This window comes from Caldicellulosiruptoraceae bacterium PP1 (assembly GCA_041320695.1).
Lineage (GTDB): Bacteria > Bacillota > Thermoanaerobacteria > Caldicellulosiruptorales > Caldicellulosiruptoraceae > JBGGOQ01.
The window spans coordinates 403701-461260 of the sequence record JBGGOQ010000002.1 but is presented as its reverse complement, the minus strand read 5'-3'; the positions used below and the strand labels follow the sequence as shown (position 1 = coordinate 461260).

Sequence of the window (57560 nt, the reverse complement as noted above, 5' to 3'; positions counted from 1 at the left end):
CGCTCTTAAATTACTTCTCATTTAGACCGCTTGGTCTTATAGAGCATTCATTTCAACTACTGTTTAATTTTCTAGCTTCTTTCACCGCTTTATCAGCGGCAAGTATAGATTATATACTCTTCTTTCTCTTTTGTCAACTACTTTTTTTGTCTTACTTGTCTTCTGCTTTTCAGGCAGCGACAGTTATTTATTATAGCTGTTCTTTTTCTCTTTGTCAACTGCTATTTTAAAAATATTATTTAAAGCTCAGTATATACTTTTGATATAAGTTGTATTGGTATTTATGAGCCATTTTAATGTTTAATATCTATCTACCAAAATAAAGCTCTAAATATAAAAGAATAATATGTTTTTACTTAACTTCATTATATTTTTAAATAAAAACAATTAAAAAAGGCTACCTGATTTTCAAAATATCAAATAGCCTTTTTAATAATAACTTCATTATTTATAACCATTTATAAATAGAATTATGCTCTTTTCCTTGATGAAATATCAAACCATACAGCAATTATTAATATTAAACCTTTTACAATAATTTGGTATGAATATTCTAAGTTTAATAAACTCATTCCGTTATCAATGCTTGCCATAATAAGAGCACCTATAATTGCTCCTGCAACAGTTCCCTCACCGCCTAATGTGCTTGTTCCTCCTAATATAGCAGCAGCAATAGCGTCAAGCTCCATATTAGTACCTGCACCTGCTGTTGCAGCATCAAGTCTTGATGTCATAACAATACCTGCTAATGCAGCTAAAAATCCCATCATAACAAATATACCTAAATTGACCTTTTTTATGTTTATACCAGATAATCTTGCAGCTTCTTTGTTCCCTCCTATTGCATAAACATATCTACCAAATGTAGTATTTGAAGCAGCAAATGTAAGTATTAAAGTAAAGACAACTAATATTAATAGAGGAATTGAAATCCCTTCATATCCAACCATTATTGCAGTAAATATTCCTATTAAAGCTAAGAAAATTGTACCTTTAACTAATTCCATACCAATTGATGGAACCTCAAGATTATATTTTTTCTTTTTATTTCTTTCATTGATTGTCATATATATATAACCTATAGCTAGAAGAATACCAAATAATATACTTAATTCTTTGTTTAAATATCCTTGACCAATAAATCTAAAACTATCCTTATATGGTGAAATTGTTATGCCTTTACTTACTAACAATACACCACCTCTAAAAATTAACATACCACCTAACGTAACAATGAATGCTGGAACACCTCTATATGCTACCCAATAACCTTGCCATAATCCAATTAAAACACCTATAACAAGTACCCCTATTATTGTCATAGGTGTAGACCAGCCATTCCAAACTTGTAGCACACCAGCCATTGCTCCTGTAAATCCAACAACAGAACCTACTGATAAATCTATATGCCCAGCAACAATTACAAATACCATTCCTATTGCAACAAGTGCAGTAATTGACATCTGTCTTGCAAGCATTGAAATATTTCTTGGTGTAATAAAATTCCCTTCAGTCAATATAGCAAATATTGTCCAAATGACAACAATTGCTATAATCATTGTATATGCCCTAACATTAATCTTCTTTTTCATACTTTATCTTCCTCCTGTTGCATAAGTCATAATTCTTTCTTGAGATAATTCATTTTCATTCAAATCAGCAACTATGCTTCCATTTCTCATTACCAAAACCCTATCACTCATACCAATTATTTCTGGTAATTCGGACGATATCATAATAACACAAACCCCTTGTTCAACAAGTTCGTTCATTATTTGATAAATCTCATATTTTGCACCAACATCTATACCACGAGTAGGCTCATCTAATATTAAAACCTTAGGATTTGCCATTAACCATTTTGCCAATACAACCTTTTGTTGATTACCACCGCTTAGATTTTCTACTCTTTGGAATATAGATGGTGTTTTTACCTTTAAACTATCAACATAGGATAGTGTTTCTTTTATTGCTTTAACATTTTCAATAAACCCATATTTAGAAATTTTATTGTAATTTGCAAGAACTACATTGTCTTTAATATCCATCTTTAAAACTAATCCATATTGTTTTCTATCTTCTGATAAATAGCATACACCATAATTTATAGCTTCGTTTGGCTCTTTTATTTTTATTTCTTTGCCATCTAAATATATCTTGCCTTCTTTTTTTCCACCATAAGCACCAAAAATACTCATAAATAGCTCTGTTCTTCCTGAACCCATCAATCCTGCAACGCCAACTATTTCACCTTGTCTTATCTGGAAACTAGCATCTTTAATAATTGTTTTTTCAGGATTATCTGGATCATAAACATTCCAATTTTTGATCTCAAAAACAACCTTCCCTGGAGTATGTTTTTTCTTTGGATACCTCTCAGTAAGCTCTCTTCCTACCATCATATTTATTATCTTTTCTTCATTTAGTTCTGTTATTGAATTAGTTGATATAGTCTTACCATCTCTTAGCACAGTAACATTATCAACTATTTCAAAAATTTCTTCTAATTTGTGTGAAATATATATACATGTAACACCATGATTTTTTAGGTCTCTTAATATTCTAAAAAGTTGCCTTGTTTCGCCTTCCGTTAATGCGGCTGTTGGTTCATCAAGAATAAGTATCTTGCTGTTTTTTGAAATTGCTTTGGCAATTTCAACCATTTGCTGTTGTCCAATTCCGAGATTCATCACCTTCTCATAAACATCTATATCTATACCAAGTTTATTAAACAATGCTTGTGAATCAGAATATACCTTGTTCCAATCAATAAATCCATTTTTTGTAGGTTCTTCACCTAAAAAGATATTTTCACCAACTGTCATATATTTAACTAAAGTTAATTCTTGGTAAATTATTGATATACCAGCATGTTCACTGTCTTTAATTGTTTTAAACTGTTGCTTCTTGCCTTCTATATATATATCACCTTCATAAGTTCCGAATGGATAAGCACCGCTTAAAATTTTCATCAAAGTAGATTTACCAGCTCCGTTTTCACCAACTAAAGCGTGTATCTCTCCTTTCTTAACTTTAAAAGTAACATCATTTAAAGCTCTTACACCCGGGAAATCTTTTATAATATGTTCCATCTCTAAGATATATTCGCTCATTTAATTATCACCTCTAGCTATAATTTACTTAAGGAGGAAACATCATTATGTTTCCTCCTTAAATTAAAACCTTACTTACCATATACCTGCTGTTTTGTAAACCAACCACTTTTGATTAATACTTTATCAAGGTTTGACTTATCTACTGCAACTGGAGTTAATAAAACTGATGGAACCTTTAACTTGCCATTATCTACTTTACCATTTACGTCTTTTAATGCACTTACCTTTGTTCCTTTTGCAAGTTTTACAGCAACTTCAGCTGCCTTTTTAGCTAATTCTCTTACATCTTTGAATACTGTCATTGATTGGCTACCTTCAACAATTCTCTTTATAGCTGCTAAGTCAGCATCTTGACCTGTAACAACTACTTTACCTGCAAGTCCTTGAGCCTTGAGAGCTTGTATTATTCCACCTGCTGTACCATCGTTTGGTGCAAGTATACCTTGAACATTGTTCTTGTTAGCAGTAAGTGCATTTTCTGCAAGTCTTAGTGCTTCTTCTGGTTTCCAATCTTTAACTGACTGTTCAAATAATACTTTTACAGCACCTTTCTTTACTAATGGTGTTATATATTTCATTGCACCTTCTTTGAATAATTTAGCATTGTTGTCTGTTGGGGAACCACTAAATACAAAATAATTTCCCTTTGGAACCTTTGTTGTTAAATATTTGCCTTGTAATTCTCCAACCTTAACATTATCAAATGAGATGTAAAGATCAACATCTGCATTCTTAATAAGTCTGTCATATGAAATTACAGGAATTTTTGATTTATGAGCTTCTTCGATAACTGATGTTAATGTTTCAGCATTATGTGGAACAATAACAAGAACATCAACACCTTGGCTTATTAGGTTTTCACATTGTGATTTTTGAACTGCATCGTCCATATTTGCTGATTGAACTAAAACTTGTGCTCCTAATTTTTTTGCTGCTTTAACAAATTCATCTCTATCTTTGTGCCATCTTTCCTCTTGTAGTGTATCAAGAGAAAAACCAATCTTAATTGTTTTTGCTTGTGCTTTTGGAGCAAAAACATTTGCTAAAACACCAAAAGCAAAAATCAAAGCAACAACAATAGAAAGAACCTTTAGTTTAAACTTTTTACTCATTCAAATACCCTCCTAATAATAATTTTATCTACCATAAGAATTTTTAAGTTTATCTTATGGTTTATGTATTATATAATACTCACAAAAATATTTTTATTCACTATCATTTTTTGCACATATTGTGGAAGTTTATGATCTAATAATTAAAATTGATAGTAATTTTTAATCAACAAAAATTTTCTATACCTAAAAAGTTCACTAAATGTTACAATAAAACTGGAGGCGTATTATATGAAAATTTCTGATAAATTGTATAGAAGTTTATTTATATTTGTAATAGTAATTTTTTTATCATCTTTTTTATTGATATCTGTATATAATTTATGGAATATATATAAAGCAAATAGAATGATGGGAGTGTATAAAAAAGAACAGAACATAAGAACAATTTTGATACTACCTAAAAATGAATCATATTGGAATACCTTTATTCAACAGTTTAAAGCTGTTTCAGTTAATAGACATATTTTATCTGATGTAATCTTTTATTCTAATATTCAAGAGCTAATTAATGCAATAAGTCTTTCATATTATGCTAATATCGATGCTGTTATATTATGTAATATTTTTAGTAATACTTCAGTGGATAATGAAATTAGCAATCTTAAAAAAAAGAATATTTTTGTTGTTTCTTTATTAAATGATTCTTTATATAAAAATGAAGATATTTTTATTGGAATTGATTATTACCTGAAAGGCAAAATTGTCGGAGAAATTATTTACGATAATCTAAAAAAGAAAACCTCCAACTATGTTAATATGGCTATTGTAAATAATCCTTTTTATAGTAGCATTGGAGGCACTCTTGAAATAAAAGGTATTACTGATTTTTTAAAAGAACATAAAATAAATGAAGTTTATATAAAAACTTTTAGTTCTGATTATGGGTCATTTTCTGCAGAACTTATTGCAAAAGAGCTTGTTTCTGATAATAATAGTTTTAATGTTATTTATGCAAGTAACGAAATTGAAACATTTACTTTAACACAGACTGTTATTTTGTCAAATAAAATTGATAGATTTATTTTAATCGGTTCAGGCTCTGACCAAAAACTACTTAAATATCAAAAAGAAGGAATTATTACAGCATTGATTAATGATAAGGTAAAGAATATATCAGAAAAATTGATAGATGGAATTTTAAGTTTTAAAAAATATGGACATGCAGCATCATATATCTCAACAGATTTTAGTATTATAAAATAGGTTGGTGTAAATTTTCATTATGAAAGAATACATACATTCCATACAGTTTAAGCTAATTATTTTTTTAGTATTTGTAATATTTTCAGTTGTTTTGATGAACATACTCATACAATTTAATATTGAATTTATTATTAGTTCAATTAATCAAACAGTTGAAAGTATAAAAAAGGTTAATGATATTAAGTTAAGTATAAATGATTTAAATTATAACGTTCAACATTTTCTTACAACTGGTGATTCTGATTCATTTTTAAAAATATATGATAGCTTAAACACCATTTCAGCACAGCTAAACGAGGTTAATTCATCAGTTATATCTGCAGAAGAATACATGTATGTTGAAAATATCTACAATATATTTAATAATACAAATGCATTAACCGAAAAGCTTATTATCTATAAAAAAGGCAACATAAATTTTTTAAATGTTTATTTAGACTATTCAAAAACAATTGATTTTATAAATTATTACTTAGCAAAACTTAGTGATTATAAAATAAATCATAATCTAGCAATTTATAAAAAAATACAAAAAATTATTACTACAATTAAAGGCATCAATAATATTATTATTTTTATTTGGACTTTATTAGCAACAATATTAGCCTTTATCTTTGCAAAGCAACTCACATCCCCTATAACAAGGCTTGCAAGATATTCCAATAAAGTTGCTGAAGGAAACTTAGATATTGAAATGCCAGAATATAAATCAAATGATGAAATTGCAATTTTATATACTTCATTTAATAACATGCTTTTAAAGGTAAAGGATATGTTAAAAACACTCGAAGAAAAAGCCGAATTAGAAAGAATAATAAATGAACAAAAAATAGAGTTTATAAAATACAAACAAGCATTGCAAGAAGCAGAGTTAAAAAGCTTACAGTCACAAATAAATCCTCATTTTTTATTTAATACATTAAATACAATAATCCAAATTGCAATGTTCGAAAATGCTGAAAAAACATATGATATTCTTCTAAAAACATCAAGTTATTTAAGGTATACAGTTCATAATATTAATAAAGCCGTTACACTAATGGATGAAATTGAAAATATTAAAAATTACATGTATATTCATTCACTAAGATTTGGTGATAATATAGAATTACAAATAAATATTAATGATGAATGTAAAAAGGCTCTTGTTCCAAGCATGATATTGCAACCAATAATAGAAAATTCTATAATACATGGTTTTTCAAAAAAAAGCAAAGGTATAATTAAAATAAATGTTTTTAAAGATGATAAATTAATGCATATTGAGGTTTCAGATAATGGAGTGGGTATGGATACTAACACATTAGAAAAACTTCGTATTCAAGAGATTGTTTCTACAACATCACATGGTATAGGTATAGAAAATATTTCAAAAAGAATTGAATACTTCTACAATATTAAAAATCCGCTTACTATTATTTCTGAAGTTGATGTTGGAACAACAGTTTTGATCAGCATACCAATTATATATGATTATTTAAAACTACCTAACAGAGGTGAATTTAAAGCAGATGTTGAAAGTTTTAATAGCTGATGATGAAAAAATTGTTCAAGAATCTATAAAGTTTATATTAACAAAGGAGTTTGGAGAAACATTAGATATTGTTACATGTTCTTCGGGCAATGAGGCATTAGAATATCTAACATTTAACACAGTGCATATTACTTTTATTGATATTAAAATGCCAGATATTGATGGACTTGAGATTATTGAAGAGATTAGAAAAAATAAAGTAAATGTTTTCCCAATTTTTATTGTTGTATCGGCTCATGATAAATTTGAATTTGCAAAAAAGGCTGTTGATATAGGTGCATTTTCGTACATTCTTAAACCTTATTCAACAAATGACATAATAAATATTACTAAGCATGCAATAGAGTATGTAAATAATCAGTTATCAAAGCTTAAAGAGGACTTAGAGAAAAATACTCAACTAAAAGTTATGAGGCAATTAATTGAAAATAGTTTTTTATTTACACTAACTTATAACCACTCTTTTGATATTTTAGATATTGACCAATATGAAAAAATTTTTAATATTTCATTAAAAAGTGGATTTTTTTCAGTTATTAAACTGAAAGAAAAGAATGAAATTGTTAATGACTTCGAGCTTGTTGAAAATATCAAAAAAGATATAAAGTTAGTATTTAACAAAAGAGTTCTTGCCTCATCTGGAATGGGAGATATCATTGTCCTATTTTTCCCATCTGATAATAAGCTTGAGGCTGAAGACCTGAAAAATCAATTTCTAGATACATTAAAACAAAAATCATATTTCTATTTAATCAAAATAGGATTCAGCCAATTTTATCACATAGTAGATGGATTTGAGAAAGCTTTTTGGGAAGCATATAATCAAGCAGTCAATTTAAATGAGGAAAGAAATGAAAATGATATATATTTAGAAATAGATTATTTAGAAAATAAAATTTTGTATGCACTCAATAACTCTGTTTCTATAGCTTCTATAGAAACAGTTATTAATGAATTATATGTAAATTACCGAGAAGCATATGGAATGCAAAATATTAAATACAAGATTATAAAACTTATCATAATGCTTTTAACTGAATCAAATATCAACAAAAAAGATATATTATCAGAAATTGAAGAATCAATTATTACACTAATTAATACCCAAGATAATAACCTATTAATTGAGATGAAATCTACAATACTAAAAATAATATCTGAAAATAAAACTAATCAAGAAAAAATATTATCAAATGATATTATTTCGGCTGTTATTAACTATCTAAAAGATAATTACACAAATGAAATATCACTAAGCCAAATAAGTTCTCAGTATAACTTAAGTAGCTATTATTTTAGCAAATTATTTAAAAAGAGCTTAGGTATTAATTTTAAGGAATACATAACAAGACTTAGAGTAAATAAAGCAACAGAATTGCTAAGAACAACTAACTTATCAATAAAGGAAATTTCATATGCTGTTGGATTTGATGATCCAAATTACTTTGTTAAAATCTTTAAAAAGGTAACTGGTTCAACCCCGACTTCTTATAGAGTATCAAATTAAAGGGGGATTAATAACTTGTTTAGCAAATTTAAAAAAATATTTAATAATAATATTATTATAAGATTTAGAACAAATAAAATTATAATTTTTATTGAAATATCAATAATTATTCTTCTTCCATTGTTATTATTCTATTTTATTAGTAGTACTATAAAAGAAAAAACTGAAATTCGCAAAGAAGATAATAAAGTAATTATCGGATTTGCTATGGGTACATTAAAAGAAGAACGTTGGTTCAAAGATAGAGATTTTTTAGCAGCAAAAGCAAAAGAAAAAGGATATGAGATTGAATGGGTAAATGCTAATGAAAATGATTTTGAACAAGTAAACCAGGTTAAATATTTATTAACTAAGAATATTGATATACTTGTTATTGTCCCGAATAGTTATGACAAATGCAAAGCTGCAGTAGAATTAGCAAAGAAAAAAGGAATAAGTGTAATAAGTTATGATCGACTAATAAGAGATGCTGACATAGACGCTTATATTTCATTTAATAATTACAGTGTTGGAGAACAAATGGCAAAGGCACTTTTATCCCAAAAACCTAATGGTAACTATGTTTTTCTACTTGGAAATGCAAAAGATTACAATGTTTATATGATAAAACAAGGTTATGAAAAGATTTTGAAAAATTATTTTAATAATAATAGTATAAGAAAATTATATGAAAATTACTCTCCAAACTGGAAAAAAGAATATGCCTATGAATATGTAAATAACTTGTTGGATCAAGGCAAACATATTGATGCTATTTTAGCAGCAAATGATTCTTTAGCAGAAGGAGCAATTATGGCATTGTCTGAGAAACGTTTAGCAGGTATTGTGCCTGTTGTAGGACAAGATGCTGATATTTCGGCTTGTCAAAGAATAGTTAAAGGTACACAATTAATGACTGTATATAAGCCGATTGATAAATTGGCTGAATTAACAATTGATATTATTGATAAATTATTAAAAAACAAACCTTTAAAAACAAGTATATATTTAAATAATGGATATAAAAAGGTACCAACATTTTTTATTGAACCTATATCGGTATATAGCTACAATATTGATGATACAGTTATAAAAGATAATTTCCATACATTTGAAGAGGTTTATATGATTGATAAAGAAAATAAATCCAATTAAAACCCTACTTGCATTTTAGAATTAAAAGAGGGTTCTTATCTTAGAAATCACAATATTTCAATTGTTATCTATATAAGTCATAACTTTAGTTTGCAACAAAGACTTAAAATAATATAGCATTTGGTTCAGAATTTATAGCATAAAAAACATTTATATTATATATATTTATTCAATTTATTGATGTATCTTTATAATTCTTATTTAATAAAAAAGGAGTAAGCCTTAATTAGCCTACTCCTACAAATTGATACTATTGATTTCTATTTTGCATTATTGCATTTGTGCAATACCTTGCTTAATTTGTTTTACCATTTGTTCAGCAGCTGTTTTTGGTTGTGCTTTACCTGTTGTAACAAGTGATAAAGCATTTCCACCAGGTCCCCATACTGCTGACATTTCAGGAATATTTGGCATTGGAATTCCATTTTTAGCTTGTTCAGCAAAACCAGCCATTATAGCATTTCCTTTTACCTTTGGATCGCTTAATAATTTGTTTAATACAGGTATTCTATTACCTACTTCAAATAGTTTTAAGCCTGAGTTATCAACTAAATATTTTAATAACTTAAATGCTGCATCTTTATTCTTTGATTTAGCTGATACAAACGCAGCTTGAACACCAACAAATGAAGGAGTTGGTTTTCCTAAATCACTCTTTGGTAGTGGAGCTACAGCAAATGGAACATTTGCTTTTTGGAATCCTTCAACATCCCATGGTCCACTAATATAGAAAGCAACTTTGCCATTTTGGAAGTTACCCTTTGCAATATCACCTTTTATATCTTTTGGCATGAATTTATATTTTTGCACAAAATCTCTAAGTAAAGATAACCCTTTTATAGTTCCACTATTTCCAAGACCTATATCATTAGGATCTAATGAACCACCTTTGTTTTTGAAAACATACCCACCATTTTGAGCTAAGAAGGCAAAGCTGAAATAGAAGTTGTTAATATCATACATAAAACCATATTTCTTTGCTAATGTTAAAAATTCACCCATTGTTGTTGGGGCTTTTTTGATTTTTGTTGTGTTATAGAAAAGTGCATATGTTTCCATAGCTATTGGTAATCCATACATTTTACCATCAAATGAAACAGCATCAACTGCCATTGATACAAAATCTTTTTTATCAACCAAATTTGAAGGAACTGCTTCTAATAATCTTGCTTTCCAGAAAGCACCAAGATTATCATGTGGTAAGCCATACATGATATCTGGACCTTTACCTGACATAGCAGCTGTTGAAAAGCTTTGGAACGAACCTTTATCTGCTAATACCTTAACTGTATACCCATTTTGTTTTCCCCATTCATCAGCAATAGGTTGAAGAGCTTTTACTTCATCTTCAGTAAGATGTGACCATACTACTAACTCTTTTGTAGCAGCAAATACACCTGACGTAGGTATTAATACAGAAATTGCAAATACAACAATTAATGTAATAGATAAAAGTTTTTTAAATTTTTTCATTATATAACCTCCTCAATAATTAATAAATGCAAACGTTTGTTAATATAATTATATAATTTTTATATAATTATTGTCAAGTATTTTTTATTATATTGTTTATTTTTTATAAAACGACTTTAGTTATTTATAAAATTTTTTTACCTATCTTGTTTTATATATGCAATGCTTTGCAATCACAATGTCGCACATGAACTTCGCTCAATTAATGTATGCTGAACAATCAACCTTTTGTAAGTTTTTTTTGGATCTTTAAGTTCCATAAGCAATAACTCAGCTACAGACGTTCCAATATAGTCAATATTAATATCAATTGTAGTTATTGAAGGGTTAGAAAGCTCAGTTATTATGCTATTATTAAATGTTATAATTGAAATATCCTCACCAATAGCAAGGTTCAGATCTTTTGAAGCTTTCGTAACTTCAAATCCGATAATATCGTCCATACATACAATAGCTGTTGGGCGTTTATTTGACTTTAGAATTTCAAAAGCAATTTGATAACTACTCTTTCTGTAGAAATTAGAATATTTAATAATAATATTATTTGATGCTATAAAGCTTTCTTCGCATGCCTTTTTGAATCCATATAATCTGTCCTGTGTTACCACTAAATCCTCTGGTCCAGCTATAAATGCAATTTCTTTGTGTCCTTTATCAATTAAGTATTTTGCTGCATCATATCCGGCCTTTTTGTTATCATTATCTACCCAATTAATAAGGTCTTCATACTTTTCTGGTCGTCCAACAACAACCATTGGGAATTCAATATCACGTAAATATTCAATTGCTTTGTCATTTATACGAGATGAAAGTAGAATAAATCCATCAACCTTCTTGCTCAAAACAAGCCTTTGCAATAGTTGCACTTCTTTTTCAGGGGTTGAGATAGCAAACAGAATATCATAATCATTTTTGTTTGCTATCTCACATATTGTTCCAATTATTTGGTCAAAAAATGTATTTGAAAGAACATATTTAGGTTCTCTTGGAATGAATATACCTATAGTATTAGACTTTTTTGTTACCATACTTTTTGCATTCGCATTTGGAATATAACCCAATTTTCTAATGGCTTCTTTTACTCTTTCAGCAGTTTCTTTACTAATTCTTTTATTGCCTGTAATTACTCTAGAAACAGTTGATGGTGAAACATTTGCTTCCTTTGCAATTTCTTTTATTGTAACCAATTGGCATCATTCCTTGCTGCCTTTTGGAATATACATCAAATCATAATATTCTTTTAACATTCTTTCAGCTGAGAATGCTTCAAGAGTTGAATCTATACTTGCTTGCATCATTTTTATCCACTTTTCTCTATTTTCATAATATGTTGGTATTACCTCATGCTGTAAAACCTTTACTAAACTCTTTAAATCATGTTCATCGTGTTTTTCAATATCTGATGATTCAAATCCATCTCCAATTTGCCAACCATTAACTCCATGTTCACATGCTTCTGGCCACCAACCATCTAAAGTTGAAACATTTAAAACACCATTCATAGCAGCTTTCATACCTGATGTTCCACATGCTTCAAGTGGTCTTCGTGGATTATTAAGCCAAATATCACTGCCTCTTGTAAGCATTTTCCCTATTTCCATATCGTAATCTTCTAAAAATATAACTTTCCCAGGGTATTTTTTTGTCATTTCGATAATATTGTTTACAATTTGTTTACCAACATCATCAAGTGGATGCCCTTTCCCTGCAAATATTATTTGAATTTTATTTTCAAACATTTTCTTAGCTGCTTTTTTATCTCTGAATATCAAATCGCTTCTTTTGTATGGTGCTGCTCTTCTTGAAAATCCAATTGTTAAAATATCAGGATTCAATGAAACTCCTGTTTTTTGATGAACAAACTCTATTAGTTCCTTTTTTAATTTCAAATGATTTTCCCATAATTTTTCTGGATTATCTTTAGCATCAAGTATTCGAGTATCTACCCAAGTACCAACATGAACTCCATTTGTTATACCAATAATCTCACTTCTTCTATCAACTGCTTCCCACATTTTGTTTGCAGTTTTCATATGAAGTTGAGCAACAGCATTTGAAATTCTTGAAAGTCTTAAACCTGCCACAGTCATGTTGAACGGACTTCCACCAATATATGTCATTTCTTCTTCTGTAAGACCTAAATTTGCTCCCATATACATAAGAAGTCTTAATGGATGTGATTCGTTACCTTCTTTTACAGGTGTATGAGTTGTAAATACTATCTTTTTCTTAACCTCTTCAAGTGCTTTTTCAAATGGCAGGTTATTGTCTTCCATTTGTTGTCTTATTAATTCGATACCTGCAAAAACAGCATGACCTTCATTAAAATGATAAACGTCAATATCAATTCCTAGTTGTTGTAAAGCTCTAACTCCACCAACTCCAAGAACTAACTCTTGTGCAACCCTTTCTTCTCCAAACCATCCATATAATTGTCCTGTTATCCACCTATCAGCATTTTCTGGTATATCTGTATCTAAAAGATACAAATCAGCATTGTCAAAGCAGTCAACCTTCCATACCTTGCAATATACATCTCTATTTCTTATTTTAACCTTTACTTTTACACCTGTATCCTTAACAAAATCATATTTATAGATAGGGTAAGCATCAATTATTCCATATTCCTCTGTTATGATCTGTTTTGTATATCCTTGTTTCCATAGTATACCAACACCTACAACAGGATATTTAAGATCTTTTGCTGCCTTTAAAAAATCACCTGCGAGTATTCCAAGTCCACCTGCATAGATTTTAAACTTACTTTCAAGTCCAAATTCCATACTAAAATAAGCAACTGATGGCTTTTTCATACTAAAAACCTCCTAAAATCTTATATTAATAACTTTTTCCATTGAATAATTGTTTAACCCTTTACTGCTCCTGCTGCAAGACCACTTTGTATTTGTTTTTGTAGTAATATATAAACTATTACAATTGGAAGTGAAGCTAATATCGCAGCTGCAGAGAAAATTGTCCAGTTAGCTGAAAATTGATTATTAATAAATCTTTGAAGACCAATTGGTACTGTCGCATTTTCAGGTGATTGCAATACTAAGCTTGACAATATAAATTCATTAAATACGCCGTTGAAGCTCCAAATGAACATAACAGCTAACATTGGTGCTGATAGCGGAAGAATTATTCGCCAAAAAATAGTAAAATGATTAGCACCATCTATAATTGCAGCTTCATCTATCTCATAAGGCAATTGGTCCATATTACCTTTTAGGAGCCATATATTAAATGCTGAACCACCTGCTAATACAAGAATTAATGCGAAAATATTATCAAGAAGCTCAAGTCGTGCTAATAGCCCATATATAGCTGGCATTGCCATAAATGCAGGAAACATTTGAAGGATTAACAAAGTTTTTAAGCCATTTTTTCTTCCTACAAAGTTTATCCTTGAAAATGCATAAGAAGCAGGTGCAGTCATAAAAATTTGCAAAAATGCAACACCTATACAAAGTATCATACTATTTTTTATCCACATGATAAAATCTGGCAAAGATTGTCCATCACTTGATTTCATTGTAAACAGTTTAATGTAATTTTCTAATGTTGGATTTTTGGGAATAATTGATGATTGAAAAAAGGCATCACCTTTTGATAATGAAGCAACAATAATAAACCAAGTTGGTAATAATGAAAGTATTATAGCAACCCAAATAATTATTCTACTTATCCAAAGGATAGTTACATCTTTTGTTGTCATAAACTCTTTACCGTTCATTATCTTGCACCCCCCTCAAATGCTTTTGATAACTTCATATTGATTAATGAAATAAAACCAACAATAAAGAATATGATAATTGATAATGCTGATGCTAAATCATATCTGAAAAATTGCATTGTCATCTTATATGTTGCAGATACCAAAAGATCTGTAGAACCAGCAAACTGTGTATCAAGTCTTGCAGGTCCACCACCAGTAATTAGATAAACAACATTAAAGTTATTAAATGCATAAGCAAATGAAGAAATAATTAGTGGTAAAGCAGCTGGTATAATCATAGGGATTGTTATCTTAAACATTCTAGTAAACCATCCTGCACCATCAATATCAGCAACTTCATACAATTCATTAGGAATTGATTGAAGTGCACCAAGGCAGGCATTCATCATAAAAGGATAACTTAACCACAAATTAACAATAAATATACTTACCTTTGCCCAAAATGGATCAGTACTCCAAGGAATTGCACCTATATGAAGTGCTTTTAAAAGCATATTTATTGCACCATATTCTTCATTTAATAGTCCCTGCCAAGCAAGAGCAGATATTGTTGGTGGGAGTGCCCAAGGAATAATAAGAAGACTTCTGTATATCTTGGTTTCTTTCATAAACTTATTATTGAGTAATATTGCTAATAATAATCCAACTGAAAAGTTGAGTAAAACTGTTACAGTGGCAAAAAAGAAAGTCCATGCAAATGTTGGTGCAAAAACTTCTCTAAAAGGTCCATTTAAAATGTCAATAAAGTTTTTAAACCCTACTATTTTATAATTGTCAAAATGGTTCAGGTTAAAGTTAGTAAATGCATAATAAATAGTAAGACCAATTGGGAAAAAGCTTAGAACAGCCATTGAAATTAAGGCTGGCGATAAAAATAAATATCCAATAGGCTCTCTTTTTTTCATAATCAATCGTCCTCCTTAAAATATGTGCAAACGTTTGTCTTTATTTGTATTCTATAATAATATTATCTATTTGTCAAATACTTTTTTGTTTATTTTGCATATTTTTTATAACAAAAACATAATAATTCTATAATAAAAGTTCATTTAAATTTTTCGAGGCAATTATTATTTCGAAGTCATTACCTCCAACACAAATACTAACGTTTGCAAAGGGATTATATTCAGTTTTTTGTTTACTAAAATAATATATCTCTTTCCCGATTAATCTTAAATCAAAAAGATTTATAAGCTTTGAATCTTTATTTGCATTTATAAAGACATATACAAATTCATCATTAGCCTCTCTTTTAAAGTAGAAAACATCGTTAATGTAACCTTCTTTTACATTGTCAGATTTTAATGCATTTATATTTTTTTTAAGTTTAATTAATCTTTTATATAACCAAAGTATATCATTATCCCATCTTTCTTTATCCCATATCATTCCACGTCTGCAATCAGGATCTTGATGGCCTTCCATCAAAATTTCATCACCATAATATATCATAGGGATTCCTTGATATGTTAAGTTAAAAACAGTAGCTAATCTTGTTAATGCTTTATTTCCTAAAAGGGTATATACTCTTGGTGTATCATGGCTACCTATCAAATTTAGCTGGCATGAAAATATAAGTGGATTAATTCTCAATCTATATTCACTTAAGTTATTTGCTGTTTCTTTTGCACCTTTCCTACCTAACAAATATTTGATAAATATTTCCCATGAATAGTAATTCATTACTCCGTCAAACATATCACCAAGTAAAAAGTTTTCACTTCTATGCATTACTTCTCCAATGAGTAAGATTTCTTTATTTATACTCTTAATTTCTTTTCTTATCCTTCTCAAAAGATTTTTATCAAGTTCATTTGCAACATCAAACCTAATACCATCAACTTCAAATTCATTGATCCAGTATTTTAAAACATTAATAATAAAGTCCTGAACCTCATTATTTGATGTATTAAGTTTTGGCATTTCTCTTACATTTGTAGCAAAAGTCTCATAATTAATTTGCTTAGTGTTAATTGGATATGAATAAACATTATACCATTCAGAATATTTTGATTTTTCCCCATTCTTGATTAAATCCTGAAAGGCGTAAAAATTCGTCCCTGAATGATTAAATACCATATCAATAATAACCTTTATATCATTTTTATGCATAACATTGACTAACTCTTTAAAATCTTCATTTGTTCCTAAAATGGGATCAACGTTATAATAATCATCTACATTGTATCTATGGCTTGTAGTTGATTTATATATAGGTGTCAAATAAATTGCATTTATCCCAAGTTCTTTGAAGTAATCAATTTTTTCTATAATACCTCTTAAATTCCCACCTAAAAAAACCTCTGACCCTTTTTTGTCCCATTTTTTATAGTCCCAAGGCTCAAATTCTTTATTTACTGAGTAATTTGGCGATTTGTAAAATCTATCAGGAAAAATTTCATAAACAATGAGGTCTTCAACATATTCAGGCTTCAAAAAAATATCTGATTCATTCACATACGGAAAGTGAAAATGACCAAAATATAGCTCATCTTCTGTTGCTATTCCTTCTTGTTTATAATAGAAAATTTTGTCATTGTAATCTTTTATGATAAATTTATATCCAAGTCTTTTGGTTTTAGGCTTTATTATTACTGAATAGACATTATAATCATAAACAGTTACTTCATGTTCCATTCCCTCTATTTTTAAGTTTTGCATGTCATATCTATCATCGTATAGAAGGTGGACTTCTTTTGCGTAATCTTTTTTAATCCAAATTTGTATTTTGAATTTTTCTTTTGAAAGTGGAAAAATATCTGTTAGTTGGTTATGTATTATTATCATATAAGATAACCTCCGTTAGTTTTTATTAAATTTTATCATTAATAAAAACTTAACGCAAATGTTTGCACATCAAAAAATGATATATAATAAAAAACATTTTAATATATATGCAAATTAATATCCTGTCTTCTATCTATTGGTATGTAAATAAAACAGGGACTACCTTATTAGTTTAAGATAATCCCTATAAAACTTAATATATTTATAGTAATTAATATAATTAAAATACAAAATAGGCAGAAATAACTTATTCAAAGCTTTTCATTATGCACTATTTTTCACAAATTTAACTGCAACTTGAGCGGCTGACGCTGCATCTGGAGTATATGCATCAGCACCTATACTATTTGCGTAGCTTTCTGTGACTGGTGCACCACCAACCATTATTTTTACTTTGTCTCTTAAACCTTCCTGTTTTATTTTTTCAATAATTGTTTTCATTTGAGGCATGGTAGTTGTAAGTAATGCCGACATTGCAACAATTTGTGGATTATGTTCTTTTATAGCATTACAAAACTTTTCGGCAGATACATCTACACCTAAGTCAATAACTTCAAGCCCTGCTCCAATCATCATCATTGCAACAAGGTTCTTACCAATATCGTGTAAATCGCCTTTAACAGTTCCTATAACAACTTTTCCTATTGGTTTTACTCCTGTTTCGGTAAGAATAGGTTTTAATATTTCTAACCCTGCCTTCATAGCTCTTGCAGCAATTAGAACCTCTGGAACATAAATCTCATTGTTTTTAAACTTCTCACCAACTATTGACATAGCAGCAACAAGGCCATCATTTAAAATTTGTTCAGCTGATAGTCCTTGTGATAAAGCTTCTTTAACTTTCTCAGGAACAAGTTTTGCATTACCCTTTTGAACTAATTCAGAAATGTTTTGCAATATACTCATATATAACAACACTCCCTAAGTAAATACTATTGATATACATATATAAGATTATACATCATAAAAGTAAAATAAAATAGACAAAAGAAGGATTATGAAAGGATTTTTTAAAATATATTGTCAAAAAGATATCAATATGATAACATTAATATATGAATAATTGTTCATATATTAATGTGAGGTGAGTGCTTTGTCTGAAGAAAGATGTTCATGCAATATAATTCATTATGATATAGTTGAAAAAGTGCAAAAAAATATCCCTGATGATGAAATGTTATTTGAGCTTTCTGAATTTTTTAAGGTGTTTGCTGATTCTACAAGAATTAAGATATTAGAGGCATTGTTGGTATCTGAAATGTGTGTATGTGATATAGCTTCAATACTAAATGTAAGCCAATCAGCAGTATCACATCAATTAAGAATATTAAAAAGTGCAAGGCTTGTTAAATCACGCAAAGAAGGTAAAGTTGTTTATTATTCACTAAATGATGAACATGTAAAAGGAATATTAGATCTTGGTTTTGTTCATATAAATGAAAAATAATAAACTTAATTTTAACCTTTAGGAGGAAAAATGTTCATGTCAAATCATAACCATATTCATAGCAACTATAGTAATAGTAGTATCAAAGCAATAAATTTACTTATTACAATGATATTAAATTTTATTATAACAATAGCTGAAGTGATAGGTGGTTTGTATTCAGGTAGTTTATCCCTAATTTCAGATGCACTTCATAATTTAAGTGATGGACTATCAATTGTTGTTAGTTTCTTTGCTATTAAAATATCACAAAAAAATAATGATGAAAAAAGAACGTTTGGATATAAACGTTCTACAATAATTGCAGCACTTTTTAATTCAACAGTTTTAATTATAATATCTTTCTTTTTGTTTAAAGAAGCATATTTTAAATTTATAACTCCAGGTAAAATAAAAGGAGTTATTGTCATATGGGTTGCATTAATTGGACTTTTTGCAAATACACTTGGTGCATATTTACTTCATAAAGGCTCAAAAGAAGATATAAATATGAAATCAGCTTATCTACATCTTTTTAGTGATGCCTTATCTTCAGTAGGAGTAGTTTTAGGTGGTATACTTATTTATTATTATAATAGCTATTGGATTGACCCTTTATTGACCATTATTATTGGATTGTATGTTCTAAAAGAAAGTTTTGAAATATTAAAACAAGCAATAAATATTTTAATGCAAGGTACTCCAGAAAATATAAATATTAAAGATATAGTAGAAAAACTACAAGAGATTGAAAATATCAAAAATATTCATCATGTTCATGTATGGGGATTAAATGAAAATACTATATTATTTGAAGCACATGTAAATTTAAAATCTGATATTTTAATTAGTGAAACATCTAAAATTTATGAAGAGATAGAACATGAGTTAAAAGAACATTTTGGTATAAGCCATATTACAATACAATTTGAATTCAATTGTTGTGAAAATATAGGTATTATTAATAACATTGTATAATGTAATAATTTATAATTAATTTTTATATTTTGTAATATTTATAAAAGCTTGTTTTCAAAAAGGTTAAAAAGAAGTGTATATAAAAATTTAAACCTCCTTCATATGTATTTCAGAAATTTATGAAGGAGGTTTTTTATTATTTGTATAATAATATACATCTAGATAATACATTTACCCATGTGGAAATTAGAAACAAAATATCTTTTAGTATAAGTTATAAAACTATAAATTATTCAATCCAACCTTTTATATTTTTTAAACTAATCTCAATACTTTCGAACTGATCAATATCAAACTCCTCTTGCTCAACAATAAACCACTCAGTTTTATTATTACCATATTTAACTATTTCTTTAAGTTTTATTACACCACAGCCTATTTCGGTATCTCTTTTGTTTTCTTTGCTTTTCATATCTTTTAGATGTAATAATGGTGTTTTATCAATAAGTTTTTTATATAATTCAAATGCATCTACTCCGGCATTTTCAACCCAAAATGTATCAATCTCAAGTTTTAGCATATTGCCTAACTTTTCAAATAACAAGTCTAAAAATGTTTTATTCTCAATAAGTCCAAATTCATTGCCATGTAAATGTAATAAAAAGTTTATATTATTTTGTTTACATTTTTCACCTATATTATTAAATATATCAACCAAGCTATTTAATCCTTCAATACTTTTTGTATATTTTTCTGGTATTGCAGGACAAACAATATTATAACAACCTAACTCTAAACAATAATCAATCTCCTCATGAAGATGAGTTTGAAGTCTTTCAATACCTATATGTGTTGCAGCAGGTGTAATACCCGAATTGTCCAAAAATTCTTTCAAATCTTTTGCTTTGGTATTAAAATATCCAGCAAATTCTACACCTTCATAGCCAATTTGAGCTACTTTTTGTATTGTCCCTAAAAAATCATTTTTTGTGAGATTATTAAGAGAATATAATTGTAATCCTATTTTTGACATAATACTTCCCCCTTAATTTTTATATATTAATTCTATCATAAATTTATTTTTTGTGAATTATTATTACATATTAGGTTAATAAAAAATATTTTTATTGACAAACATAAGTGCATAAACCATAATAATAGTAAATGCTTTTTGGGAGGTAATATTTATGAAAAATAAACTTCCATTTTGGAAAGGCTTTAATTTATTAGAATTGTTTACCGAACATAGTAAAGGGGATTTTAGAGAAGACGACTTTAAATGGATTTCTGAGTGGGGTTTTAACTTTGTTAGAATACCTATGAACTATAAAACTTGGGCAAGTGAAAATGATTTATATAATGTCAAGGAAGAAATAATTGAGAAAATTGATAATGTTGTTTATTGGGGACAGAAGTATAATATCCATGTAAATCTAAATATTCATCATGCACCAGGATATTGTGTAAATGCAAAACTAAATCCAAGTTTTAACCTTTGGAAAACAGGAGAAGCATTGAACGCATTTATTTTTTATTGGCAAATGTTTGCAAAAAGATATAAAGATATTGATAACAAATACATAAGCTTTAATCTCATTAATGAACCAAGAGACCCATCAGATGAAGAGATGACAAGAAAAGACTATGAAAATGTTATAAGAAAAACTGTTGAAAAGATAAGACAAATAAGTCCAGATAGATTGATTATGATTGACGGTTTATCATATGGCAATGTTCCAATGCCTGAACTTATAGACACTGGAGTTGCTCAAAGCTGTAGAGGTTATTTACCTTTTGGTGTTAGCCACTTTAAAGCTGAATGGGTTCATCTTAAATTAGACTGGAAAACGCCAACATGGCCTTTCTTTGATGGAAACATAGAGTGGAATAAAGATACTTTATATAACCACTATAAAAAGTGGGCTGAACTTATTGAGAATGGAATAGGAGTAATATGTGGCGAGGGTGGTGCTTATTGTCACACACCACATGATGTTGTTTTGGCATGGTTAAATGATTTATTTGATGTATTAAAGGAATTTAACATTGGTTTTGCTTTATGGAATTTTAGAGGAACATTTGGTATCTTGGATTCTCAAAGGCAAGATGTAGATTATGTTGATTTTTATGGACATAAGCTTGATAAAAAAATGCTTGATCTATTTAGGTCATTTTAATAAAAAAACTTGTGGGGTTTACAGGATAACTGTACTGTAAGCCCCTATTTTTCTAAATTTCATATATCTTTCATTTATTAATGCTTTAATATCTTTATCCTTTAGTATATTTAGTTCTTCTTTTAATACTTCTTTTATACTATTTGCCATTTTATTTTTATCCTTATGTGCTCCTCCAATTGGTTCATTTATAACCCTATCAATAACACCTAAAGATTTTAAATCTGATGCAGTTATTTTCATAACCTCGGCAGCCTCTTTGGCTTTACTACTATCCTTCCATAAAATGCTTGCAAAGCCTTCTGGAGAAAGAATAGAATATATTGCATATTCAAGCATCAATACTCTATCTGCAACAGCTAATGCTAATGCCCCACCACTTCCTCCTTCACCAATTATGACAGAGATAATTGGTGTTTTAAGATGCGACATTTCAAATAAATTTCTTGCTATAGCTTCACCTTGGCCTCTTTCTTCAGAATCAATACCACAAAAAGCACCTGGTGTATCCACAAAGGCTATTATAGGTCTATTAAATTTCTCAGCTTGTTTCATAAGCCTTAAAGCCTTTCTATAACCATCAGGGTTTGGCATGCCAAAATTTCTTTTTACATTCTCATTTAGATTTCTTCCCTTTTGTTGAGCAATCACTGTAACTGGTATCTCATCAAATAACGCAATTCCTCCGACAATAGCAGCATCGTCTTTAAAATACCTGTCTCCATGAAATTCAATGAAATTTTCAAATATTAGCTCTATGTATTCAAGTGCTGTTGGTCTATTAACCATTCGAGCAATCTGGACCTTATCCCAACTACTAATATTATCAAAGGTTTCTTTTTGAATCTTTTTTAATTTTTCGGTTAATATATTTATTTCATTTGAAAAATCAATATTCTTTTCAATAGCTAATTTTTTCAGTTCCTCAATTTTTCCTTCAATCTCTTTTGAGGTTTTTTCAAACTCTGCTATTGTCATTTATTACCTCCTAAAAGAATGAATTTTTAATATTTTTGCAAGAGTTTCTTTAAGGTGCTTTCTTTCAACAATTGCATCGATAAATCCATGTTCTAATAAAAATTCTGCTGTTTGAAATCCTTCTGGAAGCTTTTGTTTAATTGTTTGCTCAATAACTCTTGGACCAGCAAAACCAATTAATGCTTTTGGTTCTGATAAAATAATATCACCAAGCATAGCAAAACTTGCTGTAACACCACCAGTAGTGGGATCAGTTAATACAGAGATATACAAAAGACCAGCCTCAGAATGTTTATAAACTGCTGCACTTACTTTTGCCATTTGCATAAGTGAAAGAATGCCTTCTTGCATCCTTGCACCACCTGAAGCTGTAAATATAATCACTGGTAATCTTTTTTGTGTTGCTGTTTCAAATAATCTTGTTAGTTTTTCTCCAACAACTGAGCCCATACTACCCATTAAAAATCTACTATCCATAATAGCAATACAACAAGGGAAATTATTTATCATGCCTTCCCCTGTAACTACTGCTTCTTTTAGCCCAGTTTCATCAATTAATTTATTAATTTTCTCTTGATAACCAGGAAAATCAAGTGGATTTACAGAAATCAAATCTTTATCATATTCTATAAATGTATTCTTATCAATAATTAACTCAATTCGTTGAAAAGCATCCATTCTAAAATAATAATTACAATATGGACATATTAATAAGTTATTTTTTAATTCTTCTTTAAGAATTATTTTTTGGCATTTTTGGCATTTTATCCAAAGACCATTTGGAATATTTGGCTTATTTGGCTCCTCTTTTTCTTGTTTTTTGGGAATATTAGGAACAGTAATATATTCCTTTTTTTTGAATGGGTTATACATTATTTACACCTGCCATTTTATTTATTGGCTCTTTAAAAAATTAGACAAAAAAGCAGTGGTATATTTACCATCTAAATATTCCTCACTATTTAAAATCTTAAAATGCAAATCAATATTTGTTTTTACACCTTCAACAACTAATTCATATAATGCTCTTTTCATTCTTTCTATTGCTTCTTGTCTATCATTTGCATGTACAATAAGTTTTCCTATCATAGAATCATAAGTGGGTGGAATTGAATACCCTTGATATATAGCACTATCAATACGAACTCCAGGGCCACCTGGCATATATAAAAACTCAATTTTACCTGGTGATGGCCTAAAATCCTTATCAACATCTTCGGCATTTATTCTACATTCTATTGAATGTCCATTAAGTTTTATATCCTCTTGTTTGATACTTAGCTTTTGTCCAGCAGCAATTTTAATTTGCTCTTTAACAATATCAATGCCAGTTATCATTTCTGTAATTGGATGTTCAACCTGAACTCTTGTATTCATTTCAATAAAGTAGTATTTGCCAGTACTATCTACTAAAAATTCAATAGTTCCTGCATTTTTATAGTTAACAGCCTTTGCAGCTAAAACTGCACTTTCCCCCATTTCTTTCCTTAAAATGGGAGTCATAATTGGTGATGGGGCTTCCTCAATTACTTTTTGGTTTCTTCTTTGAACTGAGCAATCTCTTTCACCTAAATATAATACATTGCCAAATTCATCAGCTAATATTTGAATCTCTATATGTTTTGCATTTTCAATTAATTTTTCAATGTACATACTTCCGTCTTTAAATGCATTCTGTGCTTCATTTTTTGCCATTTCAAATACTTTAATTAATTCTTCTCTGTTATTTATTACTCTTATACCTCTTCCACCACCACCAGCAGCAGCTTTTAGCATAACTGGATATCCAATTTCTTCAGATATTTCAATTGCTTCATTTATATCATTTACTTTGTCTTCAGAACCAGGTACAACTGGTACCCCTGCTTTTTTCATTATCTTTCTTGCATTTGTTTTATTGCCCATTTTATCTATTGCATCATAACTTGGTCCAATAAATTTAATGTTACATTCTTCGCAAAGCTTAGCAAAAGTAGGGTTTTCTGATAAAAATCCATAACCTGGGTGAATAGCTTCAGCACCCTTTAAAACAGTTGCACTTATTATATTTTCCATGTTCATATAGCTATCTTTTGATTTTGCTGGTCCAATACATACTGCTTCATCTGCTAAATGAACATGTAATGCTTCTTTGTCTATTTCTGAATAGACAGCAACTGTTTGTATTCCAAGCTCACGGCAAGCCCGAATAATTCTTACTGCAATTTCACCTCTATTAGCAATTAAGATTTTTTTAAACATAAACTTACACCCCTATAAACCAATTACAAAGGATATTTCAGCCTCACAAACCTTATCCTTATCAACAAAAGCTATGGCTTTAGCAACCCCAATTGGTCCTTTTTTCCTTATTATCTCAACTTCAAATCTCAAAGTGTCCCCTGGTAAAACCTTTTTTCTAAATCTTGCTTTATCAATACCTGTAAGATATGCAATTTTACCTTTATTCTCTTCAATTGATAATATTGCAACTGCACCAACTTGAGCCATAGCTTCAATTATAAGAACTCCGGGCATAATAGGTTGATTTGGAAAATGTCCTTGGAAAAAGGGTTCATTTATTGTAACATTTTTGTATCCTACTACCTTTTCACCTTCATTAATTATCTCAACCTTATCAACAAGTAAAAAAGGATATCTGTGTGGTATAATTTTCATTATTTCATCCACTTTGATCATACTATCTAACCCCTTATACCCTTATTTTTATCAAAACTTGCCCATATTCTACCATTTGTTCATTCTCAACTAATATTTCTGCAACTTCTCCATCCACATCACTCTCTATTTCATTCATTAATTTCATTGCTTCAATAATACAAAGTATGTCACCTTTTTTAACTTTATCACCTACTTGAACAAATGGCTTTTGTCCAGGTGCAGGAGATCTATAAAATGTACCAACAATTGGTGATTTTATTAAATGTAAATTTTCATCTATTTCATTTTGAGTTGTTTGCTTTTTTGTATCTGTATTTACTATTTCAATATATTTTTCTTCTTGACTAGTTTTTACAATACTTGTCTTTGTTTCTCCATCTTTTGCCATTTTGATTGTAAAATCAGGCATTATAATCTCTAATGATGTCAAATTGGAATCTGACATTTCATGCAAGAGATCTATGATACTTTTTAAATCCATTTTTTCACCTCTAATCAATCCACTTTTTTAAAAGTAGAACTGCATTATGTCCACCAAAACCAAAATTGTTTGACATTGCATAATTAATTTCTTTTTTTCTTCCATTATTAGCAACATAATCCAAATCACATTCTGGGTCTTTATCTTTATAGCCTATTGTTGGAGGAATAAAACCCTCATGAATAGATTTTGCAGTAATTATAGCTTCAATAGCACCTGCAGCACCAAGTAGGTGTCCTGTCATAGATTTTGTGGAACTTACTGGTATTTTATATGCATAGTCTCCAAAAGTTTTTTTGATAGCTTGTGTTTCAATTTTGTCATTTAATGGAGTACTTGTGCCATGAGCATTTATATAAGAAACCTCTTCTTTTTTAATTCCTGCATCTTTTATTGCAAGCTCCATTGCCATACATGCACCTTCTCCTTCTGGGTCTGGAGCTGTTATATGATATGCATCACATGTTGAACCATATCCAACAACCTCTGCATAAATCTTAGCCCCTCTTTTTAAAGCATGTTCAAGGCTTTCTAAGATAACTATGCCAGCACCCTCTCCTAAAACAAAACCACTTCTGTTTAAATCAAAAGGAATAGAAGCCCTTTCTGGATTATTACTATTTGTAAGTGCTGTAATATTAATAAACCCAGAAAGAGCAAGGGGAGTTATCGGTGCTTCTGAACCACCTGCAATTATTATATCTGCTTGGTCATATTGAATTAATCTAAAAGCATCTCCAATAGCATTTGTTCCTGAGGCACAAGCAGTAACAGTTGATGAACAAACACCTTTTGCACCAAACATAATAGCTACATTTCCTGCAGCCATGTTTATTATAGCCATAGGAACAAACAATGGTGATACTCTTGATGGCCCTTTTTCAGATAAAACCTTATGCTCCTTTTCAATAGTTGACAGCCCTCCAATTCCAGAGCCTATAACAACACCCATTCTATATTTATCTATTTTTTCTAAATTAATGTTAGAATCCTCAATTGCCTCTTTAGCAGCTGCAACAGCAAATTGAGTAAATCTATCCATTCTTTTTGCTGTTTTTAAATCTATAAATTTACCTGGATCAAACTCTTTTACCTCAGCTGCAATCTTTACTTTAAAATTTTCTACATCAAAACTTTTTATAAAATCTATTCCACATTTACCTTCTTTTATACCTTCCCATGTTTTTTCTACTGAATTACCAAGTGGAGTTATAGCACCTATACCTGTTATTACAACTCTTTTTTTCATCTTCATCACCCTGTATGATATTTTTTTACATACTCAATCCACCATCAATACAAATAACCTGACCAGTTATATATGATGATAAGTCTGAGGCAAGAAAAGAAACAAGATTAGCAACTTCTTCTGGTTCTCCAAACCTTTTTAATGGGATATGCTCTAAAAATTTTTCTTTTATATTATCAGGTAATTTTTGTGTCATATCAGTTTTAATAAAACCTGGTGCAACTGCATTCACTGTTATATTTTTTGAAGCTAACTCTTTGGCAATTGTTTTTGTAAGACCAATTAAGCCTGCTTTAGCAGCAGAATAATTAGCTTGGCCAATATTACCAATTATACCTACTATTGATGAAATATTAATTATTCGACCATATTCCTGTTTTATCATGTATCTTGAAACATGTTTAATGCAGTTAAAGGCTCCTTTTAAATTAATATTAATTACATCATCAAATTCCTTTTCATTCATTCTTAAAATCAAATTATCCTTTGTTATTCCAGCATTATTGACTAAAATGTCAATTCTATTAAACTCATTTATAACACTTTGTATAAGTTGTTTTGATTCATCAAAATTACTTACATCAGCTTTCACTTTTATAGTTTTTATATTAAATTTCTTTAATTCATTTTCTAATTCTTCAATAGATGAGTTATCACTTCTATAATTTAATGCTACATTACAACCTTCTGAAGCAAGTTTTATTGCAATTGCCTTACCTATACCTCTTGAAGAACCGGTAATTAATGCAACTTTATCTTTTAGCATTTATTTACCCCCAATATTTTACAAGTCTTTTCTAAAGACTTTATATCTTCTACATTATAAACATTAACATCAGAATTTATCTTACGGACAAATCCACTTAAAACTTTACCTGGACCTACTTCAATAAATGTATCAAATCCTTCTTTAATAAGCTTATTTATACTTTGCTCCCAAAGAACAGGACTTTTTAATTGATTTTTTAAAGAATTAATTATATCCTCTTCAATATAATCGCCAGTTTCGTTTGCGATAACTGGTATTTTAGGTCTATTTATTTTAAACTTATTAAGTTCTTCTTTTAACTTTACTGAAGCATTTTCTAATAAACTTGTATGAAAAGCACCCTGAACAGAAAGTGCTAAAACCCTTTTGGCTCCATTATTGATTAATTCTTTACTTGCGTCTTCTAATGCTACTTTTTCACCTGCAATAACTATCTGTTGTGGACAATTTATGTTAGCAATAGCTACAAATCCAACATCAACTTTATTTATTATTTCTTCTATCTTTTCTCTACTCATTCCCAAAACTGCCATCATACCATATTGAGAGTCTGAAAAGGTCTCAGATAAAAGTCTTCCACGAATTTCTAATATTTCAACTGCTGTTTTTAAATCAAAAACATCTGAAGCAGTTAAAGCAGTATATTCACCTAAGCTAAACCCTGCATTAACATCTGGCTTTATTCCTATTTCTTCTAAAACCTTAAAACAAGCTAAACTTACAACAAAGATGCTAAGTTGTGTATTTTTTATTTTATTTAATTCATCAATTGGACCTGAAAACAAGAGTTTTTTTAAATTAATATTTGAATATTCAGAAATTTCATCAATCAATTTATTGGCTACATCAAAATTTTCAATAATCTCTTTACCCATTCCTATATTTTGAACACCTTGACCAGGAAATAAAAAAGCTATTTTAGACATACATATCCTCCATATTAAATAACTTCTAGATTATATAACCTTTCATATTGCTTTTTAATAATTTTTTCTGCCTCACTTATTACTTCATCTATTATCTCTTTACATGTTTGTTCCTTATTTACAAGTCCTGCAATTTGTCCTGCCATAAATGAGCCATTTTCTAAGTCGCCATCTTTGACTGCTTTTTGAAGGCTACCTTTACCAATCTCCTCAAATTGCTCTATGCTACAGCCCTCTTTTTCTAACTGAAGCATTTTTCTTGTAAGTTTATTATGAAGAACTCTAACAGGATGTCCTGTAAATCTACCTGTTACAACAGTATCAGTATCTTTGGCCTTTAAAACAAGATCTTTGTAGTTTCTATGAATATTACACTCATGAGACACCAAAAATCTTGTACCCATCTGAACCCCTTCTGCACCTAACATAAATGCAGCAGCAATTCCTCTACCATCTGCTATTCCACCAGCTGCAATAACAGGAATTGAAACATTATCAACAACCTGTGGTATTAATGCCATAGTATTAAGTTCTCCAACATGCCCACCAGATTCTCCACCTTCTGCTATAATAGCATCAGCTCCATACTTTTCAACCCTTTTAGCTAGAGCAACAGATGGAATAACAGGTATTACTTTTATGCCATTTTCTTTCCACATATTTATATACTTTGATGGATTACCTGCACCTGTTGTTACAACCTCTACTTTTTCTTCTATAACTATTTTAGCGACCTCATCAGCGTAAGGGCTTAAAAGCATTATATTAACACCAATTGGGTTTTTAGTTAATTCTTTTGCTTTTTTTATTTCATTTCTAACATAATCAGCTGGTGCATTTCCTGCTGCTATTATTCCTAAGCCTCCAGCATTAGATACAGCTGATGCTAAGATTGCATCAGCTACCCATGCCATACCCCCTTGAAAAATAGGGTATTTTATTCCAATTAATTCACAAATTCTTGATTTAATCATATCAATAACACCCCATATTAAATTATTGGAGCTTTTCTTCTATATACTTAACTAAATCTCCTACATTGCCAAAGTTTTTATCTTCCTCAATCTCTATTCCAAAAGCATCTTCAATTTCCATAACAATTTCAACTATATCTAAAGAATCTAAACCTAAATCCTCAAATGTTTTTGTTAAAGTTATTTCTTCTTTATCTATATTTAATTTATTTGCTATAATCTCACTTAATTTTTCAAAAACCATTTTAAAAATCTCCTTTCAATTTTTTATTTTAAATCTATACTTTAATCAATGTAGCTCCCCAAGTAAGTCCTCCACCAAAACCAACAAGAATAATATTATCTCCTGATTTTATCCTGCCTTCATCAAAGGCTTCATCAAGTGCAATCCCAATACTTGCTGCTGAAGTATTACCGTATTTATCAATGTTTATATAAAATTTATCTTTTGAAACTTTTAGTTTGTCAGCAGCATATTCAATAATTCTTATATTAGCTTGATGAGGAATAATAAGAGAAATATCTTCAATATTTAATCCTGAATTTTCTAATACCTTTTCTATACTTTTAGCCATTACATCAGTTGCGAATCTATATACCTCCCTTCCATCCATTGAAATTTTACATTGAGGTTTTTCAACAAAACCTGTAATAATATTTTCAACTGGTAATGCAGGTATTTTTATAGCATTACCTTTTTGGCCGTCTGACATTATAAAAGTTGATATTATACCCTTTTGTTCAGATGCTGACAAAAATACTGCAGATGCTCCATCTCCAAATAAAACGCAAGTATTTCTGTCTTTCCAATCAATAATCTTTGATAATACTTCAGCTCCAATAACAAGGCTATTTTTATAAAGGCCTGATTTAATTAATGCCCATGCTATTGAAATACCATATATAAGTCCAGTACATGCAGCATTTACATCAAAGCATGAAGCATTTTTTGCTCCAAGTTTCTCTTGAACAATGCAAGAAACAGAGGGTGAGAATGAATCGGGTGTAATTGTTGCAACAATAATATTTTCAATATCCAAAACATCAATATTTGCTTTTTCTATCGCCTTAAGTGCTGCCTTATAAGCAATATCTGAGGTGTTTTCATCCTTTGAAATTCTTCTTTGCTTTATTCCTGTTCTTGAAGTTATCCATTCATCACTTGTTTCAACTATATTTGAAAGAAAATTGTTATCAATTATATTCTCTGGTACATAACTTCCTGTTGAAATTATTTTTACTTCCTTCATAATTCTCACTCTTTCCCTTTTGTTAAATTATATTTGCTTCTGAAAAACTCTTTTAATTTTTCTAAAGCATTAATTAATACCTTTTCTTCTTCATCATTTAATCCATCAATTATTGTCCTAATCATTTCTCTATGAAACATTTCATGTAATAAATATACCGCTTCACCTTTTTTTGTAAGTTTCACAAGAACAACCCTTCTGTCATCCTCTTTTCTTTTTCTTTCAACGTAACCTTTTTTAATAAGGCTATCAATCATTATTGTCAGTGTTCCTACAGTAACTTCTAAAGACTTTGCTATTTCACTCATTGTCTTTTCTTTTCCTCTTCCAATTGCCTCAATTGTATGAATTTGAGTAATAGATAGTTCACCTATTTCATTATTTTTTAGGGCATTTTGCTCTATTTGAAGAATGTCATTAAAAATATCTACCAACAAATGATTAAGAATGTTATAGCTTCTATCCATTATTTCACCTCAGACATTAATTAACTTAATTATTATTTATTTAAAATTTATGCATAAAATTATTTTGATATTCAAACATTTTTATATTCAAAATTATAATGTAAGGTTTTTCTAATGTCAAGCAAATAACTTAAAAATACAATATAAATATTAAGATTATTAGATTGTGAAATATAAAAGCATATAATAAAATTTAGTTGTCAAAAAGAAAGGAGGAATAATTATGGCTAATATTAAATTAAAAGAATTCTTGTATGGCGGGGATTACAATCCTGATCAATGGCCTGAAGAAATATTAAATGAAGACATTAGACTCATGAAATACTTTAATGTAAATGCTGCAACATTTCCAGTTTTCTCATGGGCAAAATTACAACCAGAAGAGGATAGGTTTGATTTTGAATGGCTTGATAAAATTATAAATTTATTATATGAAAATGGAATATATACAGTATTAGCAACACCTACAGCTGCTCAACCAGCATGGCTTTCGAAAAAATATCCAGAAATATTACCTGTTGATGAATATGGAAGACAAAGAAAGCATGGTGCAAGACAAAACTATTGCCCAAATAGCCCTGTTATGAAAGAAGCAGTAAGAAGAGTAGCAGAAGAAATGGCAAAACATTATAAAGATCATCCTTCTATTTTACTCTGGCATATAAGCAACGAATATGGCCCATACTGCTACTGTGAAAAGTGTGAAAAGGCTTTTAGAGAATGGCTTAAAGACAAATATAAAACAATTGAAAATCTAAATGAAAAGTGGTATACAAGCTTTTGGGGAAGAACATTTTATGATTTTGACGAAATTGTTGTTCCTTCATTTTTAAATGAACATGTAACCCTTTTAGGAACTGTTACATGTATGCAGGCATTATCACTTGATTATAATAGATTTATGTCTGATAGCCTTTTAAACCTTTTCAAAATTGAAAAAGAATCAATAAGAAAATATATGCCTGATACACCTATAACAACAAATTTAATGAGGGATTATAAACCATTAAATTATTATAAATGGGCTAAAGAAATGGATGTTGTTTCATGGGATTGCTACCCCACAATAAAAGATCATCCTTCAAGCATTGCCTTTCAGCACGATATAATGCGTGGGCTTAAAGATGGGCAGCCTTTTTTACTGATGGAGCAATCTCCAAATCAGGTTAATTGGCAAACATATAATTCTTTAAAACGCCCAGGTGTAATGAGATTATATAGTTACCAAGCAGTAGCACATGGAGCAGATTCGGTTATGTTTTTCCAATGGAGACAAGCAAGAGGCTCTGCTGAAAAATTCCATTCTGCAATGGTTCCACATGTAATGCATGAAAATACAAGAAGCGGCAGAGAACTAAAGCAGCTTGGTGAAGAACTCAAAAAGCTTAATAAAATAATTGATTCAAAAATTGATGCAAAAGTAGCAATACTTTTTGATTGGGAAAACTGGTGGGCTTTAGAATATTCATTAGGTCCAAATAACTCTATCAGGTATTCGCAACACGTAGAGTATTTCTATAAATCATTTTTCAAAAAGAATATACAGGTTGATATCATTAATCCAAGAAGTGATTTGTCGAAATATTCTCTGATTGTTGCACCACTTTTATATATGATGAATGAAGATATTTCAAAAAAGATAGAACAATATGTTGCAAGTGGCGGTTACTTAATCACAACTTACTTATCTGGGCTTGTTGATGAAAATGATTTAATTGTTTTAGGTGGTTATCCTGGCTGGCTAAGAAAAATACTTGGTATATGGGTGGAAGAAATTGATTCACTTTATCCTGATATGAAAAATTCAATTATTGTAAATAATCCATCATTAGATTTTAATGGTGAGTTTGAATGTTCAACTATATGCGATGTAATTAATCTTGAAGGTGCTAATGTTTTAGCTACTTATGGCAAAGATTTTTATAAAAATACACCAGCTGTAACTGAAAATACATTTGGTAATGGAAAAGCAGTATATATTGGAACAAAACCAAGCGAAGAATTTTTAGACAAATTATTTGATTATTATTTAAATTCGTTGAACATCAAACCTATACTATATGTACCAGATGGTGTTGAAGTTACCAAAAGGCAGTATGAAAATGTATATTTTATTTTTGTAATAAATCATAATGATTATGAAATCAAAATAAACCTTGATAAAGAATATTACAATATGTTATCTGAACAAAAAATATCTGGTGAAATATGTTTAGCTGCTAAAGATGTATTGATTTTAACTATATAAAAAAGTGGCTACCTATAAATTTTAGGTAGCCTTGTTTATTTACTTTCTATTTTACTTTTGAAGCTACTTGGTTGTATTCCTACATATTTTTTGAATTTTGAGCAAAAATAATCAACATCATCATATCCTACTTTTTTTGCAACTTCATATACTTTATATCCCTGTATTAAAAATTGTTTAGCCTTTTCTATCTTAATTTTATCAATATACGTTGTATAATTTTCTCCAAATAATCTTTTGAAAAGTTTACTGAAATATGAAGAATTATACCCAAAAATCTTTGCAATTGTATCCAGTTTAGCATCGCTATTATAGTTTTTTTGTATATATTCTTCTATTTTATCTTTTATATTTTCATTTTGAGTTTGATGGTTCTCTTCAATTATGCTGCTAAATAAATATTTCAATAGGCCTTTTAATTCCACCATATTTTCGCATAAATAAAACTTTCTTAATTCAATAGGGCTTAAATAACTATCCAACTGTTCTTTCTCAATAATATTAACATTAGTTAATTGGTTTAATATCTCAATATAAATATTTAAAAAATGAGATTTTATTTCTTCCTCTGACATATTGGTATGCATAAAATTCTTTGATAAATTCTCAATGCAGTCATTTAATTGAATGAAATTTCCTAATTCTATTGCTATCTTTACTTGTTTCTTTAATAAATCTTCAGGTAAAATTGATGTTTGAGTTTCTTGGTAGTGATCATCCCAAATATAAATAATACCCTTATACCCATATAGAAAATTCTTACCAAGAAGCATTTGAGCATCTTTTAATGAAAGATAAATTTCAGAATAATGGTCCACAGGTCTTCCAACAGACAGAACTACTTCCTCTTTGAAGGTGCTTTTTATCTGATTCTTTAAGAGGTTAAAAGTTCTGCTGTTAAATGGATACCAAAAGTTTTTGAATAAGATACATATATTATTTTTTAAAATTAGGGTATATCCTATATCGTATTTTTTGAGAAATTTGTCAATTACATCTTTTATCTGCGTGATTTTATGCTGAATATTATCAGTAACATTATTAAGTAGTGACATTGTAGATATTTGAACCAAAGCAATCTGGTATTTCTCCCAGGGGAGATTAAGATTATATATATTATTGAGCACACTTATGTCAATCGAGTGCTGACTATTTGTAATTAAATTTTCTAAAACCTTATCTTTTGCAAGATTTATGCTATTTAAAAGATTTTTTTGCTTATTTATCTCTGAGTATATCTTATTTAAGTGATTTATTAAAATTTCAGCATTTACAGGTTTTAATAAATAGGCAACAACACCATATTCTATTGCCTTTTGAGCAAATTTAAAATCAGAATAACCAGATAAAATAACAAACTTAGTATTTATTTGCCTTTTTTTAACTTCTTCTATAAGCTTAAGTCCATCAATGCCAGGGATTTTTATATCTACAACACATACATCAGGATTATGTATAATAATCTTTTCAAGTCCATTTACACCATCATATGCAGTATCAACTACTTTAAAATTTCCATTTGATTCTATGATTTTTTTAAGACCTTCTACAATCATTGGCTCGTCTTCAACAACCATTACTCTTAACAAATATAATCACCTCTTAGGTAAAAATAAGGATACCTTGGTTCCAATATCTTTTTGACTTTCTATGTTAAATTCAAAATCATCCCCATAATATAGTTTTAATCTTTGAAATATATTTCGTATTCCAATAAATTTAGGATTTTCCTCTTTAGAATAATCTATATCTATAAGCTCTTTTATATGTTTCAATTTTTCTTCATCAATACCAATTCCATTATCTTCAACTGTTATATAAAGTCCATCATTTTTATCTATTAATGAAATAACTATAGTTGAAATTCCTAATTTGTTTTCAATACCATGAACAATACTATTTTCAACAATAGGTTGTAATGTAAATGGTGGTATTTTATATTGCAATATATCTTGTGAATAGTTTAATATGTATTGTATTCTGTTTGCAAATCTAATTTTTTGTATTTTCAAATATTCTTGCAATATCTCAAGTTCTTTATCAATAGTAATTAAAGTATGTGGCATATTTAAACTTTTTCTAAGCAAGTTTGAAAGTAAATAAATAGCATTAGATACATCATTATTTTCACTGCAAATAGCCATCATTCTAATTACCTCAAGTGTATTAAATAGAAAATGAGGATTCATTTGATTACTCAAAACTTGTAGTTGAATATCTTTTTGTTTTGATAATAGTTCATGTTTTTGCATATTAGCAATATATACTTCTTCAATAAGCTTTTTTAAGCTTTTTGCCATATTGCTTATGTTATTTGATAATTCACCTATTTCGTCATTTCCCATCAGTGAAAGTTCAATATCCAAATTTCCTTTTGCAATTTGATTTACCTTCTTATTTAATATATTAACCCTTGATGTTATCATATTAGAAAAAATTAAAAATAATATCAGTGAAATAATTATATTTAATATTATTATTACTGTATTTTTTGTCATTGCTCTACTTACTTTTTGATTAATAACCTTAATGGGAAATGATGAAATAACTTTTATATTATCATTAGGATCATATGTTATCTCTATAGAATCAATAATTGCTAATAAATTTATATTTCCAATTGTTATGTTATATGTACCATTTTTATTTTTAGAAATAATATTCATCTTTTTATTTATAAGTAAATTATCTTTGGAGCCTACAATTGTTCCATTATTAAATGCGATTAGGGTTTGGTCATTTTGTGATAAAATCTGTCTTAATTCATCTATATTGAGGTAAATATTCATTACGCCTAATCTTTCTCCATAGCTATTTTTAATAAGTCTTACTAAGCTTAAATAATATGTAGGTCTTATTGGATCATTATCATATACTAACTGAAATGAAATCTTTCCATCGTTTTTTATAGCTTCTTTAAACCATTGTTGATTGGTTATAAAATTATCAACCGGAAGTATTTGTCCTGAACTTAGATTTGTTTTATTAAAACTATAAATTCTTATATTTTTCAATGCATTTTTATAAATAATTAAAAGATTTGTTATTTCGTTATAGTTCATTATATCATCATAATATTTAATAAAGTTGGAATAATTAGTTGACATTATATTTAATAGATCCTTATCTAAATACAACTTATTTGAAACATCAATTGAAGTATTTATCATTTGGGTAACAGCATTTCGAACATCAAAAACATTTTTTTTAGCATCCTTTATTTCATTTTCAAGTAAGTTATTCCTAAGTGTTATGTAATAAATTGTATCCATTATAATTTGTGGAATAAATGCACTTATAATAAAAATTAAGATTATCTTCTTTTTCATATTCATATTATTTAATATATTAATCAAACAGATATCCTCCTGAAAAATATATTGATAAAATTATCAATTGTAAATAAAAAATATAGTTTTTTTAATTAAATTATAACAAATAAAAAAGAAATAATAAATGAATAATACATGAAAAAGCTACCCTTCTTACATTGGGTAGCTTTTTAAAATTAAGCATATTATATTATAATTCAACAGAAATAGATGTTGCATTTTTGCTTGGAATTAACTTAACACCTAACTCAGTTTTAATAACCTCTGCTCCAGAAACTTTCTTTACATTATCAATTCTTCTTAAAATAACACTCCATGGTTTAGAAGTGTTTGATACCTTTATTTCAATACTATTACCTTTCTTGTCTAATTTTATTGTTTGTTCAACTTCAGCTTTTGTATTATAAATAGCCTTCTCAATAGTAACATTCTCATCTAATTCAAATACATGAAATTCAATATTATTTGTGTAATCATAATCTACATGGTATTCATCATTGCCAAAAGCAATTATACTATTTTCTCTTACCATCAATGGTAAACTAAGGTAATTATGATTTTCCTTTTTCCATGAACCACCTATCACCAATTGGTTTGTAATTAGATTTACCCATCTGCCTTCTGGCAGATAATATGTTACATCTCCCTTTTCATTAAATATTGGAGCTACTAATAATGAATCTCCTAACATATATTGCCTATCGAGGTAAGCACATGTTGGGTCATCTTGGAACTCTAAAATCATTGCTCTCATCATTGGAATACCTTTTTGTGCTGCTTCATTGGCAACAGTAAATAAGTAAGGCATAAGTCTACATTTTAGTTTTGTAAAGAATCTTAAAACATCAACTGCTTCTTCATCAAAGAGCCAAGGGACTCTATATGAAGAATTTCCATGAAGTCTACTATGTGATGATAAAAGTCCAAATGCAACCCATCTTTTATATAAATCTGGTGTTGCTGTATTTTCAAATCCGCTTATATCATGGCTCCAGAAACCAAAACCTGATAAACAAAGAGATAACCCACCTCTTAGGCTTTCCGCCATTGAATCATAACTTGCTGTACAATCTCCACCCCAGTGAACAGGAAATTGCTGTCCACCAACAGTTGCAGATCTCGCAAATACCAGTGCATTTTTTCCTAATTTTTCTTGTAATGTTTCAAAAACCACTTTATTATATAAGAATGTATAATAATTATGCATCTTTTCAGGATCAGAACCATCAAAGTAAACAACATCAGTAGGTATTCTTTCACCAAAATCTGTTTTAAAACAATCTACTCCCATATCTACAAGCCTTTTTAGTTTATCAGAAAACCATTTGCAAGCATCAGGATTTGTAAAATCTACTATTGCCATTCCAGGTTGCCATAAATCCCATTGCCATACATCACCATTTGGTCTTTTTAGTAAGTAACCATTTTTCATGCCCTCATCAAATAGCTTTGATTTTTGACCAATATATGGGTTTATCCAAACACAAATCTTTAGCCCCTTCTCTTTTAGCCTTTTCAAAATAGCCTGTGGATCTGGGAAATATCTGCAATCCCATTCAAAATCACACCATTGATACTCTCTCATCCAGAAGCAATCAAAATGAAATACATGTAAAGGTATATCTCTTTCAAACATACCATCAATAAAGCTATTAACTGTTTTCTCATCATAACTTGTAATAAATGATGTTGTGAGCCAAAGACCAAATGACCATGCTGGTGGTAATGAAGGTTTACCAGTTAGATCTGTATATCTTTTTAACACTTCCTTTATGGTTGGCCCATTAATAACAAAATATTCAAGATATTCTCCTGGAACACTAAATGAAACTCTTTCAACCTTTTCAGATCCTACTTCAAATGATACCTTTGATGATGAATTTACAAAAACACCATAACCTTTATTGGATACATAAAATGGTATGTTTTTGTATGCTTGTTCAGAAGCTGTACCGCCATCAGCATTCCATATATCCACAACTTGTCCGTTTTTTATAAATGGTGTAAATCTTTCGCCCAAGCCATAAACATATTCACCAACACCTAAAGCTAATTGTTCACACATATATGTTGATTTATTTTCATCAATCACATATGCGAGATTTCGCCATCCTGAATCAGTAATCTTTTCTTCTCCATTGAAAAATTCTACATGCCAATCTGATTTTTTTATTTTAACACTTAAGTTTCCAGTCTTCATAAAAATATATTCATCAAAATCTTTAACTTCTACTTTATGATTTTTTTGTTCATTAATTTTGAAATATGATTTATCCTGATCTTTTATTCCTTTGAAATGAAATGCTTGGACCTTTATTACCTCTGGTGCTGGAGAAGATAGTTTAACAGTAATAACTGGTCCACCTAATGTTTGACCTCTATGATAAATCTTTGAACACGGTGCATAAAGAACAACTGAATCATCATATAGTTCATAATCATATACGCAGGCTGCATAATTCACACTCACACCTTGCTTAATAAGCCAAAAACCATCAGTAAATTTCATTTGTCTTTCCTCCTCATATACAGTTTAGTTTATTATATACCAAAACTATCATGTGTTAATATTACTTCTTTTGTTGTATTATTAATAATTATTTCTTTATTTTCATATACAATCTTTAATTTATTTAAAGAATTATTTTTTATTAATAAATGCTTTAACTTATGATTCTCCCATTCAATATCTACTTCGAAATTTCCTCTTGTCTTAAGCCCTTTTAATTTTCCATCAGACCATTTTGTTATTTTAATTGGTAATACTTCTAAAACAAAATACTCTATTTTATCATATTCATCTTGCTGAGTATAACTTTGAGCAATACATTCTACTATAAGTGCAGGAAGACCACCAGAAATATCTGTATTAAAAAGTGAAGGCCCTGCATCGTGTGAAGATGCATAATTCTCATAGTAATAATCTTTTGCCAATTTATATATAATTTCTTCAACCATTTCAGAATCTTTTAAATGTGCAGCAGCCATACCTACCTGTATTAATCCAAATGCCATTATACCTTCTTCTTTGTTTTTAAATTGTTTTTTTAACCTGTATGCCTTTTTAGCTGCTTCTATTAAATTATCTTTTATTAAATCTTTATCAATGCAATAAAAAGTAGGATAAAGATGGGATGCATGTCTATGATCGTAATTGTCTACAAAGTCATAACACCATTCCTTTAAAGCACCATCTTCATTAACTTGATACTTAGGCATCTTTTCTAAAATTCTTTTCCACTTAATTATATTTTCTGTTTCTATGCCAAGGGTTGAACAACCTTCAATAAGATTACTAAAAACCTCTTTTGCAACAGCAATATCCATTGTTGCATTAATTGTTGTTTGAGAATTACTGTTTAGTGGAGTATTTTCTGGAGAGTAAGATGGTATAAACATCCATTTACCATGTTTATCTTCAATCATAAAATCTTCATAAAATTCTGCTACTTCTTTCATAAAAGGTAATACTCTATCTAAAAAGAAATTATTATCCTGCGTATATAACCAGTAATCATAAAAGTATCTTGCAATCCATCCAGCACCAGCAGTCCAATATATAATGGGCCAATCAATATTAAAATGAAAATTATAACCTTTTGTGCTTGTTCTTGATGGCAACACTATTCCTCTGCAACCAAATAACCTCTTTGCATTTTCTCTCATATGAGGAATAAGATTGTAATAGTAATTCAATAGCCTTTTCATTAACTCAGCATTATTTAATGGAAGTAGTCCTAAAATAGCAGTTGGTAAATTACCATCATTGGTATAATCAGATGACCATGGAACAGCATAAATTCCTGTCCAAATACCTTGCAACACAGGCGGATAATCACCGCAACTTGAAATAATTGCATATCTTCCTGCATTGAAGATTTTTTCTATAAACTTATTATTAATAATACCTTTTTTTGAGTCTAAATAAATTGAACTATCGCTAAATTGGCTATATTTCGATATATTAAAAGATACTCTATCAAAAAGTGTCTTATGAATGCTTTTATGTTCATTAAATAATAGCTCAACATTGTTAGGTATATTTCTTAAAAATTCTATATAGTATGATTTATCTAAGTTTTCAATATCATTATTTACATCAACAGTTGTAAATATTTTTATATTTGTTGCATCTATTATTTGTGTCGATTCATCAATATTTTTCAAAACTCCATCAGCTTCAATTTTAGAAATGCAAATATATCCTCCTTGTGTATACTTAAAAGCACATTTCATTGAAATAATATCTTTATCATATTCTATAATGGTATACTTTAATCCATTAATTAAATTATGTCTATTATCATATTCAGGTGTATTAAGATGTCCTTTGCTAATTTGAACTGTTATTTTATAGTCTGACTGTATTTGTAAAACAGAAATATTCCTTTTTCTTGACACAAAAAGGCTTCTTTTTATTGTTCCATTATTTGTTTTAATTTTTACTGCAGCGTATCCGGTATCGAAGTTAAGACTTCGCGAATAATCAACAATATTCTCATTTTGAAATTCTATATTTAAGCTACAAGCTGGAAAAAAAGGATCAGTCCAAACAAGGTCCTTGTATCCTTCTTTTTTTGCTAATTCCCAAGCAAACTCAGAAGCTTCTCTGTATTTTCCTTCAAACAGCATATTCCTAATTTTATTCAAATGTGGAGCAAGATTAATTGGTAATATCTCCTTTTCATATAATGGAATAAACAGTTTTTCATGTGTTAAATAGATACTCTCATTTTGTGGCTTACCTAACATTAGTGCTCCAATTGTTCCATTACCACATAATAACCCTTCTTCCCATCTTTTAGGAACAGTTGAATATGTATAGCCTAAATTGGTATTCAATATTCTCACTCCTCGTTAATTTAAAGAAAGGACTATCATAGAGAACGATAGTCCTTTCTATTTAATAAGGCAAGTCTATTTTGTCCAAAGTTCAATCTTTTCTTTAATAAGTTGTTCCATAGCTTTTTCATATTTTGCTCCATTTAGTTTGTCAAATCCTTTTAAGAAATCTGTATATGCTTGGTCAAATTTCTCTGGTTTTGCCATAATAACTTTAGCAATGTTCTGTGTTGCATAATCAAATGTTTTGCTTGCAATAGTTTTAATTTCGCTGTCTTCTGGTTGATGCATCCAAAGATCTCCCCATACCTTAACAGGATATGTTTCAGGTTTTGGGAATAGATCTTTCCATATTTGAACTTTGTAAGCACTTAATACTTTCTTTTCAACATCTGTATAGTTCTTGCTAATATCAGCTTTTGTTATATCAGGTGTAGTTGGATTACCTGTTTTGTCTATATATGTGTTTGGTAATCTTGGGAACGGATATGTGTAAACACCAATACCAGTTTTCTTGCCAAAAGTAGGATCAGTTAGTTTCTGTTGTTTAACACTATCAATGAATACTCTCTTTCCATTTACATATTTGTAATGTACATTTTCAATACCCCAGTTTCTTAGGATATTTGAATCTTCAGTTGTCATCCAATCTAAGAACTTAATAGCTCTTATTTTATCTTTACATTTTGAAGTAATTGAAACTCCCCACCCTCCAGTATAACCTTTTCTAACATCTGGTGGCGGTTGTAATATTTTAGTATTTGTTGTTACAGGATAGTATCCATACATTTTGTCATATTTCTTAGCATTTCTTAAAGCTGTAATAGGCTCTCCTACAGCCCATCCAGCATCTATTAGAGCAAGTACTCTACCACTAGCTATTTTTGCTTTATAAGTATCGTCTTTTTGAACAAATGTTTCTTTATCTAAAAGTCCTACATTCCACATATGATTAAGCCATCTGAAGTACTCTCTTTCAGCAGGTCTCTTATAGTGGAATTGAACTTTATATGTCTTTGGATCAACATAAAGTTCACCATCATCTGGAGCTCCAGTTGCTTGGAAAGCAGGATTTGTAACACTTATTACAGTTCTCCAGTTATCAGCACTTAATGTAAGAGGTATTGTTGGCATTCCATCAGTTTGTGGATTTGCTTTATAGTATTTGCTTATAGCATTTTCAAAATCTTTAACTGTTCTAATTGTTGGATAATTTTGTGACATAACTACTCTATGTTGTAGCATAAAACCACCATTTACATCTAACGAAGCATCATTGTCAGTTGTGATACCTAAAGCGTATATATGTGGATCATCCTTTGACCATTTTAGCCTCTTTAAGTTATCTCCAAAAGCTTTCTTTATATTTGGACCATATTTATTAATTAGATCATCTAATTGGACTAATAAGTTTGCATCTTTGAAAAGAGTTAAATCACCTTTTGCAAAAAGTAAATCTGGAACATCACCACTTGCAGCCATAAGCTGTAATCTTTGTGAACCAGCATCAACATTGTACTCAACCTTCAATGTAACACCAGTTAATCTTTTAATTTCTTTTGCAACTGGGCTTTGATAGCGATCATCGTTTGGATTTGTTTCAGCATTAAACATTGTAAATGTAATTGGTTTGCTTGCTTCAGGCATTACCTTTAATGGATGATAAAGCTTAGCAGAAGCAGCATCTGTCAAATAAACGTTCCCAATTGCAACTCCAAATGTGAATATAACAGCAATCAGGAGTGCAATAAACCTTAGGTTCCTTCTCATAAATATACCTCCCAAATATAATTATAGTTTATAAATATCACACTTGAAACAGTAAAATATTAACTTTTTACTGCACCAAGTGTCATACCCTTAATAAAGTACTTTTGAACAAAAGGATATACACATACAATTGGTAATGTTACAATAACAGTCATGGCCATTCTTAAGGATTGAGGAGTTACTCTCATAGTTCTATTAGGATCTAAGTTTGAATAATAATCTAAAGTTGATGATGCAGAAGCATTAGATAATATCTTTTGTAACTCATATTGTAATGTAGATAATTTCTCATTACCACCACAGTATAAGTATGTATCAAACCACGAGTTCCAATTCCCAACAGCAGAGAATAACGTAACAGTAGCCAATACAGGTAAGCATAAAGGTAAAATTATTCTAAAGAAAATAAGTAAATCATTTGCACCATCTATCATTGCTGATTCTTCAACATCATCAGGTATTTCATCAATAAATGATCTAATGAGAATTATATTAAAAGCACTTATCATACCAGGTAGTATATATACCCAGAAATTATTCATAAGTCCAAGAGACCTTATTAATAGATAATTAGGTACCATCCCACCATCAACATACATGGTTATAATAAATAATGCTGTGACAATTTTTCTAGCTAAAAAGTCTTTTCTGCTTAATACATAAGCAACCATTGCAGTAGATAAAACACTTGTAATTGTTCCTATCACTGTTCTTAAAACTGTAATCATTGTAGCATGAAGTATATTTGGATAACTTACTATTTCTTTATAATTTACCCAAGAAAATTTTCTTGGAAATATTGTTATTCCACCTTTTACTGCATCAAAAGGATCATTTAATGATACAGCTAACACATATAAAAATGGATACAATGTAATAATTACTAACAACAACATAAGCATGTTATTAATAATATTAAATATTTTATCACTAGTTGTGGTCTTCACTTTGTTCACCTGCCAATCTATTTTTTATACTACTCTATAACCAGTAGTCTTTTTACTAATCCAATTTGCTGTAAATAATAATGTTAAGCTTATCACAGATTTAAATAGACCAGCTGCTGTACCAAATGAAAACCTAAAGGTCCCTATACCATATTGAAGTATATATAAGTCAAGTACATCTGAAACATCTCTTACAGCAGCAGTTCTAAGTAAAAATTGCTTTTCAAAACCAATATTAATTATATTACCTATTGTCATAATAAGAATTAATACAACTGTTGGCATAATACCTGGAATAGTTATGTGCCATATCTTCTTAAGTCTTCCTGCCCCATCAACAGTTGCAGCTTCATATAGTTCTGGATTTATAGATGTAATGGCAGCTAAAAATATAATTGAATTCCATCCTAATTCTTTCCATATATCTGAAAAGGTTACTACCCACCAGAAGTATTTTGGTTCACCTAAAAACAAAATTGGTTCTTTTATGATATGTAAATTTTTAAGTATCATGTTCATAACTCCATCTGGAGAAAGCATTGAAGAAATCAAACTTGCAACAATAACCCACGATACAAAATGCGGCAAATATGAAATTGTTTGAACAACTCTTTTGTATACATTATTTTTAACCTCATTAATTAATATGGCTAAAATAATTGGCAATGGGAAACCAAAAAACAATCCCATCAAACTCATAGCAATAGTATTTTTCATAACTTTATAAAACTCAGGATCTTGGAACATATCAATAAAGTTTTTAAACCAAACCCATTCCTGCTGAAAAATTGGCTTGCCAATTTTATAATCTTGAAAAGCCATTATCCAACCCCATAAAGGTATGTACCTAAAAATGATAAGCCACACTAAAAAAGGTAATATCATCAAAATTAGATATCTCTGCTTATATACTAATTTACCTATGTTTTTTTTGGGCTTAGTAGGATTGGTTGAAATTTGAGCTTGTGCCGTATTAGTACTCATTTTTTGCCTCCTTATATAAATAATTGTTATAATATTATTATAATATACATGTTATTTGACATAATTTTCTAATATAATATTACTATTATATGTAAAATAACATAATTTTCTATTTTATTATGTTATTTTAATTATTTTATTTTATATTTTTATTACATTAATATTAAACAATATTTTTTTTAAAAAAAATACCTCATTTTTTTGCTATCTTTCACCCTATATCTTAGACATAAAAAAAGGGTGATTGTATTCACCCTTTTGAATATTAGTATTTATCTAAGTTTTTCACCAATAACTTTTACTTTTTTTGTAAGTCTAATATCTTGAGAAGATGTACCAATCATTAATGTAATATAGCCATCTTCGACAATAAAACATCCCTGTGATTCATTCCATATTGATAACTCCTCATAAGGTATTTCAAATTCAATATCCATCTCTTGTTTTGGTAAAAGATGAATTCTTTCAAAACCTTTTAGTTGCTTATTTGGCCTTTTATATTTTGAATTTTCTGCTTTTATGTATACTTGGATAACTTCATCAGATTCTATATCACCAGCATTTTTTACTCTTACTATTAGCTTTATTGATTTGTTAGGTTCAACAATTTCATTATTAACAATAATATCTATATACTCAAATTTAGTATATGTTAAACCATGTCCAAATGGATATAAAACTTCATCATCAAAATACATATATGTGCGATGGTTATTAATTATATCATAATCCATAATTGGTGGTAATTGGTTTATAGATTTATACCATGTCATATTAAGTCTACCTGCTGGGCTATAATCTCCAAATAAAACGTCGGCAATTGCATTCCCCATTTCTTGACCACTATGAGCAGTGTAAAGTATAGCTGGTATATTTTGATCTGCCCAGTTTATAGCAAAAGGATAACTTCCAATAATAAATAATACTGTATTGGGATTTTTTTCATAAATAGCTTTTAACAATTCTTCTTGATGGTAAGGTAAAATAATATCAGGTCTATCATATTCTTCTTTACCATTAATAAATGGGTTATTACCTAAAAATACTACACATATATCAGCAAGACTTGCTATTTCACTTGCTTTTTCTATCCCTTTTGATATACATTCAATTTTAAATTTTTGAGAATCTAAATCTTTAAAATCTTCAAATTTAATAATGTTATTATTCTCTGCGTCTACAGTAAAGCACTTATCATTCCAAGTCTTAATTATATATAAATCATTTTCAATTTTTTCTAATCTCAATTTTTGTTTAACAAACCAACCAATTATCTCTTTTGATGATGCTTTAACAAATCCATTATCTTCAGCATTAAGATACATATTGTTTGCCTTACTTCTAATAGTATAGCTACCCCAGCCCCAATCATCAAGAGAAAATATTTGACTGTCACTAATATGTAAGCCATTTGCAAATAATGGAGAGCTATCAGTCTTATATGCACTTAAATATCTGTTAGTTAATACTGATTTGATAGCAATCTCATCGTTTCCTGTATCAAAATAGATCTCATTTGCTAACTGCTTATTTAGTATACCTTGTAATGGAGTTACTTTATATGGTAATGAGCCACTATAATGATCTAAGAAAACCTCATTGGCTAATGGACCTATAACAGCTATTTTTTGCTTTTTAGACTTATCAATTGGTAATATATTTTTTTGGTTTTTAAGTAATACAATTGATTTTTGACTTGCCATATATGATAGCTTTGCATGATCTTTATGGCAAATTTCAGAATCTGAAATCTGACTATACGGATTTAGTTCATCTGGATCAAATTCCCCAAGTCTAAATCTTATTCTAAAAATATTTCTAAGAGCCCTGTCAATGTCTTCTTGATTTATTAAACCTCTTTCATAAGCTTCATTAAATGCTTCAATAACTATCTTAGGGTCATCTGTAAAACAGTCAACACCATTTTTTAAAGATGCTGCAGCAGCTTCATAATATGTATCAAAATAATGATGCATAGTAACAGTTTGGGTAAAATCAACTGCATCAGTCACTACAAATCCACTTAATTTCCATTCATGTTTAACAATGTCTTTGACGATAGGATTAACATTACAAGGAACACCATTTACTGCATTGTACGCTGTCATAATACAAGAGGCTTTACCTTTTGTAATTGCTCTTTTAAAAACATCAAGATAATACTCTCTCATATTTCTTTGACTTACTTCAGCAGAGCAAGATGCTCTTTCATATTCATTATTGTTAGCAAAAAAATGCTTTGGTGTTGCTGCAGTCTTTAAATAAAAAGGGTGTTGCCCTTGCATACCTTGAATAAATTTAGCTGCCATTTCACCTGCTAAAAACGGGTCTTCACCATAAGATTCTTCAGTTCTACCCCATCGAGGGTCTCTTGCCATATCTATTGTAGGTGCCCAAAGACAAAGACCACCTCTTTTATCTAATCTTCTATAAAATGCCCTTGCTTCGTCAGATATAGCCTCTCCAATTCTCTTCATAAGTTCTTTATCAAAACTGCAAACAAGCCCAATTGGTTGAGTATATACTGTTGCTACACCTCTCCACGCAAGACCATGTGCAGCTTCTCCTCCTACCCAAAACTCATTTATACCAAGTCTTGGTATTGCTTTTTGCCTTGTGGGCAAGAGTTCAATCTTTTCTTTAATTGTTAGTCTAGCAAGTAAGTCATCTATCCTTTTTTCTAGTGGTAATGAAGGATTCATAAAATGAAATGGAAATTTATCATCATAATATTTATAACCCATACAAAAAATCCCCCTTTTTATTTTTCTAATATATTATTAAAGTTATTATTTTAATTCAACAAAATACTAATATAATTAAAATTGTTTTAAATTATCTATATGTCAAAATTATTGGGTATAAAATATAAACTTTATAGGGTATAAAAAAAAGGGACAAATTTGTCCCATATAATAATTTTATCTATTTTTTTGTCCATAATAAGCATTTTTCCCATGTTTTCTTAAAAAGTGTTTATCTAATATTGCTCTATTAATAGAAGAAACTTGGGGATTAAGAGCTATTGTATTAAATGCCATCATTGCTACTTCTTCTAATACTACTGCATTATGAACTGCCTCATTTGCATCTTTTCCCCAAGCAAATGGACCATGATTACATACTAATACAGCTGGTATATAAGTTGGGTTAATATTTTTGAAAGTTTCAACAATTACTATTCCAGTCATTTTTTCATATTCATTATTAATTTCATCATTGGTAAGCCTTCTCGTACAAGGTATCTCCCCATAAAAATAATCAGCATGTGTTGTTCCAAGTGGTGGAATAGAAAGTCCTGCTTGAGCCCAAATTGTAGCCCACCTTGAATGTGTGTGAACTATTCCACCAATTTCCTTAAAATGCTTATATAAAATAAGGTGTGTTGGGGTATCTGATGATGGTCGTAAATTTCCTTCTATTACATTGCCTTCAAGGTCTACTACAACCATATGCTCTACCTTTAATTCATCATAAGGAACACCACTTGGCTTTATAACAACAAGTCCACTTTCTTTATCAATTCCGCTTACATTTCCCCATGTATATGTAACTAATCCTCTTTTAGGTAATTCAAGATTAGCTAATAAAACTTTTTCTTTTAATTCTTTTAACATACAAAATCCCCCATAAATTATAAACTATTTGATATAATTATATACCAAACAACTTGTATGCACAAGTTGTTTGGTAACATTTATTATGTTCTGTAAAATAAAAGAGGTAATTTTATATATTATTACTTTTTTGAAGCCACTCAAATAAATTATTATAAATGTTTTTAGCATCTTCAATTCCTAAGTTATATAGCCTTGTCAACTTTTCTTTATCCTTTTCTAATCTTCCAACTTCAATTAATTTACTTGGTCGAATAACAAAAGCTTTGCCTTGTTTTTCAAGTTCATCAATTAAATCAAGTGTATTGTTATATACAATATATCTTTTAATTATGCTATCAACTAAGTTTGGATATTGCGGGTAAAAACGTCTTGCTAATCTTTCAAATCTAAAAGGTTTTTTCCTATAATCATGAGGTCTTGTTAAAATTATTACAAATTTATTAAAACCATCATCAATAGCTTTTTGAATAGGAATGGAATCGGTAATACCTCCATCTAAATAAGGCTTACCATCTATTAATACAACTGGAGATATAAAAGGTAAACTGCTTGATGCTCTTAATACAAGCATCAAATCCTTACAATCCTTTTTATAAAAATACTCTGCCTTTCCTGTATTACAGTTAGTAGCTGTTATAACACATTCTTCTTTAGCATCAAAAAATGTTTTGTAATCAAATGGTATTAATTTATTTGGGATTTCATCAAACAACAAATCCATATGTAGAAGATAACCATATTTAAAAAAATTTCTTATATTAATGTATCTTGGGTCATCCAATGAATCAATTGTAGCTTTTTTACTTCTTTCTTTTTGTCGAGATATATATGATACAGCATTGCATGCACCAGCTGATGTACCAACTACATAAGGAAAATATAGATTTATATCCATAAAATAATCTAATACCCCGCTTGTATAAACCCCTCTCATTCCACCGCCTTCTAACACCAATGCAATTTTATCCATTTTTATCACCTTCAATAAAAATTATAATTGGCTTCTATTATTATATTAATACAAATTAATTGTATTATAAATAAGAATCGAGAGATTTTTACATCTCTCGACCTTATATTAAACTTTAAAATGTCTTGGCTATTTCAATAGCTTTATTAATTGCATTACTTACAATTGCCTCTACATCTTGCCCAATGATATCTAATTTTTCTGCAATTATTGTTTTAAAATCGGTTATACCCATAAATCCAAAAATTGTTTTTAAGTATCTATTTGCCATTTCAAATTCTGCAAATGGCCCTTGCATGTATTCACCACCTGTTGCCATTATATGAATTGCCTTTTTACCTTGCATAAGCCCTATTGCACCTTGTTCTGTATATTTAAAAGTTATTCCTGATACAGTGATATAATCGATGTATGCTTTCAAAATAGAAGGTATTCCTAGATTCCACATAGGTGCTGCTATTACATACTTATCAGCCTCTGCAAATTGATAGACATATTTTAGAATAGGATTGTTTTTTGATTCTTCATCTTTAGGTGCAAATATTTGGTTGATGTCATCAATTGTTAAGAAACGTAAATTTTCTTTATAAAGGTCTAGTTTTATAATCTCATCCTCTGGATGATATTGCTTATAAGCTTCAATAAACCTTTCTGAAATTCTAAATGTTCTTGATACTTCATCACTTTTAGGATTTGCTTTAATATATAGTACCTTTGCCATTTTTTATCACCTTTCTATTATAGATATTATTATCAGCAGTATTATAATTTAAAAATACTACTATGATATATAATACCCATAAAGAAGAATCATAAAAAATTTTTTTAATAATCAATTATTTTCAATTTTATACCTAGCCATTATGTATTCATCTGCATATGTTCCATTTCTAATAGCTGCATACTTTTTTAGCCCTTCTATTTCAAAACCTAATGATTTGTACAGTTTTATGGCTCTTTCATTATCAGCAAAAACACCAAGTTCAATTCTTTTTAGCATTAACCAATTGTCAGCAAGGTCTAAAACTGTTTTCATCAAAGCCTTACCTATACCCTTGCCTTGATAATTTTTATGAACCATTATCCCAATTGCTGCAGAATGTCTAAGCCTTGGTGATCTATTAACATGTAACCCTACTAATCCAACCACCTTTCTAGTTTGGTCTTCTTGAACTTCAGCAACAAAAAGGTGATCATTTTCACTCAAGTTTTTTAAAAAATCTACTGTCCTTTCAAACCTTTCACTTGTAATACCTAATGTGGTTTCTCTAACTCCATCCATTCTTCTCATCTCATTTATTGCCTCTGCATCATCAATCCTTACTGGTCTAATTATGAAATTCATAAAAAATCACCTTCCAGTTATATTAAGATATTTTTGATATTCTAATACAGACTGGAAGGTATGTCAATATTCTGATTATGCAACAAAATTATTAATTGCTATAATTCTTTCAATATGATTTTGAATCTTTTTTATCATTCTTTTTTCAATGTTGTTAAAACAATTAAACCTTTTTTGGCATGCAGAAATAAATTTATAGTAATCGCAATTCCCTGCTCTTTCTCCAATACCACCAATTGTACAATCAATATATTTTGCACCAGCATATACTGCTGCAATTGAATTTGATACTGCCATTCCAAAGTCATTGTGTGCATGAAACTCAACATCTACATTAAAATATTCTTTAATCTTTTTGATGTTCTCATATGTTGCCTCCCTATATAAAATTCCTACTGTATCTGCATATCTTATTTTTTCTACTTCAAACTCGCAGGATATTTTAATCAATTCACATATAAAATTAAAATCTGCTCTTGAAGCGTCTTCAAGCCCTATTGATAAACTATATCCTTTAGATTTCACATAATCTGCACATTTTTTTAGATTTTCAATAACCCAGTATCTATCTTTTTTTAATTTATGATTTATTTGAATATCAGATGATGGAACAGAAATATGAATACAAACATTACCACACTCAAATGAATGATCTAAATCTGAAATAGATAATCTATTCCAAACCAATATTTTACTTTTTAGACCAAGTTCAGCTATCTTTTGAATAGCTCTTTTTTCACTACCATCCATTGCTGGGATACCAACTTCAATTTGATAAACATTTAACTTATCAAGTAATTTAGCAATAGTAATCTTTTCTTGAAAACCTAATGAAATTCCTGGGCGTTGTTCACCGTCTCTTAATGTTGTATCAACAATTTTAATCATATAAACCACCTACCTTTTTTACTTCATATTAAGTAACTTAATTACACTTTCAGCCTCATACTTATTATTAATGGTTATTTTATTTTCTTTTATTGTCTTAAGAAGCATATCAATATCAATATTCTCGTAGTTTATTTTATACTCTTTTAATTTTTCAACTATAGCTTTCCTTCCAGAATGTTTACCTAAAACAAAACCTCTTTTTATACCTACAGATAATGGATTGTATGGTTCATAAGTATTTGGATTTTTTAAAATACCATCGATGTGAATACCTGATTCAACTAAAAAGATATTATCACCAATAATAGGTTTTGATTTGTCTATTTCTATTTTTGTAACTTGGTAATATAGATTCTTTAAATCTTGTAAAATACTAAGATCTTCATTATTCTTATTAATAATCAAACTTAAATAAGCTATTACTTCTTCTAATGGTGCTACATTTTTCTTCCCTTCAATTCCATTAAATGCACATATTATGCCATCAGCAAAACTTATAGCACTTTCAATAGCAGTTGATGTTGCTGAACAAAAACTGTCAAAAGGATAAACATCAACAAAAAACCCTGTTTTCTCTTTAAAACTCTCTATTATCTTTTTCCATTCACTTTCAACAGATATATTACTGAGATTTGAAATAATTATTCTATTAATCTTTTTTATATTCTTAAGAAAAATATAGTTTTTTAGCTGTTCTAATTCATCTATATTTTCTGCTTCATATTCAATAGTAATATTAACATTTTGTTCAATAAGCTTTGACAATATAGTATTAAACTTTGGATTTTTTATATTAATTACAACTTCATTAATATTCATTTTTTTAATTAATTCAATATCAGTTAAAAATCTAATTCTCATTATAAATTTATTTGATATTAATGTACCGTATCGTACCATCCATTTTTTATCAACTTCAAAGTTGTCAACTCCAATTTTTTCTAAATAGGAGATAATTTTATTTAAGCAATATATATCAATATTATTATTTAATCTAAAAATATTCATTATTGTTTTATCTGTAATTCTTATTTTTTTCCCAGTTATTGATATTGCCATTATACATCTCCCCTTGATGTATGTTTAATTATAGCCAAAATCAGAATAGTAAAAACTAAAACAAACCCAGATAATGAATAAGCTGCATAAATATCGCTTTGCATTAATGTCATTATCTGAAGCGGTATTGTTCTTGTAATACCTTCAATATTTCCAGCAAACATTAATGTAGCTCCAAACTCGCCTAAACTTCTTGCTGCAGATAATATCAAACCATTTACTACTGAATATTTAATTATTGGTAAGACAATCTTTATAAATATTACTGATTTATTTGCACCCAAAACATATGATATCTCGAAAACTTCTTTATCTATTTTTTGGATAGCACTTTTGATTACCTGTATATACAATCCTGATGATACGAATACCTGTGCTATAATAACAGCAATAGTAGAAAATTCTATTTGGATATTAAAATAATTTAAAATTATTCCGAAAAAACTATTTCTATTAAATGTAAGCATAAGACCTATGCCAGCAATTGCAGGAGGCAAAATTGTTGGAATTGTTGTTAGTATATCTATTACATTTTTAATTAATTTATTTTTATGAAAAATAAAAAAAAATGTTATTGGTGTACAGAATACATATACAATTGTGGTACTTATAAGTGTTGTTAAAATGCTTAACTTAATAGATAATAGGTTACTTTGATTATTTAATGTTCTTAAAAAATTATTTATATTATTTACTGTAATAAGCCTTAATACTGGTAATAATAAAACTAAAAGGAAAAGCATGCATAGTATTAATATAAAAAAATAAAGTATATCAACTTTTATTGCTCTTCTATTTGTTTTTTGTTTTCTTTTTATATTTATATCTTTCTGAATAACTTGGGAGTCTATAAATTCCATGAATATCACGCCCATTTCATTTAATACATTTTAAAACCATATTTTATAAATGTATTAATATTTTTTTGAGTTAAATATTTATATAATTTTTTTACATTATTATTATTTAAAGATTTTTTTGAAATAGATATTGTAAAAATAGCTTCAGTATTTTTAAGTTCTGGAAGATTAATTACTTCAATTTGGTTTTTATATTTTGTTTTAAGTTCTGATGTTTCATATAAAACACCAACATCAACATAGGAAGTTAAAACCTTTGTTAAAATGTCTCTTACTGTTAATTCACGTGTTTTTATATTTTTTTCTATTTTTTCTTTTTGTTTATTACTTATTGTTTTCTCCTTTAAAGATTTATCCAATGATTTATAGAAATATTGTCCTGCAGGAATACTTTTATCCCCAACTGCAATTGTAATACTATCCTTTGCTAAGTCATTAATATTTTTTATACTCGTTTTACATTTTTTATTTTTTATAATAACCAAATGGTTTTTAAGAAACTTATCATAGCTTAATATTAATCCTTTTGTTTTTAGCTCTTCCATATTTTCATAATTAGCAAATAAAACTATATCAAATTTATATCCATTAATTGCTTGGGTTGCTAATGCTTTGCTATTTCCAAAATTACATAGCACTTTAATTCTACTTTCTTTTTCAAATTGCTTACATATTTCATTAACCGGTTCATAAAGACCCATTGCCGAAAAAACTATAATTTTTTGGTTTTCTTTTGCAGCTAAAGATTTAACCATAAGCATTTCTACAACCATTGCTACAAGTACAATTAATGCTACTATTATTAATTTTCTTTTCATTAATGCCTTCCTCCTCTATAAGTAAGCCTACAGCATCTGCTCTACACTGCTTGCAATGATACATTTGCTTTATTATGTCAGAATACTTTTTTCTTAATTCATTTAGTTCTTGTTTACTAATTGGAGTTAAATTTTCAAAAAGTGTACCCTTAACCGGTATCAGTGGCATAAGATTCAATAACTCAGCCCCATTTTCCTTAGCAAGTTTTGCAATATCTTCAATGCAATTTGTGTTAATACCATTTATTACAACAGTATTAATTTTAAACTTTATGCCCTTCTCTTTTAAATGTTTTATTCCTTCAAGTTGATTATTAATCAGTATCTTAGAACCAATGATTCCTTTATATTGACTTTCAAAATAGTTTACATACTTATAAATATCCTTACCAATATATGGGTTTATAGTATTTATAGTTACTGTTAAATGTGATACACCTATATTTTTTAGTTCATCAATGTAGTAAGGAAGCATCAATCCATTAGTTGAAAGACAAATTGTTACATCAGGGTCATAATCTTTAATCAATAGAATTGTTTCTTTTGTTTTTTCAAAATCAGAAAGAGCATCTCCTGGTCCTGCAATACCAACAACACTCAGATTTTCAATCTCCTTTTTGGCTTTTTTGTACCTTTGTAGTGCTTCCTTTGGTGTTATGAGCTCAGTTGTTACACCTGGTCGATTTTCATTAACACAATCATACCTTCTATTACAGTAATTGCACTGTATATTGCAACTACCAACAACAGGTAAATGTATCCTTGCATTTTTTAATGCCTTTTCTGAAAAGCATGGATGGATATCTTTATTATTATCTTTATTTTCATCTATCTTTATATCAATTGGTTTATTGTAGAATTCAGAATATATTCTGCTTCTATAACTGCTATGTTTTTGCTCAATAAGTGTATTTGATACATCATCCAATAGATTCATTGTCCCATTATAACCCGTATATACAAGTCTTTGAGCACCAAGCCTATCATGTATCGGAAATCCTATTCTAACAATTGGGATGCCTTTTTTTTCATTTATTAGCCTTCCATTTGAGTTACCAATTAATATATTTATATTAAGTTGTTCAATAAACTTTTCAGCCTCGTGAAAATCAATATTATCTAAAGCAATACAGTTTTCTGAAATACTTTGGATTAAACTTCTCATTGTTTCATTTTGAGCACCTGTAAATGCTAAGAGTGGCTTTATACCATTTTCTTCACAAAAAGAAACAAGAGAATAAACAATTTCAGGTTCACCATAAATAGCTGTCTTTCCTTCTGCATTTATTTTATGTGCATCAATCATTGCATCAATAAGTCTTCCTCTTTCTATATTAAGCTTTTCTGGAATCTTCTTATTTGTGATATTTTCAATAAGTCTTAAAAATCTGTCTGTATTTTTAATCCCAATAGGAATTGGAATTCTATATAGCGGAACAGAGAATATATCCTCAAGATATTTCCCGGGAGAAAATCTATCTGGTACTGTAAGACTTAATTCAATCGTAGCTAGTGCACCAGTCATCCTTTTTATTTCATCAATTGATATGCCACCATCTGATATCTTTTTATACCGTTTTGAAAATGGAGCATCAAGCGTTTCTGAATAATCAGGAAATAAGATATAATCAATTTCAAAACTATCAAGTATTGATTTGATATTTCTTAAATCTGCTGGACTCATATTTGGAACAATAACATTTATAGCATTATTCTTTTGCTGTTTATTTTGGTTATCTAATATTGTCTCCAATAAGCTTAATAATGCTAAAAAATAGCCTTCAAATTCTGTACCAAGAAAACCTTTAGAGCTTATTGGTACCAACTTAATATCCTCTATTTTGTTTTCAATAGAATATTCCTTTGCAATCTTTTTTATATCCTCACCAATTGTTTCAGCCAAGCAGGTTGTCATAATACCAATGACTTTAGGGTTATACACCTTAATAACATTGCTTATTGCCTTTTTTAAATTTTCTTCGCCACCATA

General features: G+C 28.9%; 48 protein-coding genes (1 of these 48 only partly in view). 8 read left to right on the top strand and 40 right to left on the bottom strand.

Going from position 1 to position 57560, the window contains the following annotated elements; all coding sequences use genetic code 11:
• Positions 1–470 precede the first annotated feature (470 nt).
• From ACAG39_05720 to xylF, 3 genes are all read right to left on the bottom strand, one after another.
• A complete protein-coding gene (locus ACAG39_05720) occupies positions 471–1592 on the bottom strand; it encodes a sugar ABC transporter permease (GenBank protein ID MEZ0536736.1) in 1122 nt (373 codons plus the stop codon).
• A 3-nt stretch (positions 1593–1595) separates the two neighbouring features.
• On the bottom strand, positions 1596–3113 hold the full coding sequence (locus tag ACAG39_05715; protein MEZ0536735.1) for a xylose ABC transporter ATP-binding protein: 1518 nt from the start codon (positions 3111–3113) through the stop codon (positions 1596–1598).
• Between the two features lie 71 nt (positions 3114–3184).
• Complete coding sequence (gene xylF / locus ACAG39_05710) at positions 3185–4228, bottom strand: D-xylose ABC transporter substrate-binding protein (protein ID MEZ0536734.1); 1044 nt, start codon at positions 4226–4228, stop codon at positions 3185–3187.
• A gap of 231 nt (positions 4229–4459) precedes the next feature.
• On the opposite strand from xylF, the gene ACAG39_05705 reads away from it, so the two are divergent.
• Genes ACAG39_05705 through ACAG39_05690 form a run of 4 tightly spaced genes read left to right on the top strand, consistent with a single transcriptional unit; the run spans position 4460 to position 9609 of the window.
• The gene (locus tag ACAG39_05705; GenBank protein MEZ0536733.1) at positions 4460–5434 is read left to right on the top strand and encodes a substrate-binding domain-containing protein; all 975 of its coding nucleotides are present in this window, start codon (positions 4460–4462) and stop codon (positions 5432–5434) included.
• Between the two features lie 19 nt (positions 5435–5453).
• Entirely contained in the window at positions 5454–6968 is a 1515-nt protein-coding gene (locus ACAG39_05700; GenBank protein MEZ0536732.1) for a sensor histidine kinase, read from the top strand.
• A complete protein-coding gene (locus ACAG39_05695) occupies positions 6946–8475 on the top strand; it encodes a response regulator (GenBank protein ID MEZ0536731.1) in 1530 nt (509 codons plus the stop codon). Before ACAG39_05700 ends, ACAG39_05695 begins: the two co-directional genes overlap by 23 nt.
• A gap of 6 nt (positions 8476–8481) precedes the next feature.
• Complete coding sequence (locus ACAG39_05690; protein ID MEZ0536730.1) at positions 8482–9609, top strand: sugar ABC transporter substrate-binding protein; 1128 nt, start codon at positions 8482–8484, stop codon at positions 9607–9609.
• A 270-nt stretch (positions 9610–9879) separates the two neighbouring features.
• On the opposite strand, the gene ACAG39_05685 is transcribed toward ACAG39_05690, so the two are convergent.
• The 7 genes from ACAG39_05685 to ACAG39_05655 form a co-directional block, all read right to left on the bottom strand.
• Complete coding sequence (locus tag ACAG39_05685) at positions 9880–11082, bottom strand: maltose ABC transporter substrate-binding protein (GenBank protein MEZ0536729.1); 1203 nt, start codon at positions 11080–11082, stop codon at positions 9880–9882.
• A gap of 173 nt (positions 11083–11255) precedes the next feature.
• Positions 11256–12269 (bottom strand): LacI family DNA-binding transcriptional regulator, encoded by a 1014-nt coding sequence (locus tag ACAG39_05680; GenBank protein ID MEZ0536728.1) that lies wholly within the window; start codon positions 12267–12269, stop codon positions 11256–11258.
• Between the two features lie 6 nt (positions 12270–12275).
• The gene (gene glgP / locus ACAG39_05675) at positions 12276–13895 is read right to left on the bottom strand and encodes an alpha-glucan family phosphorylase (GenBank protein MEZ0536727.1); all 1620 of its coding nucleotides are present in this window, start codon (positions 13893–13895) and stop codon (positions 12276–12278) included.
• Between the two features lie 53 nt (positions 13896–13948).
• Positions 13949–14818: a sugar ABC transporter permease gene (locus ACAG39_05670; GenBank protein MEZ0536726.1), complete on the bottom strand. Its 870-nt coding sequence runs from the start codon at positions 14816–14818 to the stop codon at positions 13949–13951.
• Positions 14818–15726 carry a carbohydrate ABC transporter permease gene (locus tag ACAG39_05665; GenBank protein MEZ0536725.1) on the bottom strand — a complete coding sequence of 303 codons (909 nt, stop codon included), beginning with the start codon at positions 15724–15726 and terminating at the stop codon, positions 14818–14820. The genes ACAG39_05670 and ACAG39_05665 overlap by 1 nt, the downstream gene beginning before the upstream one ends.
• A 127-nt stretch (positions 15727–15853) precedes the next feature.
• Entirely contained in the window at positions 15854–17608 is a 1755-nt protein-coding gene (locus tag ACAG39_05660; GenBank protein MEZ0536724.1) for a glycoside hydrolase family 13 protein, read from the bottom strand.
• Between the two features lie 264 nt (positions 17609–17872).
• Positions 17873–18514 carry a B12-binding domain-containing protein gene (locus ACAG39_05655; GenBank protein MEZ0536723.1) on the bottom strand — a complete coding sequence of 214 codons (642 nt, stop codon included), beginning with the start codon at positions 18512–18514 and terminating at the stop codon, positions 17873–17875.
• 187 nt (positions 18515–18701) lie between these two features.
• Between ACAG39_05655 and ACAG39_05650 the strand changes: the two genes are divergently transcribed.
• Positions 18702–19055: an ArsR/SmtB family transcription factor gene (locus ACAG39_05650; protein ID MEZ0536722.1), complete on the top strand. Its 354-nt coding sequence runs from the start codon at positions 18702–18704 to the stop codon at positions 19053–19055.
• Positions 19056–19091: 36 nt separating this feature from the next.
• Positions 19092–20012, top strand: coding sequence for a cation diffusion facilitator family transporter (locus ACAG39_05645; GenBank protein MEZ0536721.1), 921 nt, complete (start codon positions 19092–19094; stop codon positions 20010–20012).
• Between the two features lie 229 nt (positions 20013–20241).
• On the opposite strand, the gene ACAG39_05640 is transcribed toward ACAG39_05645, so the two are convergent.
• Positions 20242–20985 (bottom strand): sugar phosphate isomerase/epimerase family protein, encoded by a 744-nt coding sequence (locus ACAG39_05640; protein ID MEZ0536720.1) that lies wholly within the window; start codon positions 20983–20985, stop codon positions 20242–20244.
• A 154-nt stretch (positions 20986–21139) separates the two neighbouring features.
• On the opposite strand from ACAG39_05640, the gene ACAG39_05635 reads away from it, so the two are divergent.
• On the top strand, positions 21140–22129 hold the full coding sequence (locus ACAG39_05635; protein ID MEZ0536719.1) for a glycoside hydrolase family 5 protein: 990 nt from the start codon (positions 21140–21142) through the stop codon (positions 22127–22129).
• Between the two features lie 18 nt (positions 22130–22147).
• On the opposite strand, the gene ACAG39_05630 is transcribed toward ACAG39_05635, so the two are convergent.
• From ACAG39_05630 to ACAG39_05575, 12 genes are read right to left on the bottom strand one after another with little or no spacing between them, the layout of a single operon-like run.
• On the bottom strand, positions 22148–23101 hold the full coding sequence (locus ACAG39_05630) for an acetyl-CoA carboxylase carboxyltransferase subunit alpha (GenBank protein MEZ0536718.1): 954 nt from the start codon (positions 23099–23101) through the stop codon (positions 22148–22150).
• Positions 23102–23110: 9 nt separating this feature from the next.
• Positions 23111–23980, bottom strand: coding sequence for an acetyl-CoA carboxylase, carboxyltransferase subunit beta (gene accD / locus ACAG39_05625; protein ID MEZ0536717.1), 870 nt, complete (start codon positions 23978–23980; stop codon positions 23111–23113).
• A 21-nt stretch (positions 23981–24001) separates the two neighbouring features.
• A complete protein-coding gene (locus ACAG39_05620) occupies positions 24002–25348 on the bottom strand; it encodes an acetyl-CoA carboxylase biotin carboxylase subunit (GenBank protein ID MEZ0536716.1) in 1347 nt (448 codons plus the stop codon).
• Between the two features lie 12 nt (positions 25349–25360).
• A complete protein-coding gene (gene fabZ / locus ACAG39_05615; protein ID MEZ0536715.1) occupies positions 25361–25786 on the bottom strand; it encodes a 3-hydroxyacyl-ACP dehydratase FabZ in 426 nt (141 codons plus the stop codon).
• Positions 25787–25799: 13 nt separating this feature from the next.
• Complete coding sequence (gene accB, locus ACAG39_05610; protein ID MEZ0536714.1) at positions 25800–26249, bottom strand: acetyl-CoA carboxylase biotin carboxyl carrier protein; 450 nt, start codon at positions 26247–26249, stop codon at positions 25800–25802.
• A gap of 10 nt (positions 26250–26259) precedes the next feature.
• A complete protein-coding gene (fabF, locus tag ACAG39_05605) occupies positions 26260–27498 on the bottom strand; it encodes a beta-ketoacyl-ACP synthase II (protein ID MEZ0536713.1) in 1239 nt (412 codons plus the stop codon).
• Positions 27499–27523: 25 nt separating this feature from the next.
• A complete protein-coding gene (gene fabG, locus ACAG39_05600) occupies positions 27524–28264 on the bottom strand; it encodes a 3-oxoacyl-[acyl-carrier-protein] reductase (protein MEZ0536712.1) in 741 nt (246 codons plus the stop codon).
• The gene (gene fabD, locus ACAG39_05595; protein ID MEZ0536711.1) at positions 28258–29193 is read right to left on the bottom strand and encodes an ACP S-malonyltransferase; all 936 of its coding nucleotides are present in this window, start codon (positions 29191–29193) and stop codon (positions 28258–28260) included. The genes fabG and fabD overlap by 7 nt, the downstream gene beginning before the upstream one ends.
• Before the next feature lie 14 nt (positions 29194–29207).
• Positions 29208–30167 carry an enoyl-[acyl-carrier-protein] reductase FabK gene (gene fabK, locus ACAG39_05590; GenBank protein ID MEZ0536710.1) on the bottom strand — a complete coding sequence of 320 codons (960 nt, stop codon included), beginning with the start codon at positions 30165–30167 and terminating at the stop codon, positions 29208–29210.
• 22 nt (positions 30168–30189) lie between these two features.
• Positions 30190–30411, bottom strand: a complete 222-nt coding sequence (acpP, locus tag ACAG39_05585; GenBank protein ID MEZ0536709.1) for an acyl carrier protein — start codon at positions 30409–30411, stop codon at positions 30190–30192.
• Between the two features lie 34 nt (positions 30412–30445).
• Positions 30446–31417, bottom strand: coding sequence for a beta-ketoacyl-ACP synthase III (locus tag ACAG39_05580; GenBank protein MEZ0536708.1), 972 nt, complete (start codon positions 31415–31417; stop codon positions 30446–30448).
• 5 nt (positions 31418–31422) lie between these two features.
• On the bottom strand, positions 31423–31884 hold the full coding sequence (locus tag ACAG39_05575) for a MarR family winged helix-turn-helix transcriptional regulator (GenBank protein MEZ0536707.1): 462 nt from the start codon (positions 31882–31884) through the stop codon (positions 31423–31425).
• 223 nt (positions 31885–32107) lie between these two features.
• On the opposite strand from ACAG39_05575, the gene ACAG39_05570 reads away from it, so the two are divergent.
• Positions 32108–34132, top strand: a complete 2025-nt coding sequence (locus ACAG39_05570; GenBank protein MEZ0536706.1) for a beta-galactosidase — start codon at positions 32108–32110, stop codon at positions 34130–34132.
• Positions 34133–34167: 35 nt separating this feature from the next.
• Here the strand turns inward: ACAG39_05570 and ACAG39_05565 are convergent, their stop codons facing one another.
• The 17 genes from ACAG39_05565 to ACAG39_05485 form a co-directional block, all read right to left on the bottom strand.
• Positions 34168–35721, bottom strand: coding sequence for a response regulator (locus tag ACAG39_05565; protein ID MEZ0536705.1), 1554 nt, complete (start codon positions 35719–35721; stop codon positions 34168–34170).
• 6 nt (positions 35722–35727) lie between these two features.
• Positions 35728–37488 carry a sensor histidine kinase gene (locus ACAG39_05560; GenBank protein ID MEZ0536704.1) on the bottom strand — a complete coding sequence of 587 codons (1761 nt, stop codon included), beginning with the start codon at positions 37486–37488 and terminating at the stop codon, positions 35728–35730.
• A gap of 166 nt (positions 37489–37654) precedes the next feature.
• Positions 37655–39973, bottom strand: coding sequence for an alpha-xylosidase (gene yicI, locus ACAG39_05555; GenBank protein MEZ0536703.1), 2319 nt, complete (start codon positions 39971–39973; stop codon positions 37655–37657).
• A 32-nt stretch (positions 39974–40005) separates the two neighbouring features.
• Positions 40006–42306, bottom strand: a complete 2301-nt coding sequence (locus tag ACAG39_05550) for a glycoside hydrolase N-terminal domain-containing protein (protein MEZ0536702.1) — start codon at positions 42304–42306, stop codon at positions 40006–40008.
• 75 nt (positions 42307–42381) lie between these two features.
• A complete protein-coding gene (locus tag ACAG39_05545; protein MEZ0536701.1) occupies positions 42382–44076 on the bottom strand; it encodes an ABC transporter substrate-binding protein in 1695 nt (564 codons plus the stop codon).
• 59 nt (positions 44077–44135) lie between these two features.
• Positions 44136–44978: a carbohydrate ABC transporter permease gene (locus tag ACAG39_05540; protein ID MEZ0536700.1), complete on the bottom strand. Its 843-nt coding sequence runs from the start codon at positions 44976–44978 to the stop codon at positions 44136–44138.
• A 69-nt stretch (positions 44979–45047) separates the two neighbouring features.
• Positions 45048–45908, bottom strand: a complete 861-nt coding sequence (locus tag ACAG39_05535; GenBank protein ID MEZ0536699.1) for an ABC transporter permease — start codon at positions 45906–45908, stop codon at positions 45048–45050.
• A 371-nt stretch (positions 45909–46279) separates the two neighbouring features.
• Positions 46280–48751, bottom strand: coding sequence for a glycoside hydrolase family 3 C-terminal domain-containing protein (locus ACAG39_05530; GenBank protein ID MEZ0536698.1), 2472 nt, complete (start codon positions 48749–48751; stop codon positions 46280–46282).
• A 177-nt stretch (positions 48752–48928) separates the two neighbouring features.
• The gene (araD, locus tag ACAG39_05525; GenBank protein MEZ0536697.1) at positions 48929–49624 is read right to left on the bottom strand and encodes an L-ribulose-5-phosphate 4-epimerase; all 696 of its coding nucleotides are present in this window, start codon (positions 49622–49624) and stop codon (positions 48929–48931) included.
• Between the two features lie 112 nt (positions 49625–49736).
• Positions 49737–50597, bottom strand: coding sequence for a patatin family protein (locus tag ACAG39_05520; protein ID MEZ0536696.1), 861 nt, complete (start codon positions 50595–50597; stop codon positions 49737–49739).
• Positions 50598–50712: 115 nt separating this feature from the next.
• Positions 50713–51318, bottom strand: a complete 606-nt coding sequence (locus ACAG39_05515; protein MEZ0536695.1) for an FMN-dependent NADH-azoreductase — start codon at positions 51316–51318, stop codon at positions 50713–50715.
• Positions 51319–51429: 111 nt separating this feature from the next.
• Positions 51430–51942, bottom strand: coding sequence for a GNAT family N-acetyltransferase (locus tag ACAG39_05510; GenBank protein MEZ0536694.1), 513 nt, complete (start codon positions 51940–51942; stop codon positions 51430–51432).
• Positions 51943–52017: 75 nt separating this feature from the next.
• On the bottom strand, positions 52018–52830 hold the full coding sequence (locus ACAG39_05505) for a homocitrate synthase (GenBank protein MEZ0536693.1): 813 nt from the start codon (positions 52828–52830) through the stop codon (positions 52018–52020).
• 18 nt (positions 52831–52848) lie between these two features.
• Positions 52849–53892, bottom strand: coding sequence for a hypothetical protein (locus ACAG39_05500; protein MEZ0536692.1), 1044 nt, complete (start codon positions 53890–53892; stop codon positions 52849–52851).
• Positions 53892–54752: a molybdate ABC transporter permease subunit gene (locus ACAG39_05495; GenBank protein MEZ0536691.1), complete on the bottom strand. Its 861-nt coding sequence runs from the start codon at positions 54750–54752 to the stop codon at positions 53892–53894. Before ACAG39_05495 ends, ACAG39_05500 begins: the two co-directional genes overlap by 1 nt.
• A gap of 20 nt (positions 54753–54772) precedes the next feature.
• Positions 54773–55570 carry a molybdate ABC transporter substrate-binding protein gene (modA, locus tag ACAG39_05490; GenBank protein ID MEZ0536690.1) on the bottom strand — a complete coding sequence of 266 codons (798 nt, stop codon included), beginning with the start codon at positions 55568–55570 and terminating at the stop codon, positions 54773–54775.
• Positions 55500–57560, bottom strand: partial view of a nitrogenase component 1 gene (locus ACAG39_05485; GenBank protein MEZ0536689.1) — the 3' portion only. Its footprint extends 213 nt past the window's final position; 2061 of the gene's 2274 nt are visible here — the last part of the coding sequence; its start codon lies off the right edge, out of view — the gene reads right to left on this strand; the stop codon is at positions 55500–55502. Before ACAG39_05485 ends, modA begins: the two co-directional genes overlap by 71 nt.

Coding starts and splice junctions, on each gene's coding strand:
- ACAG39_05720 (MEZ0536736.1), bottom strand. CDS start 1,592: ATGAAAAAGAAGATTAATGTTAGGGCATATACAATGATTATAGCAATT.
- ACAG39_05715 (MEZ0536735.1), bottom strand. CDS start 3,113: ATGAGCGAATATATCTTAGAGATGGAACATATTATAAAAGATTTCCCG.
- xylF (MEZ0536734.1), bottom strand. CDS start 4,228: ATGAGTAAAAAGTTTAAACTAAAGGTTCTTTCTATTGTTGTTGCTTTG.
- ACAG39_05705 (MEZ0536733.1), top strand. CDS start 4,460: ATGAAAATTTCTGATAAATTGTATAGAAGTTTATTTATATTTGTAATA.
- ACAG39_05700 (MEZ0536732.1), top strand. CDS start 5,454: ATGAAAGAATACATACATTCCATACAGTTTAAGCTAATTATTTTTTTA.
- ACAG39_05695 (MEZ0536731.1), top strand. CDS start 6,946: ATGTTGAAAGTTTTAATAGCTGATGATGAAAAAATTGTTCAAGAATCT.
- ACAG39_05685 (MEZ0536729.1), bottom strand. CDS start 11,082: ATGAAAAAATTTAAAAAACTTTTATCTATTACATTAATTGTTGTATTT.
- glgP (MEZ0536727.1), bottom strand. CDS start 13,895: ATGAAAAAGCCATCAGTTGCTTATTTTAGTATGGAATTTGGACTTGAA.
- ACAG39_05670 (MEZ0536726.1), bottom strand. CDS start 14,818: ATGAACGGTAAAGAGTTTATGACAACAAAAGATGTAACTATCCTTTGG.
- ACAG39_05665 (MEZ0536725.1), bottom strand. CDS start 15,726: ATGAAAAAAAGAGAGCCTATTGGATATTTATTTTTATCGCCAGCCTTA.
- ACAG39_05660 (MEZ0536724.1), bottom strand. CDS start 17,608: ATGATAATAATACATAACCAACTAACAGATATTTTTCCACTTTCAAAA.
- ACAG39_05655 (MEZ0536723.1), bottom strand. CDS start 18,514: ATGAGTATATTGCAAAACATTTCTGAATTAGTTCAAAAGGGTAATGCA.
- ACAG39_05645 (MEZ0536721.1), top strand. CDS start 19,092: ATGTCAAATCATAACCATATTCATAGCAACTATAGTAATAGTAGTATC.
- ACAG39_05640 (MEZ0536720.1), bottom strand. CDS start 20,985: ATGTCAAAAATAGGATTACAATTATATTCTCTTAATAATCTCACAAAA.
- ACAG39_05635 (MEZ0536719.1), top strand. CDS start 21,140: ATGAAAAATAAACTTCCATTTTGGAAAGGCTTTAATTTATTAGAATTG.
- accD (MEZ0536717.1), bottom strand. CDS start 23,980: ATGTATAACCCATTCAAAAAAAAGGAATATATTACTGTTCCTAATATT.
- ACAG39_05620 (MEZ0536716.1), bottom strand. CDS start 25,348: ATGTTTAAAAAAATCTTAATTGCTAATAGAGGTGAAATTGCAGTAAGA.
- fabZ (MEZ0536715.1), bottom strand. CDS start 25,786: ATGATCAAAGTGGATGAAATAATGAAAATTATACCACACAGATATCCT.
- accB (MEZ0536714.1), bottom strand. CDS start 26,249: ATGGATTTAAAAAGTATCATAGATCTCTTGCATGAAATGTCAGATTCC.
- fabF (MEZ0536713.1), bottom strand. CDS start 27,498: ATGAAAAAAAGAGTTGTAATAACAGGTATAGGTGCTATAACTCCACTT.
- fabG (MEZ0536712.1), bottom strand. CDS start 28,264: ATGCTAAAAGATAAAGTTGCATTAATTACCGGTTCTTCAAGAGGTATA.
- fabD (MEZ0536711.1), bottom strand. CDS start 29,193: ATGTCTAAAATAGCTTTTTTATTTCCTGGTCAAGGTGTTCAAAATATA.
- fabK (MEZ0536710.1), bottom strand. CDS start 30,167: ATGATTAAATCAAGAATTTGTGAATTAATTGGAATAAAATACCCTATT.
- acpP (MEZ0536709.1), bottom strand. CDS start 30,411: ATGGTTTTTGAAAAATTAAGTGAGATTATAGCAAATAAATTAAATATA.
- ACAG39_05580 (MEZ0536708.1), bottom strand. CDS start 31,417: ATGAAGGAAGTAAAAATAATTTCAACAGGAAGTTATGTACCAGAGAAT.
- ACAG39_05575 (MEZ0536707.1), bottom strand. CDS start 31,884: ATGGATAGAAGCTATAACATTCTTAATCATTTGTTGGTAGATATTTTT.
- ACAG39_05570 (MEZ0536706.1), top strand. CDS start 32,108: ATGGCTAATATTAAATTAAAAGAATTCTTGTATGGCGGGGATTACAAT.
- yicI (MEZ0536703.1), bottom strand. CDS start 39,973: ATGAAATTTACTGATGGTTTTTGGCTTATTAAGCAAGGTGTGAGTGTG.
- ACAG39_05545 (MEZ0536701.1), bottom strand. CDS start 44,076: ATGAGAAGGAACCTAAGGTTTATTGCACTCCTGATTGCTGTTATATTC.
- ACAG39_05540 (MEZ0536700.1), bottom strand. CDS start 44,978: ATGCTTATGTTGTTGTTAGTAATTATTACATTGTATCCATTTTTATAT.
- ACAG39_05535 (MEZ0536699.1), bottom strand. CDS start 45,908: ATGATATTACCTTTTTTAGTGTGGCTTATCATTTTTAGGTACATACCT.
- ACAG39_05530 (MEZ0536698.1), bottom strand. CDS start 48,751: ATGGGTTATAAATATTATGATGATAAATTTCCATTTCATTTTATGAAT.
- araD (MEZ0536697.1), bottom strand. CDS start 49,624: ATGTTAAAAGAATTAAAAGAAAAAGTTTTATTAGCTAATCTTGAATTA.
- ACAG39_05520 (MEZ0536696.1), bottom strand. CDS start 50,597: ATGGATAAAATTGCATTGGTGTTAGAAGGCGGTGGAATGAGAGGGGTT.
- ACAG39_05515 (MEZ0536695.1), bottom strand. CDS start 51,318: ATGGCAAAGGTACTATATATTAAAGCAAATCCTAAAAGTGATGAAGTA.
- ACAG39_05510 (MEZ0536694.1), bottom strand. CDS start 51,942: ATGAATTTCATAATTAGACCAGTAAGGATTGATGATGCAGAGGCAATA.
- ACAG39_05505 (MEZ0536693.1), bottom strand. CDS start 52,830: ATGATTAAAATTGTTGATACAACATTAAGAGACGGTGAACAACGCCCA.
- ACAG39_05500 (MEZ0536692.1), bottom strand. CDS start 53,892: ATGGCAATATCAATAACTGGGAAAAAAATAAGAATTACAGATAAAACA.
- ACAG39_05495 (MEZ0536691.1), bottom strand. CDS start 54,752: ATGGAATTTATAGACTCCCAAGTTATTCAGAAAGATATAAATATAAAA.
- modA (MEZ0536690.1), bottom strand. CDS start 55,570: ATGAAAAGAAAATTAATAATAGTAGCATTAATTGTACTTGTAGCAATG.